The sequence below is a fragment of the Streptomyces sp. BB1-1-1 genome (genome assembly GCF_031597775.1).
Classification (GTDB): Bacteria; Actinomycetota; Actinomycetes; order Streptomycetales; family Streptomycetaceae; genus Streptomyces; species Streptomyces thinghirensis.
The window spans coordinates 57,672-114,146 of sequence record NZ_CP134203.1 but is presented as its reverse complement, the minus strand read 5'-3'; the positions used below and the strand labels follow the sequence as shown (position 1 = coordinate 114,146).

Below are 56,475 nucleotides of genomic sequence, written 5' to 3'. Positions count from 1 at the left end.
TCTACCGGCCGACCGCTGGGAGCGTTCTCGTGGACGGCGTCGATCTTCGGCGGATACCGCCCGAGAAGTGGCGGGCCCGGACCGCGGCCGCGTTCCAGGATTTCGTCCGGTACGAGTTCACGGTCCGGCAGGCCGTCGGCGTGGGCGATCTGCCCCGTGCCGGCTCGGAAGAGGCCGTGCGGACGGCTCTGACACGCGCGCGGGCGGCCGGTGTGCCCGACGCGCTGCCGGAGGGGCTGGCCACCCGTCTCGGCAGGAGCTACACCGACGGGGCGGAACTCTCCGGCGGCCAGTGGCAGAAACTGGCGCTCGGCCGCGCGTTCATGCGGGACGGGCCGCTTCTGATGGTTCTGGACGAACCGGCCTCCGCCCTCGACGCCGAGGCGGAGCACGCCCTTTTCCAGCGCTATGCGGCTCAGGCCGGAAGGTCGGCGGCCGACGGCGGGATCACGCTGCTGGTTTCCCACCGTTTCTCCACGGTGGGAATGGCCGACCTCATCGTCGTGGTCGAGGGCGGCCGGATAGCGGAATCCGGGGACCACGCCACACTGCTGCGGCGCGGCGGTCTCTACGCGGAGTTGTACACGCTTCAGGCCCGCGGCTACCGATGAACTGGCCGGAACGGTTCCCTGGTGTGTGCGGGGAAAATGTGGTGTGATTTCCGGGTGTCTGACGAAGAGATACTCATCAAGCGTCTCCATGAAGCGGGATACGCGGCCAAAGAGGTGGAGAAAGCCACCGGCGGAGTGGTCGCAATTGCCGGACTGGTGACCCTGGAGGACGATTCCCAGTTATTCGCGAAAACGCTTCTCGGGCCGGAACGGGACATTTTTCCCGTCGAAGCCGCCGGTCTGACGGAGCTTCGCGGAACCGGCGGGGCGATCACGCCGGAGGTGCTGTGCGCCTCTCCTCGGCTGCTCGTGCTGGAGAAGATGCTGCCGCGCCGCGACGACGAGCGTTTCTGGGAGCGGCTCGCCCGCACGGTCGCCGCCCTGCACACCTCCACGACCGCCGAGCGGTTCGGCTGGCACCGTCCGGGCTGGCTGGGCCGGCTGCGCCAGGACAACACCTGGGACAGCGACGGCCACGCGTTCCTCGCGGAGCGGCGCATCCTGCGCTGGCTGTCGGAACCCCTGGTCGAGGCGGCCTTCGACGCCGCGGAGCGGCAGGCTCTGGAACGGCTCTGCGCGGCCCTGCCCGAGCTCGTGCCGGACCGGCCCCCGTGCCTGACCCACGGCGATCTGTGGCAGGAGAACATCGTCGCCACCGCCGACGGCGCGCCCGTGCTCATCGACCCCGCGGTGTCCTACAACTGGCCGGAAATCGACCTCAGCATGCTGTGGTGCTCCCCGCGCCCGCCCGCCTCGGACCGCTTCTTCGCCGTGTACGAGGAGATCACCGGGATCGACGACGGCTGGCGGGACCGGATGGACCTCTTCCATCTCAGGGAACTCCTGAGCGTCATCGCCCATGACGACGACGACTGGGGAGCTGCGGAGGCCGTACGGAAGATCATCGCCCCGTTCCGGCGGGACGGCGGCCCGGCGACGGTGTGACCGGCGTGCCACCGCCGGACTCCCTTGCCCGGAGAACCCGGTGGTACCGGGCCGCCACCCTACTCCAGGGCCGCCTCGGCGGTGCGCCGTTTCTCCCGGCGGGCGGCGTCGTACGCCCGGAACCGGTGGCGAAGCGCGGGCCCCGTGTCCTCCCAGCCGGGGTAGTCCGTGTAGTCGAGGGAGCAGTGCGCGAAGCGGAACCCGGGGTCGTCCACGTCGATCCTGCCGCCGTTCTTCCCGAGATGATCGAGGAACCGCTGCGACTCCCCGACGATCGACCGGTGCAGCAGGCGCCACTCGCCCGACGAGTAGGCCGCCACCCGCCGGGTCAGGCGAGGTCGCGCGGAGGCGGTCCACTTGAAGTGGTGAACCTGGGCGTAGATCTCCTCGACGGGAACGCCCCTGCCCGTCCAGGCGTAGTGCTGGCCCAGATCGAGTTCGACCGTGCCCCGGACGAGAGTCACCTTGGTCGGCCGGCCGTCCAGCAGCCCGAGGGTGAGCTGGCCGGCCAGCGGATACTGGCGCCACAGCGGCTCCCCGCCGTGCGGCAGCGGGCCGGTGAGCCGGCCGTCGGCGCTGACCCGGTCGAGGAAGGCCCCTTCGACGAAGTCGAACCCGTGCTCTTCGCAGTAGGCGGCGACCTCGGCCGGTGATCTGTCGTAGACATGGAACTCGTCAAGGTCGGCGACGATCCACCAGTCGTCCGGCCAGACGCTCATCTGCTTCCGGATGAGCGCGGCGTTGAGATCCTCGTGCCACGGGGCCACGCAGACGTCGGCGAATTCGTGCCCGGCCTCCCGCATCATTTCCACGGAAGGACCCAGCGTCGGGTCTGCGCGGCTTTCAACGTGGCGTATCACATGAAAGCTTTCGACCCCCAGTTCCCGATAATGATCCAAGGAATAGGGCAGCAGGGAAAGGTCGCCGCCCACCACAGAAACGAAGCGTAAAGTCACGCCCATTACTTTCTGGGCGTCCCGGGTGTTCTGTCAAGGTGGTGCCGTACTCCGCGACGGCCCGTGCGGTGAGGAGGACGTGTGAGTCCGAATGTCCGAATGGGATGGTTTCTGGCGCATGAGGAATGGCAGCCCGAAGCGCTGATACAGCAGGGAGTGCTCGCCGAATCAGCCGGCTTCGACGCGCTCTTGGTGTCCGACCATCTCCAACCCTGGACGGACGTCGGCGGAGCGGCCGGATTCAGCTGGGCGACGCTGGGCGCGCTGGCCGCGTCCACGCGGACGGCGACGCTGATGACGGCGGCCGTGTGCCCGCTGTTCCGGATGCATCCGGTGCTCGTGGCGCAGGCGGCGGCGACAGTCGGGCGGATCTGCGGCGGCCGGTTCGAGTTGGGCGTCGGTATGGGGCAGGCGGTCAACGAGCAGCCCCTGGTGGGGTCCCTGCCGCCGTACCGCGAGCGGCTCGCGCGTACCGAGGAGGCCCTGCGGCTGATGGATTCGCTGCTGGCGGGCGCCGAGGTGGGCTCCGACGGGCCGTACTACCCCGTGTCGTCGATGAAGCTGCACAGTCCGCCCCCCGGGCCGGTCCCCGTTCTGCTGGCCGCGTCGGGGCCGAGGTCGGCCGAGGCCGCCGGGCGGCTGGCGGACGGCGTGATCACGTCGGTGAAGGACGTCGGCCACACCCGGCGGACCGTCGTCGACGTGGCCCGGAAGGCCGCGGCGGCGGCCGGCCGCCGGCCGCCGAGGGTCGTCCTCACCTGCTTCCTCGTCTTCGCCCGCAGTGACGCGGAGGCATGGGAGGCCCTGCGGCCCTGGCGCGGTATGCGCACCCCGCGCCGGCTCCAGGAGGGCAGCCCGCGCCGGCTGCGCGAGGACGCCGACGCGATGGGCCACGAGGGCGTCCTCCAGCGGTTCCCCCGCTACGACGACGTCTCCCGGGTGGTGGAGTTGTGCCGGGGGATCATCGACGGGATCGCCCCCGACATACTGGCCCTGCAGGTGGCGGCCGTCGACGGTGCCGAAGCGCTGAAGCGGCTGAGCGAGGTACCCACCCGGCTGCGGGGGTGACGCGGCTACCGGTCCAGGGCGGCGAGCAGGGCCTTCTCCGTCCGTTCGGCCATCCTCTGGAGCGTGAAGTGCGTCAGCACCTGCTCGCGAGCCAGCTCGCCCGTGCGGCGGCGCAGCGACTCGTCGGAGAGCAGCTCGAACAGGGCGTCGGCGAGGTGGGAGGGATCCGGGGACGGCACGAGGAAGGCCGATCGCCGGTCCCGCACCAGTTCGTCGATGCCCGGGAAGTTGCAGGTGAGCAGGGGCCGTCCGGAACTCATGGCCTCAAGCATGACCAGGCTCAGCCCTTCCCCGGTGCTGGGCTGGGCGACGACGTCGGCCAGGGCCAGCACGTCCGGCATCCGGTGGAACGTCACCTCGCTGTCGATGCGCACCGCCTCACCGATCCCGAGCCGGTCGATCTCCTCTCGCAGCTTCCCCGGATAGTCGCCCGAGGAGGAACTGACGGCGCCCGCGATCAGCAGCCGGGTGCGGGGCAGCCGGGTGTGCACCGGCGAGAACGCCCGGATGAGCTCCAGGATCCCCTTGCGCGGCTTGAGCTGCGCGGCGCAGACGACGACGAGGTCGTCCGGACCGTATCCGTAGCGCCGGCGGATCCGGTCCGTGTCCCGGTCCGGGCGGAATCTTTCCGTGTCCACCCCGTGCGGGATCAGCCGGGTGACTGCGGCCGATCCGTGCCGGCGGGCGCGGTCGGCGTAGTTCTCCGCGCAGGCCAGTACGAGCGAGGGGCGCAGGATCTCGTGGACGACCCGCAGCCGGGCACTGCCCAGGGGCTGCGCCTCCGGCTCGTGTTCATGGAAGGTCGCCACCCACGGTATGCCCCGGTCCACCGCGATCCACTTGCCGGCCAGGGCGGCGTCGAGGGTGTTGGTGAAGACCAGGTCCGGCCGGAACTTCTCGGAACAGGAGGCCAGTTCCGGTGCCAGCGAGAAGGCCATCTGCTCCCATAACACCTTGCTGGGGTCCGCGAGCAGTTCCCGGTACCCGGTGAGCCGGTGGACCGCCACCCCGCGTGGATCCCCCTCCACGGCCCGGCCGGCCGGGTCCTCCCGCGGCGCGTCGGTCACCAGCATGATGTCGTGACCCCGGCCGGCGAGCCCTTCCGCGATCACATGCGCGTACGTCTCCGCACCTCCGATGGTGGGGTGGAAGCTGGAGGCGATCATCAACACTCTCATGTCACTCCGTTACCGCCGGCATCATCCCGCACCGATCCATGCCCCCTTCCCCATGGCCTTACGCCGAGTCGCCGGGCCCTTCTCGATCAGCCGGTTCACATATTCGGATCACCATGTCCACACGCACGTGGTACTGATATACGGGCCGCCGAGCGGCCGTGTTCCGCCATGCCCTTCCCGTACGAAGGCGAGGTCACCACCGATGATCAGCGACGCGCATCCGGCCGGACCTCCGGTCGGCGCGACCCTCACCGAGTGCCAGGAACTGACCGGGGCGTTCCGCCGGCGCGTGAACATGCCGGTCACCGCGGACGTCGCCCTGCTCGACGCGTCCGCCGAGCTGGGGGAGCTGGCCGGCGCCTACCTGAAGAACTGCGGGTACGCGCCCTCGGCCACCAGCACCCCGCCCTCGGACCAGGTGCGGTCGGAGTTCGGCGACGTCCTGTTCGCGTTGTTCGGCTTCGCGGACGCGGCCGGGCTGGACGCGGGCGCCGAGTTCGCCGCGACGCTCGACCGGTACGAGGCGCGGTTCTCCGGCAGGACGGCCGAGCGGCATGGGTGACTATCACGTCCATCTCCATCCGCACACGCCCCGCCCGGACAGCCCGCCGCCGGGCGTGTATCCGAAGGGGCACGTCGACGCGTATGTGGAGCGGGCCCTGTCGCGCGGAGCGACCGAGGTTGGCTTCACCGAGCACATGCACCGTTTCGTGGACCTGGAACCCGTCGCCGCGGGGTTCTGGGACACCGGTGAGTCGGCCGATCTCTCCGAGCGGTCCCGCCGGTACTACTACGACGAGCTGAATCTCCGTCTGGACCGCTACACCGAGGCCGTCCTGGGCGCCCGGGACCGAGGGCTTCCGGTGCTGCTCGGGCTCGAGGTCGACTTCCTGCCCGGCCGGATGGAGAAGATCCTCGACATCCTCGCCTCGTACCCGTTCGACTATCTCATCGGGTCCGTGCACTGGATCGGCTCCTGGGCCGTGGACCACGACGGGATGACGGACGAGTTCGAGCGCCGCGGGGTGCGGCGTTCGTACGAGGACTACTTCCGGCTCGTCGCGGACCTCGCCGAATCCGGCATTGTCCAGGTGCTGGCCCACCCCGACGTGGTCAAGAAGTTCGGTCACCGCTGCGAAGAGGAGCCCGTCGACCTGTACCGCCGCGTGGTCGACGCCGCACGGCGTGGCGGCGTGGCGTTCGAGGTGTCCAGTGCGGGTCTTCGGTACGAGGCGGGGGAACCGTATCCGGCGCCGACCCTGTTGCGGATGTGCCACGAGGCGGGCGTGCCGATCACCCTGGCCAGCGACGCCCACTACCCGGACCAGGCGGCGGACCGGTTCCGCACGCTCGTCCGCTACGCACGCGCCGCCGGACACCGCAGCCGACTGAAATTCGGCACCGGGGGCGAGCCGGAACTCGTGCCCCTGCCCGACCCGGACGACGACGGCGCCTGGCCGCCACCGGACGGTTCGTGAGCCGTCAGACGGCCAGACCCACGCGGACGGCGTCGCGCACCACCGGCGTCAGGACCGCGGCGGCCTTGGCGAACAGCGGGCGCGGTACGCGGTTGCGCACCGCGCCCAGCGCCATGGTGCCCAGCGCGCGGCGCCCCACCCGGGTCTCCATGCCTTCCCCCGCCGGGGACGCCCCGGCAGCGGCGGCACAGACGCCGAGGCCGAACGCGGCGAGCCACAGCTCGGACAACAGGTGCTCACCGATCAGCCGCCGCGCGTGTCCCGTGTCGCGTTCCCGGCGCAGGGCGTCGCCGGCGAGCCGCAGGACGTGGTCCTCGCCGAAGCCGAGGTCCGCGAGCGCCGCCAGAGCCGGCACCTTGCGCCAGCCCCCGTCCGTCGTCGGGTCGCGGAAACGGAAGTAGGCGCCGGGCTCGCCCCACCAGGCCAGCACGGGAACCGCGTCGATGCCCGTGACCGACCGCCGTGGGTCGACCCCGGACAAGGAGGTGGCGCCCGCGGTCCAACAGGTGGCGCAGCGCATGCCGTGACGGCTGTTGCCGGTCAGGCTGGTGGCGTCCCGGTGCTCGACCGCGTTGGGCACGGCGACCTGCGGGGTCAGGCCGGCCGAACGGAGGTAGCGGCGCAGCGTGACGTCGTCGGGCTCGTCCCCGCCGAGCGCCTCCTCGAACCAGGCGCTGACGTCCTTCGCGAGGGCCACCGGCATCACGACGGCCTGTGTCGGCACGTAGTCGTCGACGACCTCGGCCCAGCCCGCCCCGCAGAGCGCCGCGACGCGCGCCACGGAGGCGGTCCAGGAGCCCCACTCGACGAAGAGGGAGGACACACCCTCGGGGTAGTGCTCGATTAACTCGCCCACGAGGTCGAGGAAGTTGCCGGTCAGCCGGACATCGTCCTGCAGCACCAGATGATGGGTCGCCCAGGGCGCCGCCGCGGCCCACGCCCTGCGGGCGGACCGCAGTGAGCCACGCTCGCCCAGCGGCCCGGTGTCGCAGACGACACGGATGTCGAGGTGCGGGTGGGCGTCCCGCAGTCGCTCGGCCATGCCCAGCCGCAGCTCGTGGGTCATGACCGCGATGGATAACCGCCAGTTCTGCTCGGGCAACTGTCCAGCCTTTCAGGAGTGAACGACACCGCACGACCTCCTGATTGTCGCGGCTCGGACCGTTCCGGTGAAGACATGGCAGTGCGGACCGAGCCGACATGCACAACGGCGTTCTCCCATACGGGACTTCCCGCTCGAAGCATGCGGTGGCCCCGTGCGTCCGGCAGACCGGATGTGCCGCCCCGCAGACAGTGCGTGGCCGGCGGCCTGCCGGGCGGGCGTGGCCGGGGGTGGGCGCGGCGGGGACCCCTTCAGGACTCGCCGAACAGCACCCAGAACGCCATCAGGCCAAGAATCCGGTCACCGCCAGTGCCGGGAGTCCGAGGATCGCGGCGGCCACCCCCACCAGGTACTCTCCGGGGTGCCTCCGCCGTCCCGGTGTTCGCCGTCGCCCGCCGTGTCTCCGTCATGAGCCCACCGCTCGAATCTCAACAGCCCTGCAGAGCAGCTTAGTTGACACTGAATCAAAGGTCCGGACCAGCTTGCGGATGGAGACCGACACGCTGCACACCAGGCACCGGCCCTGGGCCCACAGCCAGGTACCCCGGAGGAGATCCAGGCTCTCTTCTACGGCCCGCTGGTACCTCATTGTGCCGCTGAACGCGGCGCCAGGCTCGTCGACGACTGGGACAAGAGCCCGCTGGCTGCCTTCGATGAGGGAGATCTTGTGCCTGGCCGACGTCCTGGCCGCTCATCAGGACGTCACCGATGCCGCGTTTCTCGGTGCAGGGGCGATGTCGTCTTCACCACCGCCCACCGCGCGTGGGTCCCTCACCTTCCAGGAAGGCAATGGGCAGACAACTCTTCCGCCGCCCCCAGGAGTCGGCAAGCCCTGCGGCCTGCGGCCCGCTTCGGGCTGATGTGGTGCCCCGTGCCCCGGACGGGGAGGGGGAGTCGGCCGCCGGACGGACCGGCGGCAGGGAAGGGGGCGAGGATGCCGGACGGGTCACCAATCCGCCGGCTCGTTTGCCTCCGGCGCTGTTGAGTATCCGCCGAGCTGGTAAATCAGTGTCGCCTGTTCCGTGGCACAGATTCTGATGTTCTTGGCTAGCAAGTTCTCGTTGAAAAGGTCATCCTCGCCCAAAGACATCGTCCGGTCCGGCGGTCTACTCATGTTGCTGAAGCGGATACCCCGTACTAACTCCGTTTCGAGAAGCCACGCACTCTGGTCCACCGACCGGACTGATGTGGGCCCGTCGTGTGCGTCGACGCGATCCTTGAATACGTTAGAACCTGGCTCAACTACTCCGAGCTCTTTCATCCGCTGATACTCCCGGCGTCCATTCTCCTCACCGAACGCCCACGGGTCACGCTGCTCGAGATATGGCTCTCCGTCCGGGTGAATCACACGCGCCCACGAGTGCACCGCCGGACTGCCGGACTCGCGTGCCTTCATCAGGAGGCTGTGCAGATGTGTTTCGTCCCATTGGTTGTCGTCGTCGAGATAGGCAACCCAAGGTGTCTGCGCCAGCTCCGTCCCGACGTCCCGGACGGACGCGATGCGCCGTGGCCCGTTCCTGTCGTCCGGACCTCGTTGCGCCCAGCGCGGCCACACGGTCGCGGGTAGGTCCCGCCCAAGGGCCAGCCAGGTGTCGGAGCAGTCGTCCACCATGATGATGTGCGTTCGCACATGCTGGCAGCATTGCCGCTGGACGGACTCGATCGCCCGGCTCAGTAGGGCTGGCCGTCTCCTCGTCGGTGTGACAACAGTGACCAGGCCTTCCAGCTGGGATGCGCATCCCCCCACCGTCTCTCCTTCGCCTCGGCGACTCGCCAGCCCGAGTGTGCTGGCTTTCTCTGTCCGGTCGGCCAATTAGCCGACCGCTTTCCACACGGGCTGCCCGCTGTCGTCGGCTATCGCTCGCAGGACCTCAAGAAAGCTGGTGATACGGCCCTTTACCTGTGACTCGTCGTAGAAGGTGCGGTTGAAGTTCAGAGTCCCGCCCTGGCGGCGGCTGTCCACCAGCATCCAGGGCTGCGCCTGTCGCCACCAGACCGGCATCGCCTCGCTCGGAACGTCACCCAGCCGGGGGTATTCGTCCACACCCGGCAGCGGCGCCGGTATGACCTCGAGCTCATGGTCGACCCGCAGCGGACCGGGGAACGACTCACTCGACTCGGGTACGACGGACTGGAAGTAGGAGTCGAAGAGATGGAGGTCCGACCAGGGCCTGGGTCGATGGGCCTCACCGAGCAACTCCACCAGGTTTCGGTAGCCCGTCCGCGCCAGCCTGGCATCGGCCAGTGCTCGGTGCACCTGTTGCACGAAGGCTTCCAAAGACCCCTTCCAGTCGATGTTCACGGGGACGAACACGTCCTGGCCGAACTGTCCGACCAGCGCCCGCTCAGCCTTGCTGTGACGGCCCAGCGTCACCGTGCTCACTACCACCTTGGACGACCCCGAGACGCTGGCGACCACGAGGTAGTAGGCCGCCATCAGGACGACGTACTGCGTCGTGCGAAGCCTGGTCGCACAGTCGTCCAAGCGCGCCGACACCTCGGAGGACACACTGAAGTCGATGGCGGCCGGGTCAATCAGCAGGTCGGAAGCGGCTGTGTCCCGGGGGTCGATGGACAGGGGCCGGGGCAGCGGATGGAGCCGGCTCACCTGCTCCTGAATGCGCGGGCCACGGCCCCCGTACTGTCGCTCGTGCAGATTCAGCAGGTCTCGATAGCCGTAGGACACCGGCGTGGGCGGGCGAGACAGCCCGAGACGTGCGCTATAGCACGCCATCAGATCCTGCACCAGGATCCGGTCCGACCAGGCGTCGAACAGGAAGTCTGGAAAGCTGACGCACAGGATGCTGTAGTCCTCCGACAACCGGAGGAGACACGCGCGCCACACAGGGACCGCCACCAGGTCGAAGGCACGCACGCTCTCCAGGTAAAGGACATGCGCTACTAGTGCCTGCCGCTCGGATGGCGGATGATGCCGGAGATCCTCGACGTGTAACTCCGCCTCGACGTCCTCCACGATCTCCACCAGCGGATCGAGACCGGTGGTCTTGAACCGCATCCGCAGCATCTCATGCCGTCGCGTCACATCCGCGAGAGCCTTCTCCAACGCGTCCGCGTCGACCTGACCACCGAGGCCACGCGTCAGCAGAGCCGTGAATCGAGACCCACCCGGATCCCCCGGCGACATCTCGTGCATCCGCTCCCAGAGCAGTTCGTATCCCCGAGGCAGCGGCCCGACCACGCCTGTGAACGACATGCTGTAAGTCCCCAATCCCGTCAGCCGGCGCATTGCCCGATGTGGAGGTTGTTCAGCGCCCTACCGACCGCGGCAGTATGAGCTTGTCCGGTCCGACCGGGCCGGGATACGGGGTGTGTCGCCGGGCTCCGTCGGCCAACGGAAGCCGCCCGAACGTCCACCGCGTTTCGAACGGCAGGCGGCCGGCCCGCAGTGTCACCGCTCCAGCCCGGTAGGCGTACTTGACCAAGCGTTCAGCGATGCGCTCGGGCGGCTCCGAGTCCGGCTTGAGTCCGGCTGCCTCGACGGCATCCCGCAGGCTCCGCGCACCGTCGAAGCGACACAGCAGGCGGGCTTCCTCCTCCGTCACGCTCAGCGTCCGCTCACCGTTGGTTAGGACGGACCTGCCTTCGTTCTCCGCAACGGTCCAGCCCGGGGCGAGGTCGGGACGGATCCGCTCGTGCTCCGGGTACACCACGCGAATATTGTGGATGTACAGGGCGTCGAGATCAGAGGACAGGAGGCACTGGATTGCGTCCGCCGGTGTCTCCACAAGTGGCATGCCGCGAATGTTCAGCGATGTGTTGAGTACCAAGGGGACACCGGTCGTCTCGAAGAAGCTCGCGATAAGCCGGTGGTACTGCTCGTCGACGTCCGGGGCGACGATCTGGATGCGGGCGGTCCCATCGACGTGGCAGATCGCCGGCACCATCTGCTGCCACTCCTCGCGTACGGGGCAGCAGGACAGCATGAACCGTGTGTCAGCGGCCGTACTGGTGTCGAACACCTTGTTCACATGGCTTTCGAGCACGCTCGGCGCGAAGGGCCGGAACATCTCGCGCATTTTGACCTGCTGGTTGATTCGGTCACGCATGTCCTCGGGCCTCGGATCGGCGAGGATGCTCCGGTGGCCGAGAGCACGCGGCCCGTACTCGCTGCCCCCCTGGAACCAACCGATCACAGCTCCCTGCGCCAGTTCGGCGGCCGTCCGGTCCGTGAGGCCATCGGTATCGATCACTTCGTAGGACGCACCGACAGCGTCCAGATACTCGACAATGGCGGTGGTGTCGTAGCCCCGCCCCGTGTACGAGTGCGAGATTGGCTTGAGGTCGCGTGCCTTCCCTGCGTTCACGTAGCCGTAGTACGCGAGCCCGACTGCTTGGCCGTTGTCACCAGCGGCCGGTTGGACGAAGATCCGGTCGAAGATCCCGGAACGGGCGAGGACTCCGTTCGCCACCGCGTTCAGGCCCACTCCGCCGGCGATGCAAAGATTGCGTTGACCTGTCCGGCGCTGCACCTCCCCGCACAGGCCGAGCATTCCGCGCTCGAGCTCGCTCTGCACCTTCCATGCCAGATCCTTCGCGAAGGAGCTGATATTCGCCGAGTCCGGTACGAGACTGAAGCTCTGGTCGTTCAGAAATTCGGCGTAGCCCATGCCGACGATCCAGTCGAGGAACGGCCGGAAGTCGAAGCGGCCTTCGCCGAGGTGGAACCATTCGCCGGCCAGTTCTGGACGGGGGCCACCATAGGGCGCGAGGCCCATGGTCTTTCCCGCATCCGGCACGCCGGCCCTGGTGTTGTAGAAGCCGAGGAACGTGGTTATGTACTCGTACATCCAGCCGAGGCCCGGGTTGAACAGGTTTTCGGCTCCAAAGTCGGTCCTGACCGGTGCGTACCGATTCTTCAGAATGGTGGAGTGGCGTCCAGTTCGGGTGAACGTGTACGCCGTTTCGGCCTCGTAGCCTTCCTCCGTCCACGTGCCGTCGCCGTCGACGACCAAGACCGCTGCTTCCTCGAACCCGCTTGCCCAGAACGCGGACAGGGCGTGCACATAATGGTGCACGCTACCGCTCGGCTCACGCGCGACCACCAGGCGTTCTGGGTCGCGGACTGGAAGGTTGAGCCCGGCCATGGGCGCCAGGTAGTCGTCGGCGATCACGATCTGGTCGACATCGTCCAGGCCGATCGAACGCGCCTGGAGGCAGTAGCTGATTGAGGCCCACGGGTAGTACCCGAACCGTTCCCCGAACTCCTCCCACAGGCCGTGGTAGTTCCTGATGGCCCCGTATTTCACCCTGGTGAGCCGCTCTTCTTCTATGGCCGTGACCACGCTCCCGTCGGCGATGAGGCAAGCGCCTGGGTCGTGCGGGCCGGTGTACACCCCGAGACTGAGCATTGAGCACCCTTCGGCCGTGGGCAGCAGTCTGCCCGCAGGCGATATTCGTCGTATCGTCGGAAGGAACACAGACTGTTGCGGACTCAATCGGCTGGTGCGGTGGCTGGCTTGGGTGCCGGCAGAAACTGCACAGCCGCGTTCCGGTCGATCTTCCCGGTGGACGTTCTCGGGAGTGGTCGGTCGGCGAACACGATGCGAAACGGTACGGCTGCGGGCTCGATCCGGGAGGCGCAGAATCGTCGGACGTCGACGCTCGACACCGTGTGGTCCGTGTCCGTCCTGATCACCGCGGCGACGCTGGTGTCGCCGTTCCTATTCCACGGCAGCGCCACAGCCTCCACGATGGCCTCCATCCGCAGAAGCGCGTCCTCGACATCTTCAAGGTCAACGCTGACCCCTCGCACCTTCACCCGGCAGTCGCGCCGGCCGATGAAGCACAGTGTTCCGTCGTCTTGGCGCTCGACGAGATCTCTGGAACGAAAGTAGGTGCTGCCGGATGCACTGGGACTGATCTGTGCGCCCTCGACGAAGCTGCCTTCGTCTCTCCCCGCCGGGTCGATGTACCCGGCTGCCTGAAACGGCGTGGCGACGTACAGTTCGGCGACACCAGGTCCGACAAGTTCGCCACCGCCGTCGGCGACGAGCCGGATGTCGACACCCGGTAGCGGCTCGCCGAGGGGGATTTGGTCGGACACCATCTGCTCATCGTCCAGTATGGCTACGAGCGAGTCGTTCGTCTCGGTACTTCCGTACACGTTGTAATAGGTGGCCGAGGGGAACATGTCCCTGACGGCCCGGCGCGTCGGTTGCGGCGTGTTGTCGCCAGTCATGATGACGTGTCGAGTGGTCAGCTCATCGCCAGCTGCCAGTGAGAGCAACCCGCGGGCGAGCAGTTCGTACAGGACCGGAACGCCTTCGATCACGTCCGGCTGCCACCTCCTGACGAGCTGCGCCAGGTGCTTGGCGTCGCGCAGCGTCGGTCCCGTCGCCCCGATCACAGTGCCGCCGCGGGACAATGTCGTCCATACTTCGAGAAGTGACAGATCGAAGTTGAGAGGGGCGTAGCTGAGCACCTTGGTGCCATCACCGATACCGAACATGGTGGCCGCCCAGTCCGCGAATCGGCAGAGCGCGGGATCACCCAGGGGTACCAGCTTCGGATGCCCGGTCGAACCGGAGGTGCAGAACACGAGGGACGCCCGAGGCCAGAGCGTTTCTGCGGACGGTTCGAGCCGCTCGATGCGCATATCCTCCGGCCGGGCGCCGGGCCAGGCGATCTGAGAGCAGCCGGTGTCCCGTAGCGATGTCTCCCTAACCGAAGACGTCGCCCGACCGGGCAGCAGTACGACCGGACGACCGGTGCGTAGGGCCCCGAGTACCAAGGGGATCGCACCACCGTCGGTGTCACACACGACGGCGACTGGTCCCGCTGGGCCTCGCGCCGATATGAGCGCGTCGGCGTGCCGGTCGGTCAATTGGTGCAGTTGTGCGTAGCTCATGGTCATGTCGGATGTCGCCAGCGCCACACTTTCCGGCTGATCCTCGAAGGCCCGGCGGATCGAATCGACCAGTGTAATGACTCTCCTCCCTTCAACGGGTTTTCGGGGTGGCGTGCGGAGCGCCGTCCCGGTCGACGACCCCGAACGCCCGAACGGAGCACGTACCGAGTCCCACCACCGCAAGCGGCGGCGCGAAGAACCGGAACCCGGAGGTCGGCAACTTGTCCAGGTGATGGAGGTGCTCGACGATCGGGATTCCCTGCTCCAGCAGCAATGAGTGCGCCGGCCGCGACCTGTCGGTCATCGAGTCAATGTTGACGGAGTCGATCCCCACGACCGCGGGCTCCAGTTCCACGAGGAGCTCGGCCGCGGCGCGTCCCAGAAAAGGATGAGTATCCGAGAAGTACCGGCCTGTGCCCCAGTGTGCGTCCCAACCGGTATGGAAAAGGACGGCCTTGCCTGCTACAGCTGCCCTGTCGATGGCTTCCGGGCCGACCTCACCCGTCTCCTTGGTACGTACGACGACACCTTCGACATCGACGACTCGGTCGAGGGCGACCCCGGATGTGTCTGCACCGTCGCTGTACCTGTGGAATGGCGCGTCCAGGTAAGTTCCCGTGTTGGCCACCATGCTGATGCGGCCTATGTGGAACTCCACGCCGTCGGCGTACCGCGTTCGCGACTCCTCGCGGGACATCTGGGTCGTGACCTCCGGACCGGGCAGCCCAGGGTAGGTCACCATGCCGTGGCGGACTGGGTGACTCAGGTCCACGATGTCAGCGGCCGTCATACTTCGGTTTCCTCTCGCTGGGGTGTACGTCCTCGGCCGTGCGGCCGTGATCCGGTCCGTCGTCGGTGTCGTCGCGTCGCAGTTCCTCGATGTGCGCCAGCGTCGCAATCAGCGACCCGTGCGCGCCGGTGTGGTCGCTGGGCCACCCGGGGCCGGTGAGCCGGTGGCGATAGAGGCCGTGCGGCGACTCCAGCCGCTCGACGCCAACACTTCCCGCGAAGATGCGCAGGCGCACCACTCCGGTGACGATGCGGTCCAGTTGTTCCAGCGCGTCCCGCACGCACTGGGTCGTGTGGTTGTACCAGCCGCCCTCCACGACGGAGTGCGTCCAAGCCGTCGCGAGAAAGTTCCGGACGGCGTACTCCTTTCCCTCGAAGACCGCGTTGGCCAAAGCGCGATGCGCGGTGGTGATGACGGATGCCGCCGGTGCTTCCCTGACCTCGTGGTTCTTGCCCCTCATGAAGGTGTCTTCGAGTCCGGAAAACCGGCCGACCCCGCGGGCGCCCGCCATTTCGTTCAGCTGTGGGACCAACGACGCCAGGGGCATGCCCTTGCCGTTGAGCGAGACTGGCAGGCCGCGATCGAATGCCAGCTCGATCACCTCTGGTCCGGCCTTAAAGGCGGTATCCGGCGTGGCCGACCACTGGAAGACATCGGAGTCCAGCTCGTTCTCGGGGCTGTCGAGGCTGCCGCACTCGATGACTCGGGCCCACGGGTTGGTGTCGATGCTGTGTACGCCGTGGGGGAACTCGATCCCGATAGAAGTGAGTTCGGAGACCATGCGCTCCCGGGACACCGCCGACTGCAGAAAGGGAGCTGCGAGTGGCAGCTCAGGGCTGAAGTGGGCGATTGCGGCCGACAGCCGTACGCCGCTGTTCTGCATGGCTGTCGCGCTGTGGCAGATAGTGTCACAGTCGCGCTGCCGGGCGACTTGCGCCGCGAGCCGTCCCATCAGGGGCCGGGAGATGCTCGAGCCGATCGGGTAGAGCCCTTCGTAATAAGCGTCGGCGTGAATCGCGGCTGGCAGGAATTCCCGGAAGAACTCCTCTGTGGCATCGACTCGCTCTACCTCCACACCGAGGGCGTCGGCCCGTGCTGTCGCGGCCGGGTCGGCATTGGTTCCCAGGTCGATCACCAGGGCCAGAGGGTTGGCGGAACGGTCCACCAGCCACTTGAGGAGATACGTTCCGTCAACGCCACCCGAGTAGAGGACGAGAGGGCGATCAGGCACCTTCTCCGAGAGGTCCTCCAGACTCGTCGTGAGCAGCATCGCGGCTCCCTTCCCTCGTATGGGTGTCGGCACCGGACAAGCGGGAAACGTGCGGGGGAACGCTGCGACGGATCACCCGGGAGTAGGGCGGTCGCCCGGCTTCGGATCGACGAAGATCGTTGATCGCGAAAGCACGGCGCAACCAGCGGTCACAGCCGTCGAAGCGAGGCACGAATGCCGTCCGGCCGTGGACCGCCGTGCGGTTGTCGACCACCAGTAAATCGCCAGGACGCAGCCGCACACCCACCACGGACTGCCGCAGAGCATCAAATAGCTCGGTCAGCGCCGTCTGGGCGCTGACCGTCGTGGCCTCCATACCGTGCAGATCAACGACCATGCTCTCGGCTCCGCCCGAGTCGCTTAGAACGGGGATCGGATCGCAGTAAACACGCTTGCCAGGGCCGACGAAAGACGAACTGTAGGCGACCCGGAAGTACGGCTGCCGGAGGATCTCGATGGCGTCACGCGATACCAGAGGGAGAGCGTGGCGCATGCCGGCGACCACCGTCTGGGCGCGATCGTCGCGGTCAGGTCGGAGACACAGCAGTGTGATGAAGTCAGGTCTGGTGGGATGGAATCCGTTCTCTGTGTGCAGTTCCAGGAGTGAGCTGCCGACGTTTTCCTGCCGAGCTTCCATTCCCGGCTTCGGGACGACGTCCTGAACCAGCGCTCCAGCCTTTTCTTCAGCGTACGAGATGAGATCACCCAGTACGCTGAGGATAAGCAACTGTACCGTCGTGCATATCGGTATGTCGGCAGGCTGTCTCGACGGCAACTTATCTTCGTCAGTCGGTGTGTCCGGCAGTACCGGATCCAGCGGCAAGCCGCTTATCACCAGGGCTCCGTGATCATTGCTCGTCCAGCGGAAATGGGTGAGTTCTTCCACCAGTCGGGCGGGCAGATGGCGGGCGCCGGACACCATGGACGAGAGCGCGGCGTTGCTGTCCAGATCTGTGAACGGAGTACCTTCGGCAATTTTTCTGCAGTCCGCCGTCAGCGCCGATCGCTCCTGCCCGTCCAACGTGAACGGCGGGAGGAGCTCAGGAAAGAGGTTACCTGACTGATCCACTGAGATGCGATTCGTCATTGTACGGACTTTCCGAGGATGTGGCATCTACGCATTTCTGGCCCGGTCGTAGATCTCCGCTATCATCTGTATGTCGTGAATTGCGTCCTCCGCGCTGCACCGGCTCACCCTCTTCGCCGCCAGAACGTCGGCAAAGTGCTCAAGCTCGCGTTTGAACGGATCCTCGTACGATCCTTCGTACACCTGCGAACGTAGCGGTCCGTGCGACCCTTCCGAGAACGAGTGGTGCACGGTCGCCGGCGTGTTCTTGAGATACACCGAGGGGTACGTGAGCGTGGTCTGTGACATAGGGGTGGAAACGTGAAACTCCTCGCGGTAACCGCCCGACAACCCGGTCATCACGGCCAACGTCATCGAGGCAGTGTCGCCGTCTTCGGATTCCCACAGCGCGTGAACTCCGCGGCGTCCGAGGAGAGGAGTGGCACTCTTCAGGTGGAATCCGGACCGGAAAACATGCCGCAGGCAGTACAGCTCATGTGTGGCGAGGTTGTGGAGCACTTCCTCGAACAAGTACGGCCAGGTCGGTTCGGCCGCCGCAGTGTTGTCTGCGGCGGGTGATGTGCAGTGCGTGACGCTGTGATGTGCCCGGTAGAAGTAGTCGTCCGGCAGCACGGCGGTACTCGTGATGAGCCGTCCCGGCGGTTGTTCATTCGCCAGCCGGTGGAACTCGTCGAAGGCCGTGTCGAAGATTCTGCTGTACCCCACCATGACGGTCAGCCCCGCCGCCCGGGCATGCTCGGCGATCCGGCGGGCGTCGGCGACCGAGTAGCAAAGCGGCTTCTCGACGAAGACGTGCTTCCCTGCGTCCAATGCCTGTTCCACGAGGCCGGCGTGATCACCGGAGGTAGCGATCACCACAGCCTCGACGGCTCTGTCCTCGAGGACATACCGCGCGTCGGTGTGAGCGTTCTCCACACCAAACCGGTGGGCGACCGACTTCAGGACTTCAGGGTCGTTGTCGCATACGGAGAGCAGTTGGAACCGGTCATCCAGCTCGCGCAGATTCGGTAGGTGCATGATCTGCGCTATTTCGCCGCAGCCCACGACCCCGACCGCTGTCGGCTTGTCCGGCAGTGTCATGCAACCTCACATTCCTCTGCACGCCTCATGGCACCATCAGCGCTTCGGAACGGAGCGCGTCGACGTTCGTCATGACCTTGTCGATGGCCTGGGCGATGTCGTCCATGTCTGCCGCGGTGCCCAGAAGGGCCCGGTGCGGGATGGTGAGGAACAGCGAGCGGGCCTCGTGTGCGTTCGGCAGTTCGAACCGGGTGGGGTCCAGTAGCGGTAGCAGGGCGGGGTCGTACTTGTGCGGAGACCGTCGCGGGTCGTAGAGGCGGCAGGCGTTGAGTGGCTCGTGCAGCGGTTCGCAGTGCAGACGCAGCTCCCTGCTCAGGGTGCTCAGCGCCCGATCGACGGAAACGCCCTCGATGACTCCCGGGTCGAGCCGGATGCAGTACCGGTAGTAGGCCCTCTTGGTGACCCCTGGCCTGGCCTGGACCGAGTGTGCGTAGCCCGTCTTCTCGATGAGCGAAGACAGATGTGCCGCGTTCGCCGACCGCCGTTCGTTCTCCGCGTCGAGGCGCCGCAGACCACCGAGCAACAGCGCGGACCCGATCTCCGTCAGACAGAGATTACGGCCCTGCACCGTGCCGACATCTCGGAGATTGGGCTCCCGCACGCCGGGATCGTCGGCGTATCGCCGGCCATCGGCGCGGTACTCCACGAGACGCTCGTAGAGATTCGCGTCCCGGGTCAGGCACGCACCGCCTTCCCCCGAGGTCAGCAGCTTCGACTCCTGCATGCTGTAGGCGGACACGACTCCGTAGGTGCCTACGCGCGCGTCTCGATACATGGCGCCATGGGCCTGGGCACAGTCCTCGATGAGTGCCAGACCGCGCCGCTCGCAAAGCGACATGAACGCGTCAATGTCGGCGATGCTGCTGCCGTAGTGGACGAGGAGCACGGCCTCGGTCCTGTTCGTGATAGCCGCCTCGGCCGCCTTCGGGTCCATGCAGAGTGTTTCCGGGTCAACGTCGACCAGGACCGGCACGAGCCCCAGGTTCGCCGCCGCCGACGCGCACGCCACCCAGGTGAGGCCCGGCACGAGTACTTCGGCGCCGTGCGAGAGGCCGAGCGCTTCGAACGCGATGGTCAATGACGCAGTGCCACTGCTCGTGGGGACGCAGTGGGGTACGCCGTGATACTGCGCGAAGGCGTCGGCGAACTGCCGCTCATACAACTGCTGGCCGTTGTGGTCCTCGCTGATCGCCCACCGCCCCGACTCCAGGACGTCTGCAAGGATCGCTTTCGTATCGGGATCGAGTCTGGGCCATAACGGCCATTCTGAGGTCCTTACGGGGTTCCCGCCAAAATCTGCGAGCAGAGTACGGTCAGGCAACGTTTCTCCTGCTGGTCTGATGAGAACGGCTCAGTTCGATCGGCGGTTCCTACCGTTGCGGCAAGCCGTCAGTGATCCGGAGAAGGTCCTGGACAGTAATACTGGTAGCGCCAGCCATCAGGTCGGAAATGTCCACTTCGGTGGAATATCGCGACTCCAATCTGGCGAGTAGGTCCACGATCATCAGCGAGTCCAGGCCGACCCCGTCATGACCAAGCGGCAAAGACGGTTCCAGGCTGATATCCGTGAGGTCGCAAGCGAACTCCTCCTCGAGTATCACGCGAATCTCGGCCAGACGTGAGGATGTAGTACCCACAAGCGCGCTGCTTTCTGATGCCCGGAAAGGAGACATGCACTCACCGTGTTAACCGGCGGCGCCCTAAACGGGGTGCCCGGCGCCGTACGCAAGGCACACGCCGTTGGCACTCTTCCGGTTGAGGGCGATGGGACGGAAGGCCTGCTCCGAGGTCATTTACTCGTCATTGTCAGACTTCGCAACGGTCAGCTCGACACCGATCGGATCTTGGGGCCCAACAGTACCTACCCGTCACAGGGGGAGGAAGTCGAGTTCTGGCCAAGGATATTGGCCTCCATGCGACTCCGCTCCGGTTCTGACCAGCCTGAACGCTTTATCCGGCCAGATCGCCCGTGGCGCAAGTCGGGGCATGGCGGACTTCCGGAGCGCTTCTTGACGGGACGCACAGTCCGTTCGTAGCGTATCGCTCAACGATCTCGGATTTTTCACGGTACTGCGCCTCACGCAACGCCGGCGAAACGGCGTGAAGGGCTATTTCAGCATGTCGGAATTAGGCCGAGACAATAATCCCCCGGTGCGCCGTTCAGGCAGCCCTGTGGAGCTGGAGGAGACAACATCCGCGCGCGCAAAGCGACGCGCGCGCTTGGCCGTCGGCCTGCTCTACATCATCATGAGCATGCCCATCGGAGGGTGGGCGGCTCGTGTGCCGGAGGTACGCCGACAGGTAGGCGCGGACGACGCACTGTGGGGGCTGGCCAACACTGTCCCGAGCATCGGGAATATCGTCGGCCTCTGCACCATCGTGTTGCTCGTCGGCCGGGTGAGAAACGTGGTGCTCGCATTGGCTGGCGCCTGTCTCGTCCTGCTCACCGTGCCGCTCATGGCAGCATCGCCCAGCTTCGGTGCGGTGGTTCTGGGGCTGACAACGTGGGCGTTGGTAGCTCACATCATGGACATCCCCATGGGCGCCATGGCATTGGAAGTCCAGAGCCGTTACGGACGGCCGCTCATGGGCAGCTTCGATGCCTGCTTCGGGTTGGGAACGCTGGCCGGCGGAGCGACCGGTACCGCGGCGGCGGCGTTCGGCGTTCCGCCCTGGGTGCAGTTCACTGTCTCCAGCGGGCTGCTCGGAGCGTGCCTGGCTGCGGTGGCTCGGTGGCTTCCGGAGGAGGCCACCAACTCGGCGAAGACCGCTCGGATCCCCCTGCGCAGACGGTTCAACCGAAGGATGCTGCCCATCGCCATGATGGCCTTTCTGACGGGATACGTGACCGAGTCGTCGATCCTGTGGAGCGCAATCTACGTAACGGACACCATGCGAGGAGGGCCGGTTCTCGGCGGAGCTACCTACACGGCCGCCGCCACGGCGGGGACACTTGCCATGCTCTTCGTCGACCGCGCCACGGCCCGCCTCGGCGCGGTACGCATCGTCCGCCTCTCCACATTGTTCGCCGCCGCCGGGTTCGGACTCTGCCTCATCATCGCGAACCCAGTGGCGGCGATCATCGGGTTCATCGTCCTCAGTGTGGGGATGGCTTGCGTCAACCCGAACGTCTACACCTTCGCAGGGAACCAGGAGGACCTCACCGCGAGCGAAGGAGTCTCGGTCGTGGAGATAGGGCAGATGCCCGGAGCGACGGTGGCCGCGCCGGCGTTGATCGGTGTGCTGAGCGGTGCAGTCGGTCTGCGCGCCGCGCTGGGCTCGATCGTAATAGCGAGCATCCTGCTTGCTGCCCTGGTCGGGCGGATTCGGTACGTCGACCGCTCCCCAGAGCAGCCTCCCGGTGAAGTCGTGGGGTCACCGCAGTAGCGGGCGGTGCGGTCAGGGCCCAACCGATCACCCGGAGGGCCGCTCAGCGGGCCGGGAGTCCTTGGAGGACCAGGTGGTGATGATACGAGAAGCGAGAGCGACGAAGAGCATGAGCAGGACCAGCAGACCCAAGGCCGTCGGCAGCCCCAGCAGATGGGCCAGCAGCCCGATCAGCGGCGGGCCGCTGAGTAGACCGGCGTAACCCAGCGTCGCAACGGCGGCGACCGCCCGGCCCGTCTCGTGCGGGAAGAGGTTCCCTGCCACCTTGAACATCTGCGGCATCACACACGCGAGGCCCGCGCCGAAGACCCCGAACCCGATGACCGCCGCCGTGCCCTGGTTGCTGAGCAGGCCGGTACACAACCCCCCGCTCGCGAGCAGCGCGGAGCAGGTGACCAGGCGCTTGGCACCGATCGACGCCGCCAGCCGGTCCGCGACGAGCCGGCCGCTCGCCATGGCTACGGAGAAAAACATGTAGCCCGTCGGGGCGAGCGCCGCGGACAGCGCGACATCCTCCCTGAGATAGACCCCACTCCAGTCAGCGATCGCTCCCTCGGCGAGCAGGCACGCGAAACAGCAGGCGCCGAGCAGCATGAGACGGCCGTCTAGCCGTCGCACTCGCTGCCGCGCGCCACCCGGCGCCGGGGGCTGCCCAAAGGCGGCGGTCCGCACCTGGCCGCGCCCGCATGCCAGCGCACCTGCCATTAGGGCTCCGGCCAGAACGGGGAAGGACACGGCCGGTGCGACATCGAGGCGCACGGCAAGGCTTCCCAGGGCGGATCCAAGCAGACCACCGACGCTGTAGGCGGCGTGAAATGAGGTGATGATCTGTCGACCATAGGCCCGGTCCACCGCGACGGCCTGAGCGTTCATCGACACGTTGTACGCACCGCCCGCGAGGCCGAAGAACATCAGCGAGGCCATCAGCACTGTCAGGTTCGGTGCCAGGCCGGGCCCGACGAGACCGATTGACACGGCGGCCGAGGCCCACCTGCTGACGGAGTCCGCGCTCAGCTGGTCGACATAGCGCCCGACGCTGGCGAGCCCCAGCACGGTGCCCACCGCGGCAACCAGCAGGGCGGCGCCCAGGAGCCCGTCGCTGAGCCCGAGACGCTCCTTGATGTCGGGGATGCGGGCCACCCAGGAGGAGAAAGCGACACCGTTGATGAAGAAGTAGCCCGAGACCGAACGGCGCGCACGGCTGAGCTGCCCGGCGGGGGAAGATGACTGCAGTGCCATGATGAGATCGACGGCTACCGGACGCCGACCTGGCCGACCGCACCGAGGATCTCCCTGGCCACATTGTGCTGGCCTTCCCGTTCCATCGTGAGCGCGAGGCGCCGCAGGAAGGCGTTCTTGAGACCGCGCACCTCGTGGAGCTGGATGGTCTGCCGTTGCAGGGATATGGAGATTGCTTCGAAGAACCCGTCGGTGTCGACCTCGGCCTTGCGCTGGTAGTAGTCCGCGCCGATGCGGTTACGGTCGGACGACCCCGCTATTTCCTGCGGCACCCGGTACAGGCAGCCTATGGACGGCAGGTAAGCGACCGAGGTCCCTCCCGCGGCCATCCTGAACCAGGCGTGTGCGTCCTCGGAGGCCCGTACATGAGGGAAGGGGTGGTTGACAGCCAGTTCGGTGCGCACGGCGACTGTCGAAGTGAGCGTGGTGTAACCGGTGTCGACGCCCATGCGAATCCATGCACGGGGGCCTTCGACCGGATCCACCCGGTGTGACTCGATGATCTCCAGCAGCGACGGTGTGAGACGCGTCGTCGGAACGCCACTGCCGTGCTCGTCGATGACGGAGAACGTCGAGTACACGAAGTCCACGTCGGGCCGCTGCTTGAAGGCGCGGCGGGTCACCTCCAGACGCCTGGGGTGGGCGATGTCGTCTGCATCCTGGAATAACACGAAGCGCGATCCGCGCTCCTTGGCCCATTGAACGCCGACATTTCTGCAGAATCCCTGGCCGCGATTCACCGTCTGCTGAATGACGAATATACGATCCGGGTGTAGGTCCTGGAGTATCTTGATCCGTTTTCGGTCCCGCGCCCCCGGTGAGGCGTCGTCAACGATGACGAGCTGCCAATCAGGGTCCGTCTGCTGGTGCAGACTCTTCAGAGTCTGCACCAGATAATCTTCCGCCCTGGCGGCGTCTGCATAGTGCGGCATGACGAAGGTCGCAGTTGCCGGAGAAATCATCTTCTTACTGCCTCCATTCACGGAGAGTCGTCAGTGCAAAGCCCACGGCATCGGCCGTGGTTCATCGAATTTGGAAGTGATCACTGTTTTGGCGCCGCCCGTCGATTGGGCGATGGCCAGGGTGATCTCCAGGACATGCAGAGCGTGCCGGGCCCCCAGTACCGGAGCCCCGTCTCCGACCACCGCCGCGCCCATGTCCGCGACCCCGCGTGCGAAATCCATGTCATGGGTGTCCTGGTACCGGAAGCGGCGGCCGGCGGGCCGGGCGAGGGGAACCACCTGGTGCTCTGTCAGGTAATGGTGCGCAGAGTCGGTCCCGCGCACCCGCTTGCGCAGGGTCACCTCGGCTTCGTAGTCCCAGCATTCCGAGGTGGCCAGCACCCCTTCGTCCCCGACGATCTGCAGGGTGTGGTTCTCGGGGGCCACGGTGCTGCACGTCAGCCGGGCCACGACCCCGGAATGGAAGGTGATGCACGCCGACGTGAAGTCGGCGGCGAAGAAGCCTGGCCGCGAACCGTCCAGCTTCTCCGGTTGCACGAGAGCCGCGAACGCCACGACTTCCGCAGCTGGCCCAAAGAACGCGGTGAGCCAGGTCAGGTAGTACCCCGCGTGCTCCAGCGTGGGGCCGACGCGGAATTCGTCGGCGTAGGGCCAGGGGGCACCCGACGGGCTGATCCAGTCTCGGTAGGGCATCTGGTGGATGGCTCCGTCGTCAAGCTCCGCGTAAACCAGACGCGGTCGGCCAATGGTGTCCTGCCGCAATGCCCGCCACAGGGTCTGGGCGGTCTCCCCGAGCAGGGAGCAGGGCGCGGACGAGAGGATGAGGCTCCGCTGCTCGGCAAGCGCCACCAGCTCCTTGGCCTGCTCCCACTCCTGTGCGAAAGGCTTCTCCGAGTAGACGTGTTTACCCGCCTCAAGAGCACGGCGAGACACGTCGTAGTGGCTGTGCGGATTAGTGAGGTTGACAACTATTTCTACAGAGGTGTCGTGGAGTATTTCCTCCAGCGAAACGTACAACGGCACACCGTAATGGGCCGAGAACTTTCCCGCACGCTCTGCACTGGCATCGTAAACACCGATGAGCCGAAGGTGCGCATAATTGGGAAGGGTGGCCATATAGAAGTCGGCCACATAGCCACACCCCACTAACGCAATACCGATGGAACGAGTCAAGATTCTCCCCCATGATGCCCCGGTCGGGAGGACTCGTCCAGGCCGGGCAGAACTGAGCACAGTTGACTTTGTGGGTGTGAATCATCCAACCTCGGACGCCACCTTCAGGTCAATGCTGTTATTCGGTGATCGCATCACTTGTCGGCCTGGAACAGCCGCCCGAAATGGTGACCTTGTGTGGGTTCTGTCCGGAGGGGAAAGGGCAGGGGCCCGTCGCGGGGATCGCATTCGACAGGGCGCCGCCGACCGGCATACCAGTGGGCATTGGCCAACCGTCACGGCTCGCGGAACGCCGGTCCTGGCTGGACAGGACTCCCGCCGAGAGTTGACTCGATTCCGCCGTCTGCTGTCCGCCTGTTGGCGCCACGGGTGGGCCTCACTCGGTCGGTTGGCTCGCTTCCGGTTGCCCGGTGTGGCGCATAGCCAGTTCGTCGAGGATGGCGGCAGTGGCCGTGGCTCCGAAGCGGCTGGCACCCGCTTCGAACATGTCCAGCAGGGCGTCGAGACTACGCACTCCACCGGCCGCTTTCACACCCATGTGGGGAGGGGCCTGCGAGCGCATCAGCCGTACGTCGCTCAGGGTGGCTCCCGTGGGGGCGAAGCCCGTAGAGGTCTTCACGAAGTGCGCACCGGCGGACTCTGCTACGACGCAGCCCCGGATCTTCTCCCGGTCCGTCAGGTAGGCGTTTTCCAGAATGACCTTTACCAGTCCGCCCTGAGCGGCCTCGACGACGGCCGCTATGTCGGCACTTACAGCGGCTTCGTCCCCTGCTCGGAGCCGGGCGATGTTGATGACCATGTCGAACTCCACAGCACCGTCCGCCAGCGCTGCGTGCACCTCAGCGGTCTTGACCGATGTCACGGACGCACCGTGCGGGAAGCCGATCACCGTCCCCACCGCAGTGCCTGTCCCGGCCATTTCCCTGGCTGCTGGCCCAACGTCGGTGGGTTTGACGCAGACGGAAGCCACCGCGTACCGGGCAGCCAGTGCACATCCTGTGCGCACCTCGGGCCAGGTGAGTTCGGGCCGCAGCAAGGAGTGGTCGATCATTTTGGCCACCTCGGCCACTCCGAGTCCGCTGGTACGCGTGAGGGCGGCGAGGGTGAGGTCGTCGGTCATCGTGGCTGTCTCCGGAGGTCTGGATATACATGGTCGGTACGGGGAATTCGCCTGGCTGGCCCTACGGTGCCTGTTCGGTGAAGGCCTTGAGCAGCGTCAGATAATCGGTGAGGAACGCGTCTGCCCAGCGCGGCCCGAACCGGGATTCGTCCGTGCGCAGTTCCACGAGGACATGCTCCTTCCCGTCCCGCACGAGCAACCGCACCCCTCCTCGGGGCACCTCGTTGCGCGGAATCCGGATCATCGTCACGCGCAAGGACTCGTCAGTGAACGACCAGCCGGTCCCGGCCTGTGAAACGTCGAAGTTGACGTACGCGGGCACTGCGCCGGGGTCGCCCCGATGGCGCACGCCGTAGCGCTGTGGATCAAGTTCCCGGGTCATCAAGGCGTGCGGCAACTCCTGGTGCCGCAGGACGCCGAGGAGCGTTCCGGTCTCACGCCGAACGAGTTCGGTGAAGGGGGGCGCGTCGCTCAGGTCGGTACGCAGGACGCACGGCGTGGCGAAGTACCCGACTGAGTGCAGCACATCGTCGCGATGGCGATTGCTGATCGAACCCATGACTGCCACGTCACCGGCCTGGTCCGGGTTCATGCCGAGAGTCAGTCGGCGTCGGCGCATGACGTCCTTCAGGGCGGCGGCGAACACCGCCGTCAGGGTCACGCGTTGTCGCCGCACGGCCTGTCGCAGCCGACCGCACGACGACGGTTCGATCGTGGCCCGGCGCACCAAGAGTTGATGGCTCGGTGCCGGCTGGAGTGCGTCGCTTGCATGGGGATCGTGTAAGTGGGAGGGCGGAATGGCCCCGACACCGTCGAGTTTGCGGCGCCAGTACGACAGGAGTCTGTCGAGGGTCGGTCCCCGCAGGTGGAGGCGCTCAGAGTGGGCGAAGTCGAGGAACTGCGTGCTGATGGCGGCCAGCGCCTCGGTGTCCGCCGCGTAGATTCTGAACAGGTCCTCGGCCATGATCCGGCAGGACTCACCGTCGACAATGATGTGGTCGATCACGAACCCCACGACGTGCAGAGCCGGAGAGATCCGCACACACAGCAACCTGACGAGCGGGCCCTTCGCCAGGTCGAACGGCACCGCAGCGGCCTCGGCGATCACGGACCGGGCACGATGGAGGCTGGTGGAGTCGTCGGCCCCGACATCGACGACTTGGAAGCCAGCGTCCTGGGGTGCGCGCAACTCCGCGGCCTCATCGCCCCCGGGGCGGCCTGGGAAGACGAGGCGCAAGCTCTCGTGACGCTGCTGGAGTGCCAGATACGCTTGCCGGAGCCGTCCTGTGTCCAGCGGGCCTTCGACGACGCAACCGAACGTCAGTACGTTGTTCTGGAGGTGCACATCCCGCCCGGCGGCCAGCCGTTCCTCCTGCGTGAAGGACGCCTGCAATGCCGCTCTGCGATCTGCGTGCACCAGTTTCATCGCATACATGAGGATCCCTTCCTGGCGCATAGCGCCTCCACCATGTCGAGTGGGCGCGCCGGTCCCGTGCCTGCGGTGAGCAGAGCCTCGTGAAGGGGCCGCAAGTATTCGGCGACGAAGCCGGCGTCCTGCCACTGCTCGAACCTGATGCCGAAGCCCAGGTCGCACCAGAGGCGGGCGTTGTGCTCCTCGTGCTGTCCCGAGGGTTCGAGCAGGACGAGGGGCGTGGCGGACCACAGGGAGTCCAAGAGAGTACCGCCGCCAGGTTTGCTGACCATGGCTATGGCCTCGCGGGCCAGGTCGAAGGAGGAGTGGTGAGCGGTGCCGCGCCGGAATTTCACCGTGCGAGGGTCCTGTCCGGGAGCGAGGTGGCCGAGCGGCGGATATCCGTCGTCGTGCCACGGATGCCAGGACGGGTCCATCAGGTACGCGCGGGTTCCCGCGGGCGCGGACGCGGCCTCATCCAGCTCGTGGACGACGAGGTCGAGAGCGTGCCCCGCGGCGGAGAGATCTGCCGCGCGCTGCCGATAGGTGCCCATACCCCAGCCGCCGCCGTGCACAAGGAGCCGTCCGCCGCGTTCTGGCCACCGCACCGGCGGCCGGCGGGTGACCGGGATCGTGCAGGGCAGGTCGCTGCTGGCCGACGAGGCGAGCCGGAAGACCTGCGTGCCGACCGGGGAGGGCGCGGCGCGCTGGAACGACGGGGACTCCACGGAGTCGACTTGGCAGATGGTCACCTCCGGCACCCGTAGCCCCAGGGCGGACAGGCGACCCAGCGCCCCAAGCCAGAATCCGGAGAACACCACCACACGCTGCACGCCGAGCTGCCTCCAGCGCCGGTGCAGCGCTACGAGCGCCGCGTCGTCGATGGCCTGGGCGGGGTCGGCGGCAAGACGCTGCCCTGCCCGGGCGACGCGAAAGTCCCGGTGAAACAGGCTGCGGGAAGCCTCGACCATGCGGAGCCGGTCATCGGGAAGCAGCCGCTCGATCACCTCCACGACGACCTTCGCTCCACGTTCGCCGAGGCGGGAGGCGAGCAGCAGCCCCGGTACGTGAACGCCGAGGGCGACACCCGAGGTCAGTATCGCGATCACGAGCGGCCGACCAGGGCGGAAGCCACCGCGTCGAGACTCACTACCAAGTGGCGTCCTGCGTGCTGCTGGGTCCAAGCCCGCTGTTCGGCGGAGTAGCGCCGGGGCACCACCTCCACGAGCATGATCAGGTACAGGTAGCAGCGATAGAGGTGAAGACGCAGGCGTACGGAGTCGGTGAACGTCACGTTTCCCCCCGCTGCCGCATACCCGGCCAGGAAGTCTTCGTCCTGTTCGATGTCACCGAACAGCGAGAGGGAGACGAACTCGGCGACCGGGTCGCCCCAGAACATCCGCTCCGCGTCAATCACTCCGCTGAGGTTCCGGGCTCCCGGCGCGCCGTCGAGCAGCAGGTTTCCCTGCCACAGGTCGAAGTGGACCAGGACTGGACGGGGCACGTCGGCCAGCACGGGTTCGGCCGCGGCGAACACCTCGCGCACCCGTTTCACGGGATGGGGCAGCTGGACGTCGTAGCGCACCGCATCGTCCAGGACGGCGGCTGTCATGGCCGCGAATGTGTGCCTCCAGTTGGCGGCCGGCGGGCCGAAGGGCCGGGCGGGGTAGCCGTACTCAGGGCCGGTTGCGGTGTGCAGCCGGGCGACGACTTTGCCTAGTTCCGCCCGCAGTCGCGTCCGTTCACCTGGGCTGAGGGATGCGTCGGTCTCGTGCCATGGGACACCGGAGCATTCGGTCATGACGAGGCCCGCCACGACGGGCGGCTCACCGACGGACTCCACATGGATCAACCTGGGCACCGGTACGTCCGGAATGTTCAGCGCCGCTGCGTAGTACTCGGTCTCACCGCGCAGCAAATTGTGCTCGTAGGCCAGCGTCGCCCCGCTGCCCGGGGACGGCGGTCGTTTCACGACCCATCGGCGGCCGTCTCGGAGCACCACGCGGAGAAGAGAGTTGTAGGTCCCTCCGGCCAGCGGCGCGCACTGCGCCACGTCCGCCGGTGTGACCGAGACCGATGCGAGCAGGGCGGCGGCCCCTGGGGCGAGGTCCTCAGGTCTCATGTCTGCTCCCAGTCAAAGATGACGGTGTGATTTCACGTCGCGCAGTCCGGTGGAGGCGCTCCATCGTGACGATTCTGGGCCGGGCCGCCGCCAACTGAGCGCCCCAGTGCCCCCCTCGGCCGCTCATCAGGTCGGCGACACGGTCGAGTTGCTGTACGTAGTACGACACCGGCTCCGTGCGTGTGATCTCCGTACGGCCCGTTGTGGTGCGCACGGCGACGTTCAGCGGCACCGCACCCGCTGTGGGCAGGAGGACACCGCGGACGCGGACGCGCGCCTCGTCGAACTCGAAGACGTGCTCAGCGGTGTGACGTGCAGCGAAGGAACACGACAAGGTGGCCTTTGCCGCGCCCGGCAAGGACAGCTCCGCTTCGAACGCGTGGTCGACGCCATGGGGCTCTACGCTTCGCGCCGTGCCAGTGCCAGCGCCGCTGGCCGGGGGCAGTCCGACGGTGTCCTGGAGCGCCTGGAGCCAGTAGCTCGCCGAATCGAGGAAGATGCCGCCGCCGAGCTCGGGTCGTAGGCGGAATCCGCCGGAAGCGGGTGGCTGGAAGCCGAAACGGCTGTGCAGGCCGTGGAGCCGGCCGAACCGCCCCGCTTCCAGCATGTGCCGTACGACGTCGCTCCAGGGGTGGCGGAGGGTAGGGAGCGCCTCCAGGACCTTCCCGCCGCCGAAGTGTTCGGCGTCCCGTAGCGTGTCGCACTCCGTGAGGCCCAGGCACAGGGGTTTTTCAACCAGCACCGTCTTTCCTTCAGCGATGGCCATCCGGGCCCAGTGGGCGTGGGCAGAGTTGTGCAGCGAGACGTAGACGATGTCGACATCCGGTGCCGTCACCACGTCCTCGTAGCTCGAGAGCACCCTGACCCGGTGCCGTTGTCCGAACGCCGAAGCACGGTCCCTGTCGGACGCCGCCACAGCACGCACGGTGATGTCGCGTCGTTCCCGGCTCGGGGTGATCACCGCACGTACGGCGATGCCGGTGGCGCCGATCAGGCCGATGCCCCAGGTCATGCTGCCCCCGCGAGGACGACCCCGGCCGACGAGGCAGCGGCCCGGGTGCGTATCCGCAGGCGGGCGAACGACTCCGGCGGGCAGAAGACAGCGCAGACCAGGCGCCCCCGGGAGGCGGCGAGCGAGCCGCCCACCAGGGGAAGGACGCCGGGTGCGCTCCCGCCCGCGTAAAGCAGTTTCTCCGCGCGCAATGCCCGAAGGAAGTGGTCCATGGCAAAGCCGTCCGGGACGGCCACGTTCTCCTGCCATAGGTGGCTGCGCAGACCGTACTCTCGCACACGCTCATCGAGCCGAAGGTTCAGACCGCCCATGGACATTCGGGCATTTATCTCCAGAACAGGGACCCAAGTTCCGCTCCGGAGCACCATGGAGTCCACGCACACGGGGCCGAAGTACCCTGCCGCCGCCAGTTCGCGTGCGACGGTCTCCAACACGTCCGGGTGGGGAGGGTGCCGCAGTGCGCTCGTGAGGGCGCGGGGTGCCGGCCCGGACATTTCATGGCGGTAGCCAGAGTTGACCAGGCTCTGCACACCGAGTAGCCGCCAGGAGCCGTCACGGTCGAGATGGAAATGGGTGGAGAAGTCCGCGACGCGGTCGTAGCGCGGCTGCACCACGAGCTCGACGCGCAGCCCTCGCTCCTCCTGGCCGCGCAAGTGCTTGCTCAGCCGGGCCAGCCGCCGGTCGGAGGTCACCTCGAAGGTGCCCCGGCCAGCTACCCCGTAAGTATCCTTGACGAGAATGACCGGGTGGCCCTGGTCAGCGGCGGATTGCACTGCCGTGTGCAGCTCTGCTGTCGAGCTGACAACATGACCGGCACCCACCAGTCCATGCCGGACGGACAGGCGGCTGGACCACGCCTTGCTGTTGACCTGGACCACGTCATCCTCGCACGGTACGGCGTTCGCGTGCCCGGTCAGTCGGGCGAGTTCGGCGGTCGCGGGAAGGATCGCGTAAGGGCTCAGGCGGCGGTATTCGCTGATGGCGCGCAGGAGTCCGGGGTTCTCGAGCAGTTGGTGCTCAACGTCGGCGGCACCGTCCACGTCACCCACGTAGCGATGCACGCATCCGAATCCCGCCGCTTCCAAGGCCCGAAGATGAGCCTTGTCTATCGCCCTTCGGGTGATCAGCAGATCACCCGGCGTGGCTGCAGCGAATAGTGCCTCGTCCATGCAGGCCACGAGACGGTCGGCCATCGGGTCGGTTAGCATGGGCAGGGACGCGAGGCCGCCCGGGCGCCAGCGCCGTTCAGCGTCGAAGGAACCGAAGTGCACGGCCTCTCCGCTGGACGGGCACCCATGGCTCACTGCTCGCGTACCAGCGGCATAAGGACCTCCACAGTGAAGAACCTCACCGACCTCAGGTGGTCCAGCCGCAGGTTCTCGTAGTCCAGCTCTACGTCGAACTCGTCCTCGACGCGCAGCAGGAACTGGATGGCCTGCAGGGAATCCAGGCCGAGTTCCTGGACCATGTCCGCGTCCATCGTGACCTGCTCCGGCAGGATCTTGCCCGCCAGTACCTCCGTCAGCACGTTCCGCACTCGGGACTCCAGCTCGGTGATCTGGGCCGCTCTGTTCATGGGCGTCACACTCCGTTCAGATAGAGAAGGATGCACTTGGAGCAGACCGGCATCATGCCGGTCTCGGCGAGGACGGAGCGAACACGGCGGAACCGTTCGCTCTGCCACAGGTCCGCCGTCGAGTGCTGGTAGAGATTGCCCACCACGAACTCCGGAAAGAACTTGCACGAACTGACGTTTCCGTCGGCGTGTACCTCCATCCGGTTGGTCACGGCGAGGCATCGAGTGCGTCGCTGTGCCGGCCGGGAGGTGCCAAGGATGAACGATTCGACCTCGTCAGGCTCCAGCTGCGGCTGGTAGCGCACCCGGGGACGCCAGACCCGGCCGGCCAGCCGTGCCATGGAGTCACGCAGTGCCGGCAGCAGTTCGGGAGGCAGTTGGTACGTATACGAGTGCCAGGTGGGGCGTGCGGTACCGGTGTCGGGTGACAGCCACGCGAAATGCTCGCTGTAGACGGAGTCCATCGACTGCGCGACATCGGGGCTGATGTACCAGGGGAACTGGAAGTAGACGGTGTTGACGTCGAGTTCCTCTGCCCATTCCATGAACTCATACATACGGTGCACCGTCACGTGCGAGACCATGCAGGAAAGAGACAGTTCGCCATGGAAGTCCCCCCTGTGTTTGAGGTCGAGCATCGTTTCGATGTTGCGCGTGGTGCGCTCGAACGTGCCCCTGCCGCGCAGTTCCTCGTGATCCGCACCAAGACCGTCCAGGCTGACCAGCAGGTTGAGGTCTTGCCCGATCCGTAGCAGATCGTCCATCCGGCGCTGGAACAGCAACCCGTTAGTGCACATGTTCACCGTGCGCGGGAAGCGCTCGATCAGTCGCGACACATCAGTGAACCGGCTGTGCATCAGCGGCTCGCCGCCCCATAGGAAGAGCTTGCCGTGTACCGGTGCGGTGGCTGCCAGCACGTCCTCGACGATGGACAGGTCGAGTTCGGTGCGCTGCTTGTCGATCCCCCAGTCGCGGAAGAAGCCCTGCTCGTTCCACTGGTAGCAGTGCGTGCAGCGGAGGTTGCACTTGTAGGTGAGTTGTAGACTGACCTCGCGGGGGACGTCCGAGGCGTAGCCTGCGTCCCGGCGCAGTCGCGCCCGCGACTGCGACCGGATCGACACCGTGTGCTTGATGTCGGAGAACTCCTTGGTGGTGAGCGTGCGACTCGTTCGCGGGTGCATGCTGCTCCTAGGTGTCGCGGGCTTTTTGAGTGTCAGCGGTCGGTCCGGCCGGATCGCTCCGTTCCCTGGGCGGCTGCACGGCGGGCAGGGTGCGTACGGAGGGAACCAGTAGCAGCGCCGTACAGCCCAAGAGCAGGGCCGCGGAGGAGATGAGCAGGACGGTCGTCGCGCCTGTCAAGGCCGTGGCCGCACCGGTGAGCGCTCGACCCGCGGGCATGAGCCCGATGGAGCCGATCACGTCGTAGGCATGAATACGGCTCAGAGCATGTGGCGGCGCGTGCGACTGCACCGAGGTCGCCCACACAACTGCCCAGTAGGCATTGGCGGCGCCGCCCGCTACCATCGCCGCTGCCACTAGGGCCGCCGACAGGTCGAAACCAATCACGATCGGGAGCGGCGTGAATGCGAGCAGCGCCAGCAGTCCCGTCCGTAAAGGGCGGACGGGAGCGGTCCACAGAGCGAGCAGCCCACCGATTACAGCGCCCAGACTGAAAGCTGATATTAGCCAGGCGTAGGCCGACGGGCCGAACCGGTCGATGAGCACGATGGCTTTCAGCACATCGAACGGGCCGAAAACCACCAGGCCGAACAGCGAGAACACCGACACTACGGACCACAACCAAGGCCGGGCGGTGAACTCGTCCCAGCCCTCACGCAGTTCCTTCCAGACTTTTGGCGGGGCCTCGACAGGATCGGAGCTCTTCAGCCGGATGCGTGCGATCAGCCAGGCACTCGCGGCGAACGTGCAGGCGTCCAGGACAATGACGATCGCGGCGTCCGTGACTGCAATGACCACACCGGCCAAGGCGGGCGCGGCGAGTGACACGACGGACTCCACGGTGCGGACCGTGGCATTCGACTGCCGCAGCCGGTCCGGCGCCAACTGCCGCAGCATGCTGGCGACGCCCGGCTGGAAGAACGCCTGCGCCGCCCCAGAGCCGAGCGACAGCACCAGGATCTGCCACAAGGACGGGCGTCCGGTCAGGAGCAGCAGCGCCAGAAACCCCTGGAACACGGCGCGGACAACGTCCGCGACGACCATGGGGGTCCGGGCACTGAAGTGATCCAGAATCACTCCTCCGAATGGCATCAGCAGTACCACGGGCGCCAGGGAGGCACCCATGACCACACCGACGTCGGAGGCGCCGAAATCCTGCTGGATCATGGCGGCGGCGAGCCCGATGGGGAAGACCGCGTCGCCGGCCCGGGAGAGCGCTCGGGCTACGACGAACCTGCGCAGTCCGAAGTCACGCCCGAGAACTCTCCTCATGGTGGAGCGTTCGCCTTTCGTCGCGGGGGCCGTGGGGCCGGGCGGGGCGTAGTCTCAGTAGACCTGCACACTCTGTGGCTGGAAGGGCAGCGAGGGCGTTGCATCGGTGACGCCCACCGCTCTGCCGGTGCAGTCAGGATTGGGGAAGAGCGCGGCGGTTCGCGCCGCCGTGTTCACGGCCGATCGGGCTCTGTTGCCCCACCCATGCTCCACAAGGTCGACGCAGACGCTCGCGGAGGGGTCGAGGGACTGCACCGTGAAGCGCTCGCCTGAGTAGTCAGCGCCTTCGAACAGGCACAGTGTGCGATTGAAGGGACACGCCGTCCCGGGATCCTCCTCGGCGCTGGCATGCGCCAGTCCGGGCGCGGCCCAGAGGAGGCCGGCCAAAGTGGTGGAGCCGACCAGGGTACGAGCTAACCGTGCCCCGTTACCCGTGCTGCTTGAGAACATGCTGATGATTCCCCCTCGCCCGTTGGCTTCGAGTGAGGTGGCACGAAAGCGCGACGCGCCGTTTCGTAATGGAGCGGCGTGCTCGATGACGGCCGGATAATTCGAGCCGGCGAATCCGGGATTGAGACCGGCCGTGAGCCCGTGGCCCGTCAGCAGAAGGGGCGGGCGCCCTCCTTGCCACCTCACGGAAGTGAAGCGCGCCGATTTCCTCATGTCAACAGTGCCCCCTGAACGGAATGAAGCAGATCTCGAGACCCGCAGACCAATACGACGTCAGTACGTCCGAGGTGCTTGCAGGTGTTCGCAAGTGTTCAAAAACTGTGACCGAGGAGCGATCCCGCAGCACTCCTCGGTCATCTTTACCGGCGCTGTCGCTTGCACGCCGATGGGGCTGCGCATGCTGGCGTCACAGCGCTGAGCTGCAACGTTTTACGCAACTTCCTTGATGATCTCCGACCGAGTGCCCACAGGGCGCCTGACGAGAAACCGTCAAACCGCACCATAGAGTCCTGAATCGGGCACGGCGAAGGTGGCGTGAAAGTTGTTGTGAATTTTTGTTGCGACATCTACGTTCTTAGGCATGGCGAATCATCAAGAGAAGAGACTTTCTCGATCTCACCACGTGTGATGTGGCCCTCCAAGGGAAACTGCTGTACGAACTCTTCGGCGATGAAGAGCTTGACCGTGTCCATGTGCAGAGCGTGCCTACTCCTTTGTTGCACCTGCGATATTTTCTGAGGGCTGTTCTGTTGCGTGGCGGGACCCTGTAGCGGGGCTTCCGCATTCCCTGAAAGGGAGTATCCGTAGCGACTCACTAGTGTCCCGCGGCGGTCACCCGACGGACGGATGCAGGAAGGTCATGAAAGTTTTCACCGAGCTGCGTGACACCTTCGACCCTATTGACGACTCCGGCCATTCCGGTTCCCTAGCCCTCGACCGGCGGCTCCTCGAGGGAGCGGCGGGGCTGCCTGGCGAAGCCGTCCCGCGGATCGAGGAGCTGTTGCCGAAGCCGATGCCATGAAGGGAATAGTCCTGGCCGGCGGAAGTGGTACCCGGCTGTACCCACTCACGCACGCCATCTCCAAGCAGCTCCTGCCGGTCTACAACAAGCCGATGGTCTACTACCCACTGTCGGTGCTGATGCTGGGCGGCATCCGCGACATCCTGGTAATTTCCTCGCCGGAGCAACTGCCCATGTTCCATGAGCTGTTGGGCGACGGTCGCAGACTCGGTCTGTCCCTCTCCTATGCAGAACAACCCCAGCCTGACGGCATCGCGCAAGCCCTGGTGATTGGCGCTGATCACATCGGCACTGACCCCGTAACGCTGGTTCTTGGCGACAATGTCTTCCATGGCCCCGGCTTCTCCCGACTGCTCCGGAGCCGGCTGCCGCACGTCGATGGAGCCCTTCTCTTCGGATGCTCCGTCAGCGACCCCCAGCGGTACGGAGTGGGGGAGGTCGCAGCGGACGGGCGCCTGCTCTCCATCGAAGAGAAACCCGCCCAGCCACGGTCCAACCTTGCACTCACGGGGCTGTACGCATATACCAATGACGTCATCGACATTGCCAAGAACTTGCGTCCCTCGGCACGCGGCGAGCTGGAGATCAGCGACGTCAACCGCGCCTACCTCGACCAGGGCAGAGCGCAACTGGTCAATTTGGGGCGCGGGTTCGCCTGGCTGGACACTGGCACACACGACTCTCTGCTCCAGGCCGCGCACTACGTACAAGTAGAGGAGCAGCGGCAGGGTGTGCGGATTGCCTGCCTCGAAGAGATTGCCTACCGGATGGGCTTCATCACCGCGGAGCAGTGCCAGGAGTTGGCCTCCCGCTTGAGACATACCAGTTACGGCCGCTACCTCCACGACATCATGAATGAAGAGCGAACATCTAGCGATTGATAATCGGATGAGAAGGGCGATTCGTGCACATCGTCGTCACCGGAGGAGCCGGCTTCATCGGCTCGCACTTCGTCAAGCACGTGCTCGGCGGCGCGTACCCTGCTTTCCGCGCCGCTCGTGTCACCGTGCTCGACAAGTTCACCTATGCGGGCAGCGGCACCAACCTCAGTGACGTGACCGATCATCCGCTGCTGACCATTGAGAAGGGCGACATCTGTGACGGCCCTCTGGTAGATCGCCTGCTGGCCGACAGTGACCTCGTGGTTCACTTCGCAGCTGAGTCGCACGTCGATCGGTCGATCGCCGCAGCGGACGTGTTCGTGCGCACCAATGTCATCGGTACCCACCGCCTACTCGAAGCGGCACTGAAAGCGCAGTTGACCCGTTTCGTGTGCATATCCACCGATGAGGTCTACGGATCGATCGGGGGGACCGGCCGCTGGGACGAGCGCGCTCCGCTGGCCCCCAACTCCCCTTATTCCGCCTCCAAAGCCTCCTCCGACCTTCTCGCTCTCGCCTATTACCGGACCCACGGCCTGCCTGTCTGCGTCACCCGCTGCTCCAACACCTACGGCTCCTACCAGCACCCGGAGAAGGTCATCCCCCGCTTCGTGACACAACTGCTCCAGGGGCATCGGGTCCCGCTGTACGGAGACGGCTCGCACGTCCGGGATTGGCTGCACGTCAACGACCACTGTCAGGGTGTGGCCCTCGTGGCGGCGGATGGTCGGCCGGGGCAGGTGTACAACATCGGGGGCGGGACTGAGCTGACCAACCGGGACCTCACCCAGCATATCCTTGCGCTGTTCGGCGCGGACTGGTCCCGGGTTGACAACGTACCCGACAGAAAGGGCCACGACCTGCGCTATGCCCTGACGACCGACAGAATCTCTGGGGAGCTGGGGTATCGACCTGCCGTGCCTTTCGAGGACGGCCTGGCACGAACCGTCGCCTGGTACACGCGTCATCCGGAGTGGTGGAAACCGCTACGCGCTGTGGACACCTACCAAGGAGTCGCCCGGCTTCGAGAGGCTCAAGAGCCCCTGCCCCCTCCGTGAACGTGCGCCCAGCAGCGGTGTCGGTGACCTCCTCGATTGTCAACATAATTCCGGCTTGAGAGACCGGCCATCTCCACGATGGCTTCACACGGCTTTCGCCGCCAGTGCGCCCCCCGTTGCCAGCTTTCGAAAGCGTCCGAAAGCCGCAGCGTCGTCCTAACGAGCTCGTGCACCGTAAGCGGTGAGACGTCGAGCTCCTGATGGTCGATCATGGTCATGTGGTGGGGAATGCGTCTCGTGCAGCGATCATCAGCAACCGGAGGATCACGGGCCTCTCGGCTGCTGTGATTGCTGAACTCGTTGCTGAGGTAGGTCCGTTGTGGCACGAGCGGCACCAGGCCAAGCTCGCGTCCCGGCCACGGAAGCGGGCAGTGGGCGCCGGCGCGAAGCACCAGCTGGTGTTCGTCGACCGTCTCCTGGCCACGCTCGTGCATCTCCGTCACGCCGCCACGCATGACGTGCTGGCCAGCTGGTTCGGCGTCGACCGCTCCACCATCACCCGGGCTATCGGCGAGGTGCGACCCCTGCTCGCCGAGCGAGGCTGCACCATCAGCACCGGAGTGCGGCTGCGGACCCTCGCCGAGGTCATCGACCATATCGGCGCCAGCGGGAAGACCGGCATCATCGACGGCACCGAGATCCGGGTCAGGCGCCCGGCTGCCGGACGCAAAGACCGGGACAAGTTCATCTCCGGCAAGAGCAAGCAGAACGCGGTCAAGACCATGGTCGTCACGATGGCGACGGCCGGATGCTCTTCTGCAGCCCGACTCAGTACGGCAGCTGCGCGGACATCACCCATGCCCGCCAGTTAGGGCTGGTCAGGCTCCTGGAGGGCGGCCCGGCAGCCGAGATCCTCGCGGATGCCGGCTACCAGGGCCTGGGAGCCCAGACCGGTGGGCGCGTAGTGACACCGCCGCACCGCAAGTTCAAGAAGAAGGCTCCGGACTGGTACGAGGAGATGCACGAGCGCCAGCGCAAAGCGCACTCCTCGCGGCGCATCCGCGTGGAGCACGGCATTGCGCACCTGAAGAACTGGCGGGCGCTGGCCCGCCACCTCGGCCGCCGCGAGCACATCAGCGACACCGTGAAAAGCCGTCGCAGGTCTGTTGTCCCATCAGCAGACCGCGGACCTGATCCCGGCACGGCAGGTGTGATCACCAAGTACCGCTGAGGTCCTCGACGTCTCACCGCTTACGGTGCACGAGCTCGTTAGGTAACTTGTCCGGCCCGACTTGTCCTGGTCGGGCATGACCGAGGTGATGAACCGGCCGTTCGTGTCGTGTAACGATTCGGCCGTGGGTCGTGGACGACGGCTTGTGGGCGCAGATCGAACCGTTGCTCCCGCCCTGGCCGGAACGGTCGCCTGCGCCGAATCCGGTGGATGACCGACTGTGTTTGCAGGGCATCCTGTATGTCTTGCACCAGGACATTGTCTGGCAATTCCTTTGCCTATGGAGCTGGTATTCGGCTCCGGACGGACGTGCTGGCGGCGCCTGGACCGCTGGCAGAGAGTCGGCGTCTTCGAGCAACTGCACCGCGTGCTGCTCGCCGAGTTGAACGCGGCTGGCGAGCTCGACTGGTCCCGCGCGTGCGTGGACGGCTCCCACGTCCGCGCGCAAATGGGGGTGCTGCGACCGGTCCGTCGCCGGTCGACCGGCGGAAGTCGGGCAGCAGGAACGATCTGATCTGTGACGGCAAGGGCACCCCGCTGCGCGTCATCACGACCGCTGCCGTCGAGGTATCCCGCCCGTTGCCGGGCGGCCCGGCCGACCGCGCCGGCGTCCCGGCTCCGTCTTGGGCGACAAGGGGGCCGTCCAGCGCGAACTGCGCAAACGCCGGATCATGCCGGTGATCTCCCGCAGGGGGCTCCGGACATCAAGGGCCTGGGCAAATGCCGCTACGTCGTCGAGCAAAGCTTGGCCTTGCTCCACCAGTTCAAACGCCTCGCCGTCCGATGGGAGCGCCGCCTTGAACTCCACGACGCCTTTCTCTCCTTGGCCTGCAGTCTGATTTGCTGGAGGCGACTCAAGAAGGCCGGACCCCGAGACCGTGTTACGCGCCTATGACGTCGCCGTGCCCCCTGACGAAGGGGCCGCCGTGCGACACCGTCGGATGAGCTCGGTCGTGGAGACGCCGGCTGTGTACCGCACAAGGCGTAGCTTCCCTGCATCGGCCACTGGGCCGAAGACTTCTTTGAGCGCCTCCGCCGTGAGGTCGTCCTCGTGTACGACCACGTCGATGCCGTGCAGGTCCAGGAACCCGTTCGTGACACGGTAGGGCGCGTTCGCGAGTACCACGTCGACGTACCGGCATGCCTCAATCACCGCGACCCGCTCCGCGAGCGTCATGATGGCTTGCGATTGTACCTGGCCACGACCTTGTCAGAGAGCACCCCGGCGATCAGCCGCTCCCCGGAAGCTCGCGCAGCCCTGAGCAGCGCGACGTGTCCCGGGTGGAACAGGTCCCCGACCATGCCGACGTATACGTTCCCGTGCTCAGCCATGCCTGTTGCCGTCTCGCTGGTGCCGAGTCGACCAGGACTGGGCTAATCGCCCGGCTCCGTCAACCGTTCGCGGTCGACGCCCAAGCGGCTAGGGAAGGCTCACTAGAGATCCTGTTACGAGCTTTTAAGGTATGCCTCTGCGCACCGGCTTGCCGGTCCGGCCGGGCGCCGAAGAACCCACCGGATAACCTGAACCACGGCCTCTTGCGGCGATCAGTCGGCGCGGACGGCGCCATAGCGGTCCGTGCCGTTCGAGATGACGAGGGAGTGGGGCAGTGGAGGGACGACGGGCGACGCTCGAGGCGGTCGCGGCGCGCGCCAGGGTGGGCCGGAGCACGGTCTCGCGCGTCATCAACGGTTCCGAGCGGGTCAGTACCGCCTCGCGTGAGGCCGTACTCCGGGCTGTCCGCGAACTGGGCTATGTTCCGAATTCGGCGGCCCGCGCCCTGGTGCGCCGGCGCACTGACACCGTCGCCTTCGTCGTCGCCGTCGAGCAGGAGCGGGTCTTCTGGGAAGAGCCCTACTTCTCAGCCATCGTGCGGGGTGCAACTGCGGGTCTCGCGGACGAGGGGATCCAGTTACTGCTGGCCATCGCCGAGTCCCAGCAGGACCGAGACCGGCTGGCCACCTTCCTCAAGGCCCGACACGTCGACGGGGCCCTGCTCAGTTCATTCCGCGGCGACGACCCGTTGCCAGCTGACGTCGAGCAGTCCGGGACGCCCACTGTGCTGGTGGGCCGGCCTACCGGCTACATCCCGGACTGGTCCGTCGACGTAGACAACATTGCAGGCGCCCGGTTGGCTACCCAACATCTCGTCGAGCGGGGCCGGCGCCGGATCACGACCATCACTGGACCCCAGGACATCCAGGCCGGCATGGACCGCTGTGCTGGTTTCCACGACGTGCTTTTGGAAAGCGGCTTGTGCCCTCTGGCACAGGCGCACGGCAGTTTCACGCATGCTTCGGGTGTCGCAGCGATGCGACAACTATTGGATCAATCACCAGAATTGGACGCTGTGTTCGCCGCATCCGACAGCATGGCCACCGGAGCACTGCACGTCCTGCGGCAAGCGGGGCGCCGGGTACCCGAGGACGTGGCCGTGGTCGGGTTCGATGACTCGCCCGTCGCCGCCGATACCGACCCGCCACTGACATCCGTTCGTCAGCCCCTGGAAGAGATGGGTCGGGAGATGGCCCGCCTGATGATCGCCCGGCTCAACAACGAGCCCGTGGCGGAAACCAAGCTGGTTCTGAATCCCGCACTGGTCATCCGACAGTCCTCCTAACGAGTTGGTGCGTGATAGTGGGTGAGGCGTGTTCAGCCTGGTCGTGGCCTGTTCTTCCAGCGCGAGAGTGTGCGGTTCGGTTCAATGGCCGTGCATCTGTCAGGCGCTGGGCCCTGTCGGTAGGTTGTCGTCAGTTGGCCTCGCCCTGTGTTCGGCGGGAGTGCGCGTCTAGATAGGACTGTCCGGTCTGGGTGATGCGGTACTGCCAGGCGCTGGCGTCCTAGATGTACTGCCCAGCCAGGTTGGTCGAGTTTGTGCGACGACACGGTCTGAATCTGTAGGACGACGAAGGCCTCCGGTTGTGGAGTGGAGCTGTCGAGGAACCGCTCCGCCAACCAGGAGGCCTTCGTGTCTCACGCTAACGCCGCTCTGACGCCCCGTGCCCGACTTCGCCTGGCGCGTCTGATCGTGGATGAGGGATGGCCGGTCGCCCGTGCGGCCGAGCGCTACACCGTGTCCTGGCCCACCGCCAGGCGATGGGCCGACCGGTACGCCCAATCCGGGCCGGCCGCGATGGCCGACCGGTCCTCACGGCCTCACCGAAGCCCGGCCCGGACCACTCAGCCACAAATCCGCAAGATCGTGCACCTGCGCTGGAAGCAGCGACTGGGACCGGTCCAGATCGCCGGACGGCTGGGCATGCCCGCCTCGACCGTCCACGCCGTCCTGACCCGCTGCCGGATCAACCGCCTCTCCCACATCGACCGCGCCACCGGGGAGCCGGTCCGCCGCTACGAACACCCCCCACCCCGGCGCCATGCTCCACACCGACGTCAAGAAACTCGGCAACGTCCCTGACGGCGGCGGATGGCGCTACGTCGGACGCGTCCAGGGCCGCAGAAACCGTGCCGCAACACCCGACAGGCCCCGCAACAAGTACCGCGGACCGCTGCTGGGAACCGCCTTCGTCCACACCGTCGTCGACGACCACTCCCGCGTCGCCTACGCCGAGCAGGTCACCGACTGACCTGCAGGTGTGCTCCCGCTGGCTCTTCGCGCTCTCCGCTTCCGTGGCGTCCTCGCCGTTGTCCGGAGAAAACAGCGAACGCCGGTGACGGCACGGGCGCCCTTCGCGCATCCTGACCGTGCCCGGGTCGCGTACGAACTTGAGGCCACTCGTATCGCTGCCCTGCGCCGTGTGCGCCGGGAACAGGCCGGACGGACTACAGCCGAGCTGGGGCAGCCGACTTGAGCGCTGGAATGTCACCGCAGCGATATTCAGACTGAGGTTCGAATGTGGAAGTGTGGGGTCGGATGCGGTCGGATACCGGCGTAAGTGTCCCGCGACTCCGGCCGGGGAGGCATCGTTAGGCAGCGCACGGTGGCCGTCGGCCAGTGCAGTGATGTCGGAGACATGAGGGTGGGAGGGGACCGGTGAGCGACCGCAGCTCCATCGAGTGGACCGAGGCGACGTGGAACCCGACGACCGGTTGCGACCGGGTGTCTTCTGGCTGCGATCACTGCTATGCACTCACGCTGGCGAAGAGGCTCAAGGCGATGGGGTCGGCGAAGTACCAGAACGACGGCGACCCGCGTACCTCTGGCCCCGGCTTCGGGCTGACGCTGCACCCGGATGCGCTTGCCGTGCCGTACGGGTGGAAGAGTCCGCGGACCGTGTTCGTGAACTCCATGAGCGACCTGTTCCACGCGCGAGTCCCGCTGGACTACGTGCGGCGGGTCTTCGAGGTGATCGCGGACACTCCGCAGCACACGTATCAGGTGCTGACCAAGCGGGCGCGGCGGCTGCGGTTGGTCGCCGACCGTCTTGAGTGGCCGGCCAACCTGTGGATGGGTGTGTCGGTGGAGACTGCCAGAGAGCTGCCGCGCGTGGACGACCTGAGGCTCGTTCCTGCAGTTGTGCGGTTCCTGTCGTGCGAGCCGCTGCTCGGGCCGCTCGCGAGCCTGGATCTGACTGGCATTGACTGGGCGATTGTCGGCGGGGAGTCCGGGCCGGGCGCCCGGCCGATGCGTGAGGAGTGGGCCGCTGGCATTGTCGACAGGTGCCGGCGCTTCGGTACGGCGCCGTTCGTCAAACAACTCGGATCCTGCTGGGACAAGACGCACCACAAGGACATCGCTCGATTTCCCGCTGCCCTGCAGGTCCGGGAGTACCCGCAGCTCAGGGACAGCACCCCGGTCTGACCGGGGCCGTGTCAAGCCGCGTCGGGCAGGTCGATCCAGCTCTTGCTGGTCAGCTTGCCCGACGACTGGACCACGATGGAGCCGTCCTGCCGCATCTGCCGCACCGCCTTCAGTGCGTGCGTGGGCATCCAGCGGGCGGTCTCGGTCAGCAGCCACTGGCCGACAGTCTCCACCGTGGCCATGCCGGCCCCGAGGCGCTGGGAGACCAGTTCGATCAGTTCCGGGTCACAGGCGTCGAAGGCCTGGAAGAGATCGAGCTGCCCGGCTGGCGTGGCGCCGCGGGTGCGGGGGTCCTGGAAACTCTCGCCGTCACGGTCGTCGACCTTCCACATCGCCTCTTTCATTGCCTTCAGTCCCGTGTCGCTGCCGGTGCCGAAGACCAGGTACAGGGGCTGACCGGTACGGGGCACGAGCCTGAACTGCAGCTGATAGCCGAACCCGGCCCGGCGCAGCGCACTGCGGTAGGTGCCCAGCCACGCACGCCACCGCTCATCGGGCCGTGCCTCGTCCGCGGCCGGCGTCCAGTGACCGCGGCCTCCGAAGACCTCGTCAAGGATGTCGGCGTTCAACTCTTCGCGGCGGCTGAACCAGTTGGGCCCGAACGTGGTGATGACCTCGCTGGAGCGGTTGTGGGCGATCCGGCGGGTCACCTCCAGCGGCACGTTCACGCTGCCCCAGCTGTCGAAGATGCCGAGGATCGGATTGCCCCAGGCACCCAGTTCGGTCAGCACCGGCAGGCTGTCCCGGCCCGCCTCGCCGCGCCGGACCTCCACTCGCACCGGCAGGTCGGCAAGCTTTCCAAAGCGGTCCGTCAGCTCGGCCAGGAGATGTTCGTGGCGGGCCCGGTCCTTCTCGATGAAGACCAGGTGCACCCGTCGCGGGCTGAGGTTCATCCGGTCGACGGCGGTGTGGTGCAGAAGCCGGTCCAGGATGAACACCGGTGACCCCGGTTCGCCGCCCTCGTAGCGGCCCGGGCCAGCGAACGCGTCCAGCAGTGTCACCCGCGGCCTGCTGTAGCCGGTGCGCTGGGAGGTCTGCAGCAGGATCGGCCACCAAGCATCCAGGTACCGCTGGTATAGGCGGTGCTTGGCTGCCGTAGCAGGCTCCAACGGCCACAGAACACCCATGCCGGCCCCCTCGGACAACAGAATGTGGCACTGATTGTCCGCTGAGTGCCCGTCAGGCACCAGAGGGCGTTCGGGCCCGTCTGGTGAAACCTGGCCACGCGGGAAGCACCGTTCGGCATCTCCGTTCACCGCACTCATGCGGGAGGCGCCGGACTAGTGCCGCATCAGGCAACGTTCGCCCTGTCGACCACGGCCCGTAGCCGTTGGTCGTCGGCATGACGGTTTCGCCAGATGATGTAGCGGCGGATCATGCTGCCCTGCTCCTTGTGGCTGGCGTGGTCGGTGCCGTCGAGAGTGAAGTAGCGCAGGGCGGTGAATTGGGCCTCGATGCGGTTCAGCCACGAGCTGTTCGTGGGCGTGTAGGCGAACTCGACGTTGTTGGCCGCGGCCCAGTCGCCGACCCGGCTGTCCTTCTTCGTGGTCAGGTGCGGGGAGAAGTTGTCGAGCACGATCGCGACGCGGATCTCCGGCGAGTAGAGGCTGCGCAGGTAGCGGCAGAACTCCAGGAACCTCGTCCGGTTCTTCGTCGGCTTGATGTGGCCGTAGAGCTTGTCCTTGCCGAGGTCGTAGGCGGCGAACAGGTGCCTGACCCCGTGCGGACGGGTGTAGGTCGCCCGCCTGCGGGGCCTCGGCTCCCGGCCGGGGTCCTTGTGCCGTCCTCCGCGCTCGGCCCACTGCCGGCCGGGGTGGGGCTGAAGGTTGAGCGGGCCGAACTCGTCCAGGCATAAGACGACTTCGGGTTCGCCGTCCTCGGGTATGACCTCACCGTCGGCGATCGAGTAGAGGTGCTCGACGCGGGCCTTCTTGGCGGCGTAATCGGGATCGCGGGAGGTCTTCCAGGTCTTTATGCGTTGAAACGACACGCCCTCCTCGCGGAGCAGGACCCGAAGGCCCTCGTGGCTGATGTCGTCGACCACCCCCTCGGCGACCAGGAAGTCGGCCAGCTTGGCCAGGCTCCAGGTCGAGAACGGCAGACCGTGCTCGGCCGGCCTGGACTTGGCGATCTTCTTGATCTCACGCCGCTCGGGCAGGGTGAATGTCCGGGGCCGACCGCCTTTGTACTTCGGGTAAAGGGAGTCGAAGCCGTCGGCGTTGAAGTTGTGGATCACATCCCGGACCCGGTCCGCGCTGGTGAACGTCACCTCGGCAATCTTCGCCACGAGCATGCCCTGCGCGGACAGCAGAACCATCTGCGCCCGCCGCCACGTCACCACCGACCCGCTGCCCCGACGGATGATCCGCAGCAGGCGCTGCCCCTCGTCGTCATCGATCTCGCGGACCCGTACTCGCTCAGCCACCAGCACAGCTTCCCTGCCGCGCGCTGCCGGCGAGTGTCATTCCGTCGGCGTGCCGATCCGAAGCCGGTTGCCGTCAGGGTCGCGCAGCTCAATCTCACGCGCCCACGGAGCGTCCGTCGCCTGCACACCGAACTCGGAGGCGATGGCCTCGACATCATGAACGCGGAGGTAGACCAACGTGTCGGGACGGGCATCTCCCTTGTGCTCAGACAAGAACAACCGCACCCCGCCCCGGGCGACCTCGACGAACGCGGGAAGTCCCGGTTCGAAACGGTGTTCCCACTGCTTGGCGAAGCCCAGCCGCTCGTACCAAGCGACCGCCGCCGCAGCGTCCTCGACGCGAAGAATGGGAATGACTTCCTCGTCCATAGAGCCATCGTCGCAGACCGCCCAGGGCGAACGTTGCCTGATGCGGCACTAGGCACTGTTTCTCGGATCATGTGCGGAGCCAGACCATGAGGGCTGCGAGGGCGACGGTGCCGAGGTAGATGTAGGCGCGTTTCTCGTAGCGTGTGGCGACGGCGCGGAAGCCCTTGAGTCGGTTGATGGCACGTTCGACGGTGTTGCGCTTCTTGTAGTGTTCGCGGTCGAATCCGATGGGCCGACCGCCTTGAGATCCTCGGTTGTGCCGGTGCCTTTGCTGGTCGAGACGTTCGGGGATGGTGTGCCGGATTCCGCGTCGTCGCAGGTAGCGCCGGTTGCTTCGGGACGTGTAGGCCTTGTCGGCCAGCACGTGGTCGGGCCGGCTGCGGGGCCGTCCCACTCCGGATCGGGGTACGGAAATCCGCTCCAGCACCTGCTCGAGCTGAGGGCCGTCACCGTAGTGTCCCGGCGTCAGAACGAAGGCGAGGGGCCGGCATCGTCCGTCGGCGGCGAGATGGATCTTGGTTGTGAATCCGCCGCGGGAGCGGCCCAGGCATTCGCCGATCTGACCACCTCCTCCAGGCGGAAGGCCAGTTTCCGCAGCACCGGATCGGCCTGGTTCGTCCCCCGGCCGTTCCCCTTTTGAGCATCCAGGGCCGACGGCTTCTTCCTCGCACCGGCGGCGTGCTGATGGGCCCGCACTGCGGTCGAGTCCACCGACACGTCCCAGTCGATCCCACCCGCGGCATCTTCGGCGGCCTGGATACGGGACAGCAGCATCTTCCACGTTCCATCCGCTGACCAGCGGCGATGCCGCTTATAGACCGTCTCCCAGGGCCCGAACCGTTCCGGCAGATCCCGCCACTGCACCCCCGTCCGCACCCGGTAGAGCACTCCGTTGATCACCCGACGGTGATCGCTCCACCGACCTCCCCGCGCACCGCCAGGAGGTAAGAACGACTCCAGCCGAGCCCATTCCGCGTTCGTCAGATCCCCACGACCCATGAAGCCAGCCTGACCCCAACACCCCGCCCAAGTCAGGAGATCCGAGAAACAGCGCCTAGGCCGTGTCTCTTCGATCAGTTGAATTGTTGTTGTGGTCATGCTCAGCAGGGGGGATCTCGCAGACGGCGAGTGGGTGGTGCTGGAGCCGCTGCTGCAGAGGAGCAATAACCGCTGTGGGCGGTGGCGGGACCACCGGCAGGTGATCAACGGGATCATTCACCGGCTCGCCACCGGCTGTCAGTGGCGCAGCCTGCCTGAACGCTTCGGCCCATGGCAGACCGTCCACAAGCGGCATCTGATGTGGTCGGCCGACGGTACCTGGGAGAAGCTGCTCCAGCATGTTCAGGCCGTCGCCGATGCCGAGGGTGACGTCGATTGGGACATCAACGTCGACTCCACCTCGGTGCGGGCCCATCAGCACGCCGCCGGGGCGCCGAAGGCCCCGCCATCCACCGTCCCAAAGGGGGCCGCACAAAGATCAGTTCACGTGCGCGCGCACATGCGCCTACGCCTGTTCTGGGAGGAGGCGGTGCGGCAGACGAGGCTCTCGGCCGGTCTCGTGGCGGGCTGACCACCAAGGTCCATTTGGCGGCCGACGACAAGTGCCGTCCGTTGTCACTGGTCATCACGCCGGGGCAGCGGGCGGACTGCACGCAGTTCGAGCCGGTCATGGACAAGATCCGGGTCCCGCGGCTGGGGGCTGGGCGTCCACGGCGGCTGCCGGACAGTGTGGCGGCGGACAAGGCGTACAGCAACGGCGTGATTCGCAGATCTGCGGCGTCGCGGGATCCGACACGTGATCCCAGAGAAGATCGATCACAAGGCCGCCCGCCGCAAGCGTGGTTCACGCGGCGGGCGCCCCGCGGGCTTCGACAAGGCCCGGTACCGAGCGCGCAACTCGGTGGGGCGGGCGATCAACAAGTTGAAGCAGCTCAGGGCCGTGGCAACCCGGTACGACAAGCGCGGTTACGTCTATCTCTGCACCGTCACCGCCGCCGCGCTGCTCGTCTGGCTCAGGTCATGACGCCAGGAACGGCATGACGGTGGCCGCCAGGCGGGGGTGGGCCAGGATGTCGTAGTGGCTGGCGCCGGGCAGGACGGCCAGCTGGGCGGCGGAGCGGCCCGAGCCGTCGAAGCCGGCGTCCCTCAGCCCGCCGCCGAGCAGGGCGAAGAACTCCACCATGTGCGCGGGGCGGATGGCGTCGGCGTCACCGAAGACCAGCAGGGTCGGCGCGGTGATGGCGGGGATCTCGGTGCTCCAGTCGTAGTCCTGGTGCTTGAGTTCGGCCATCTTGCCGACCAGCACAGGCCAGTCCTGGGGCCGGGGCGCGAGCCGGGAGTAGAGCTCGTAGATCGGGGACTGCTTCATCGTGTCGGCGGCCTGGGAACTCATCTGGTCCATCGCCGCGACGACTTCCGGGTGCCAGCCGTCCCGCCGGCAGGGCGTGGAGACAACCACGAGCCGGCGCACCGCATGCGGGTGCTGGATCGCGACCCGCAGTGCGACATCCGCACCTGTGGAATAGCCCAGCAGGTCGGCTTGCTCGACGCCGAGGTGCTTGATCAGAGCGACGATGTCGTCCGCCATCAGCTCAGGGCGCAGCGAGCGGTCGATGTCCGCCGTGCGCCCGTGACCCTGCAGATCAACCAGGATCACCCTGCGGCTCTCCGACAATGCCGGCACCAGCGGCGCGAACATCTCTCCCGCTCCCAGCCCGCCGTGCAGCAGGATCAGGGGCTGACCGGAGCCGTGCTCCTCGAAGTGCAGGGACAGGCCGTTGACCTCTGCGTAGCTCATCGCATCACCTTTCGTCATGATCACTGCGCGATAGACCGTAGCGGCCCGTGAAACTCATCGGTCACCCCACAGACGACAGCCATAGATCGAAGAGACACGGCCTAGAGAAGCTAGGACTGGCCAGTGGCCATGCTGCTGCGAGCGCCGCCCCGCATGCGGTGAAGGCGGGAGAGCCGGGCAAACCGAAGTCACAGCTGGGTCGTATGGCGTGCGTTCGGACCGAGAGGCGCTCTGGATGGCGAACTCCGCTGGTGACAGCATGTTGCCAGGTGAGATAGGGGAGTTCGTACGAGCGGAGTGAGGATGCGTTCGCGGACCTCGATGTTCTGACGGGGCGGAGGTACTGGATGACGGTGAGGAGGTCCTCGGTGTCCAGGTGGCGGTCGGCCGGGCTCTCGTCGGCCTCCTGGCTGGTGCCGGGCGAGGACGTGCAGAGGGGGACGAGGCTGCGGCTGGGCGTGTTCCCCGAGGACCGGCAGGCGGCGCATCCGGGGCGAGCTGGACGCGGCGGCACGATCGGGGAAGGCCGCCGAAGCGCCGGCGACCGCTGACGAGGGCAGCGGCCGCCGGGCTTTTCCTGCAACGAACGCTCCGACCAGTAGGACAATCAGGCGGAGGGCCGCCCCAGAGCGCGGAAGGCCCACCCGGCCGCCCGCCAGGTGTCGGCGTTGAGGGTGCCGCGGCCGTCGACGACCCTGGGGGCGTTGGCGCGGGCGGCCAGGCGGTGCGGGTCGATGTGGGAGTACTGCGGCCACTCGGTCAGGTGCAGCAGTAGATCAGCGTCCTGGACGGCGGCGATCGGGTCGTCGACGTAGTCGAGCTCGGGGTGGGTCTTGCGGGCGTTGTCGAGGGCCCGGGGGTCGGTGACGGTGACGGTGGCGCCGAGCTCGTGGAGCTTCTGGGCGACCGCGAGGGCGGGTGAGTCACGGATGTCGTCGGTGTTCGGCTTGAAGGCGGCGCCCCAGACGGTGATCCGCTTGCCCATGAGGGTGCCGTCGAGCTGCTGGCGGGCGAGGTTGACCATGCGCTCGCGGCGCCGGTTGTTGATCGCGTCGACCTCGCGCAGGATCGTCAGAGCCTGGTCGACGCCGAGTTCGCCGGCGCGGGCCATGAAGCCGCGGATGTCCTTGGGGAGGCAGCCGCCGCCGAACCCGAGTCCGGGCCGCATGCCGCGGCGTCCGATCCGGGCGTCGTGACCGAGGATGTCAGCGAGCTGTCCGACGTCGGCGCCGGAGGCTTCGCAGATCTCGGCGATCGCGTTGATGAAAGAGATCTTCGTGGCGAGGAAAGCGTTCGCGGACGCCTTGGCCAGCTCGGCCGTCGCCCAGTCGGTGACGATCGTCGGTGTTCCCGCTTCGATGGTCTTCTCGAAGCACTGCCGCAGCACGGCTTCGGCCCAGGATTGCTCGGACTCGAAGCCGAGGACGAGCCGGTCGGGGTGGAGCGTGTCTTCGATGGCGAACGACTCACGCAGGAACTCCGGGTTCCAGGCGACCTCGACCCGGTCGCCGGCGGGTGCGAACTCATGGAGGAGATCGCGGACGCGGGGGGCGGTGCCGACCGGGACGGTCGACTTCACCGCGACGACGGCCGGCTTCGTCAGGCGGGGTGCGAGCTGGCGGACGGCGGAGAAGAGGTGGTCGAGGTCGTAAGCGTGCTCGCCGGGCTTCTGGGGGGTGCCGACGCCGATGAAGTGCAGGTCGCCGAAGGCGGCGGCCTCTGCGTAGGAGGCGGTGAACTTCAGACGCCCGCTGGCGGTGTGGCGGGCCAGCATCTCGTCGAGATCGCGCTCGTGGAACGGCGCCTTGCCGGAGCCCAGTATCGCGACTTTGTCCATGTCGCAGTCCATGCCGAGGACCTCATGGCCGAGCTCGGCCATGCAGGCCGCGTGGGTGGCGCCAAGGTAGCCGCAGCCGATCACCGTGAGCTTCATGAACGGGAGTTCCTTCCGAGGTGGGCCGCCCTGACGGCCCACCTCATACCCCGTCCGTGAAGGCGGGGTGATCAGGTCGGCCGGGTGGCCAGATAGCGGTCGATCCCGTCCCGGACGAACGGCGGGATCGTGAGGATGCCGAGATGTTCAGGGGCGAAGAACTGGAGCTTGACGCCCTCTGCGAGGGGAAGCGTGGTCTCGTCGCCGTCCCAGGAAGCGGCGAAGAACGTGATCACCTGGCCGGATCCGTGCTCGTCGCGGATCTCGAACAACTCGGTGAGGTCGTCGACGGCCAGGCCGGCTTCCTCGTCGAGTTCGCGGACGATCGCGGCGGCCGGGTCCTCGTCGGGATCGCAGCCGCCGCCCAGGACGCTCCAGTGATCCGGCCAGGCGATCACGCCGGGCAGGTCGTCACGCAGGTGGAGAAGGAGCTCGCCGCGGCGGTTGGCGATGATCGCGACCGCTCCGCGGGCGGGGGCCGGGCTGTCGGCAGTGGTGTCCTGGTGCATTCGGACACCGTAGTGAGGTGGGGGATCGTCATGCGGCAGCCCTTACTGCCTGGCCGCAAAACCAGACGGCTGCCATGAGGGCCTGCATCTGGGTGCGGTCGAACCGCCCGCCCGGCTTCAGGCCGCCCTCCAGCAGCGGCCGAATCGCGGCCGGGGCCTCCGTCAGGGCGGTGTGGATCTGGGCGTCGGCCCAGGCAGCCAGCGGCCCGTTCAGCCAGGCGGGGGCCGGGGAAGCAAAGCCGAGCTTGTCCCGGCTGCCCCAGACCTCCCGCGGCAGACCCAGGGCCTTCGCGGCGTCCCGCAAAATGCGCTTGCCCTCGGCCGGGTGGGCGATCTTGTGCTCGGCTGACAGCCGCCAGGACAGCTCGACCAGGTCGCGGGCGAGGTAGGGGGAGCGGCGCTCTAATGCGTAGGCGGAGGCGAGCTTGTCGCTGGTCATCACCAGCGGCCGCCAGGCCGTCGCCAGGTCGGCGAGGGTGAGGCAACGGGCCAGATCCCCGCCGGACCTGTCCATCGCGGTGGCGATGAGGTCGCGGATCCGCCCCTCGGGGTCGGGGCCGCGCAGGACGAGCCGGGTCACCGCCTCCGCCGGATCCAGCTTGTCTCCGGCGGTGCGCATAAGTTTCGCGGCCAACGGCCGGTAGGCGTCCATCCCGGCGGCCAGGACGGCGTCCGGGTCGAAGAGGACCAGGGCGTGGCGGATGTAGCCCATCAAGAACTCGTCCGGGCCGAGCCCGCCGGCCGCGACCTTCAGCCCGAGGCCGGCGATCTTCCGGTAGGCCATGTACTCGGAGAACGTGGACGCGTTGCCCATCGGGTAGTCGAGCGCGGACATCATGTGCGGCAAGGCCCTGGTGAAGTCGATCGGGCCCGGCTCGACCACCACGAGTTCGGCCCCGATGTCGGCCGCGACCCTCGCCGCGATCACGGATTCATCCAGCCGGTCCTGGCCGGGGTAGCGGACGGTGACGCAGACCGGCGGTCGCAGCAGGTAGGCCAGCACGGACGAGTCCAGCCCGCCGGAGAGTAGGAGCGCGAAGTCGCAGGCCGGGGCCCGCAGGGGAACCTGCTCGGCCAGGACAACGGAGAACTTCGCCAGGGCCTCGGCGTAGGTCCCGGTGAACGGCTGCCGGTCCTCAAGGCGCCAGTAGACGTGCTGGTCCAGCGAGCCGGTGGCGACATCGAAGGACAGCAGGGTGGCCGGGGCCAGCAGCTGGATCCCCTGGTAGGGGGTGTCGACGCCGACCGGCGTCTCGATCGCCAGCACCTCGGGCCGCAGGACCAGCGGCGCGGAGCCGTAGCCGGTCAGTGTGGTGACCTCGGAGGCGAACGCGAGCCGACTGCCGTCCAGCCGCCAGTAGAGTGGCTTCTCGCCGAGCCGGTCGCGGGCCAGGAACAGTTTCCCGACGCGCGGGTCATAGACGGCCAGGGCGAACATGCCGTCCAGCCCGTCCAGGCAGGACGGGCCGATCCTGGTCCAGGCCCGCAGCACGAAGTGCGCGTCTGTGTCCCGAGGGCCCAGATGGATGCCCCAGGCCTTCGCCTGCTGGCGGTAGTTGTAGATCTCGCCGTTGAAGGCCAGCAGTACCCCGCTCTTACGGTCGAGGTAGGGCTCCGGCGTCGCCTGCGGGTCGACGATCAGCAGCGTGTTCATGGCCAGCACCGCCCGGCCATCGGCCGCAGCGGCGTGCATGGTGCCGTCCGGGCCCCGGTGGGCCTGCGAGGCGCCCATCGCGCCGACCGTGTGCTCGTGCCGGACGGCGTCGGCTCCGGCCAGTCCTGCGATTCCGCACATATCTGGTTCACCCCCGAGTGTGGTGGTGCCTTGGCGGCGGCCGCCGCCGGAAGGAGATCCGTTCCGGTCCCGGCGGCGGCCTGGGCTCTCATCACAGCCGCCCGACAAGATCGCCGGGAGGGCTCGCAGGGGGGCTCACAACTCGCAAAGGCGGTTCGCGGCTGGGCCAGGAGGCATATCGTCAGTAGCCCAACACGCGGAACATGTACGGCTCTTCATCCCCGGTCGAGTACGGGCCCCGTGCTCCATCAAGTACAGACATACGTGCTCAACTGCTTGTTCGAGTCGTGCGTGGTCCGGCCTGTCACCGGCAAGGGAGAAGGTCGTGGCATCGACTACCCGCCGGACCCGTCCGCCCAACGCGGACCTGGCCCGGCTCATCGAAGCCAGCGGCGCGAGCCACAAGTCTCTGGCTCTGCGCGTCAACCAGCTCGCCCATGCCGCCGGGATAGAGACCGACTATTCGCATACTTCCGTGGCGAACTGGTGCAGGCGGGGGATGACGCCGAAGTGGCCGGTCCCGAAGCTGTTGTCGCAGGCCATCGGCGAGAGGCTCGGCCGGCCGGTCACGTTGGGCGAGATCGGTATGGGCGAGGCGGAGACAATCGACGCGGATGTGGGGTTGGATTTCCCGCGAGACCCCGCCGACGCTGTCCGCGTCGCCACTTCGTTCTGGAGCTCCGTGAACCGCCGCGACTTCCTGGCCGGATCCGCCTTCACCACCCCCGTCACCAGGTGGCTCGTCACCCCCGCCGACGAGACCGCCGACCATCGCGGCGGAAAGCAGGTCGGCCGGGCCGACCTCGACGAACTGCGCGAGGCCGCCGACGATGCCCGCCGGTGGGACTCCAAATACGGCGGCGGGAACTGGAAGGCGAACTCCGTCACCGACTGCCTCGACCACCGGGCCGGCCCGCTGCTGCAGGGATCCTTCTCGGACGAGATCGGCCGTGAACTCTTCTCGGTGACCGCCGAGCTGTCCAGGCTCGCCGGGTGGACGGCATTCGACGTCGGTCAGCATGATGCCGCCCAGCGGTACTTCATCCAGGCCCTCCGCCTCGCCCGCGCAGGCGGTGACGTGCAGCTGGGCTGCTATGTCCTGACCACCATGGCCATGCAGACCCTGATGCGGGGCTTCGCGTCCGAGGCCGTGGACATGGCCCAGGGCGCCTTCGAGCGGGCCAAGGGGCAGGCTGTCCCGAGAGTGCTCGCGTTCACCAAACTGATCGAGGCCCGAGCCCATGCCCGGGACAACGATGCCCGAGCGGCCTCCCGGGCCCTGAAAGCCTCCGAGGACCTGCTGGGACAGGTCAAGGACGCCAGCGGAGACGAACCCGCGTGGATCGACTTCTATCACCATGCCCGCCTCTCGGCGGATGCCGCCGAGGTCTTCCGCGACCTGAGAAATCCCAAAGCGGCCCTCGACTGGAACAAGCAGGCTGCCGCGATGCCGACAGGCGTGTTCACCCGGTCCGTCGGCATGCGGCTCGCCATCGTCGGGACCGCCCACCTCCAGGCCCGCGACCTCGACCACGGCCTCGAACTCGGCAACCGCAGCGTCGACATCCTCGCCCGCGTCCAGTCGAGCCGGGCCAAGGACTACGTCCGCGAATTCAACTCCGCCCTCGTCCCGTGGCGCCGGGAACCGGCCGTCCGTGAGTTCATCCAACGAACCCGGAAAGAACTCGGCGTCGCCGCCTGAACCCGGAGATACCGGTATCGCAGAGCGGCGCGCACCACCGCGCGCGGTGCAGGAAGGACACTTAATGTTCCAGTATGCCCAGATACGGGCCAGCTCGTGCAGAGCAGGGCCCGTCAACGATCGGGTAGCGCGATGCCGTCACCGGGCGTCCGATGATGCCCATTCCGGAACCGAACAGCACTGCAGATGAAAGAAGCTGCGTTGACATGATCTCAGCGCTTTGCGTGCAGACCATAGGGCGATCGCACATAAGGGCCTCACTGGCAGCGAATCGGTCGTCCGCGTTAGCAGCGCTTGCCGGTCGGCTCTGAGTTGCTCCCAGGTCTCGGTCTGTGTCCTGCGCAGCGCGCCCGGGCCCCCTTGCAAGGATGGGGTCCGGGCGCTCGGCGTCGGCGGGTCATCCGATGGCGATGCGGTCCTTCCAGTAGGAGCGGGCTGTGATGATTTCTGCTCCTGCGCCGGGGAGTACGTCGGGTTTTCCGGCGTATATGCGGACCGAGCCGTCTGCGCGGACGGTCCAGACGTCGGGGACGGAGTCGCCGGTGACGTCGGGGGTGCCGAGAATGTGAGGGATGGAGGCGCGGGACCAGCCGCCTCCGGAGTACGCGATGTCCGTGCCGCCGGCGGAGTTGGCCCCGGAGGCCAGTGATTGTAGGTCGACGCCGTTGCCCGAGGCGTGGGCGATGCCCTTGCGGAGACGGAGGGAGGCGCCCGGGTC

General features: G+C 66.9%; 52 protein-coding genes and 3 pseudogenes (2 of these 55 running past the window's edge). 18 read left to right on the top strand and 37 right to left on the bottom strand.

Going from position 1 to position 56,475, the window contains the following annotated elements; genetic code table 11:
• A protein-coding gene (locus RI578_RS00450; protein WP_310869140.1) for an ABC transporter ATP-binding protein crosses the window boundary here: on the top strand, positions 1–611 show its end. Its footprint begins 1,183 nt before the window's first position; 611 of the gene's 1,794 nt are visible here — the last part of the coding sequence; the start codon falls outside the window, past its left edge; its stop codon occupies positions 609–611.
• A gap of 54 nt (positions 612–665) precedes the next feature.
• A complete protein-coding gene (locus RI578_RS00445) occupies positions 666–1,556 on the top strand; it encodes a fructosamine kinase family protein (RefSeq protein WP_310869139.1) in 891 nt (296 codons plus the stop codon).
• Positions 1,557–1,615: 59 nt separating this feature from the next.
• Here the strand turns inward: RI578_RS00445 and RI578_RS00440 are convergent, their stop codons facing one another.
• A complete protein-coding gene (locus RI578_RS00440; protein ID WP_310869138.1) occupies positions 1,616–2,518 on the bottom strand; it encodes a glycosyltransferase family 2 protein in 903 nt (300 codons plus the stop codon).
• Between the two features lie 93 nt (positions 2,519–2,611).
• Here RI578_RS00440 and RI578_RS00435 point away from each other — a divergent pair, with 93 nt between their 5' ends.
• On the top strand, positions 2,612–3,580 hold the full coding sequence (locus RI578_RS00435) for an LLM class flavin-dependent oxidoreductase (protein ID WP_310869137.1): 969 nt from the start codon (positions 2,612–2,614) through the stop codon (positions 3,578–3,580).
• A gap of 5 nt (positions 3,581–3,585) precedes the next feature.
• Here RI578_RS00435 and RI578_RS00430 read toward each other — a convergent pair whose 3' ends face one another.
• Entirely contained in the window at positions 3,586–4,758 is a 1,173-nt protein-coding gene (locus RI578_RS00430; RefSeq protein WP_310869136.1) for a glycosyltransferase family 4 protein, read from the bottom strand.
• 202 nt (positions 4,759–4,960) lie between these two features.
• On the opposite strand from RI578_RS00430, the gene RI578_RS00425 reads away from it, so the two are divergent.
• Together RI578_RS00425 and RI578_RS00420 are read left to right on the top strand one after the other, a co-directional pair.
• Entirely contained in the window at positions 4,961–5,320 is a 360-nt protein-coding gene (locus RI578_RS00425) for a hypothetical protein (RefSeq protein ID WP_310869135.1), read from the top strand.
• On the top strand, positions 5,313–6,236 hold the full coding sequence (locus RI578_RS00420) for a histidinol-phosphatase (RefSeq protein WP_310869134.1): 924 nt from the start codon (positions 5,313–5,315) through the stop codon (positions 6,234–6,236). Before RI578_RS00425 ends, RI578_RS00420 begins: the two co-directional genes overlap by 8 nt.
• Before the next feature lie 4 nt (positions 6,237–6,240).
• Here RI578_RS00420 and RI578_RS00415 read toward each other — a convergent pair whose 3' ends face one another.
• The 11 genes from RI578_RS00415 to RI578_RS00365 form a co-directional block, all read right to left on the bottom strand.
• Positions 6,241–7,302 carry a hypothetical protein gene (locus RI578_RS00415; protein WP_310869133.1) on the bottom strand — a complete coding sequence of 354 codons (1,062 nt, stop codon included), beginning with the start codon at positions 7,300–7,302 and terminating at the stop codon, positions 6,241–6,243.
• Between the two features lie 982 nt (positions 7,303–8,284).
• Positions 8,285–9,085, bottom strand: coding sequence for a glycosyltransferase (locus tag RI578_RS00410; RefSeq protein WP_310875625.1), 801 nt, complete (start codon positions 9,083–9,085; stop codon positions 8,285–8,287).
• A gap of 66 nt (positions 9,086–9,151) precedes the next feature.
• On the bottom strand, positions 9,152–10,585 hold the full coding sequence (locus tag RI578_RS00405; RefSeq protein WP_310869132.1) for a condensation domain-containing protein: 1,434 nt from the start codon (positions 10,583–10,585) through the stop codon (positions 9,152–9,154).
• Positions 10,586–10,604: 19 nt separating this feature from the next.
• Positions 10,605–12,707 carry a carbamoyltransferase C-terminal domain-containing protein gene (locus RI578_RS00400; RefSeq protein WP_310869131.1) on the bottom strand — a complete coding sequence of 701 codons (2,103 nt, stop codon included), beginning with the start codon at positions 12,705–12,707 and terminating at the stop codon, positions 10,605–10,607.
• An 83-nt stretch (positions 12,708–12,790) separates the two neighbouring features.
• Positions 12,791–13,954 (bottom strand): AMP-binding protein, encoded by a 1,164-nt coding sequence (locus RI578_RS00395; RefSeq protein WP_310869130.1) that lies wholly within the window; start codon positions 13,952–13,954, stop codon positions 12,791–12,793.
• 343 nt (positions 13,955–14,297) lie between these two features.
• On the bottom strand, positions 14,298–14,996 hold the full coding sequence (locus tag RI578_RS00390; RefSeq protein WP_310869129.1) for a cyclase family protein: 699 nt from the start codon (positions 14,994–14,996) through the stop codon (positions 14,298–14,300).
• Positions 14,983–16,266, bottom strand: coding sequence for an argininosuccinate synthase domain-containing protein (locus RI578_RS00385; RefSeq protein WP_310869128.1), 1,284 nt, complete (start codon positions 16,264–16,266; stop codon positions 14,983–14,985). Before RI578_RS00385 ends, RI578_RS00390 begins: the two co-directional genes overlap by 14 nt.
• Positions 16,220–17,353 (bottom strand): TauD/TfdA family dioxygenase, encoded by a 1,134-nt coding sequence (locus RI578_RS00380; RefSeq protein ID WP_310869127.1) that lies wholly within the window; start codon positions 17,351–17,353, stop codon positions 16,220–16,222. The genes RI578_RS00385 and RI578_RS00380 overlap by 47 nt, the downstream gene beginning before the upstream one ends.
• Positions 17,354–17,380: 27 nt before the next feature.
• On the bottom strand, positions 17,381–18,433 hold the full coding sequence (locus tag RI578_RS00375; protein WP_310869126.1) for a Gfo/Idh/MocA family oxidoreductase: 1,053 nt from the start codon (positions 18,431–18,433) through the stop codon (positions 17,381–17,383).
• 25 nt (positions 18,434–18,458) lie between these two features.
• Positions 18,459–19,754, bottom strand: coding sequence for an aminotransferase class I/II-fold pyridoxal phosphate-dependent enzyme (locus tag RI578_RS00370; RefSeq protein WP_310869125.1), 1,296 nt, complete (start codon positions 19,752–19,754; stop codon positions 18,459–18,461).
• A 49-nt stretch (positions 19,755–19,803) separates the two neighbouring features.
• Entirely contained in the window at positions 19,804–20,106 is a 303-nt protein-coding gene (locus tag RI578_RS00365) for an acyl carrier protein (protein ID WP_310869124.1), read from the bottom strand.
• A 499-nt stretch (positions 20,107–20,605) separates the two neighbouring features.
• On the opposite strand from RI578_RS00365, the gene RI578_RS00360 reads away from it, so the two are divergent.
• Positions 20,606–21,820: an MFS transporter gene (locus RI578_RS00360; RefSeq protein ID WP_310869123.1), complete on the top strand. Its 1,215-nt coding sequence runs from the start codon at positions 20,606–20,608 to the stop codon at positions 21,818–21,820.
• A 27-nt stretch (positions 21,821–21,847) separates the two neighbouring features.
• Here the strand turns inward: RI578_RS00360 and RI578_RS00355 are convergent, their stop codons facing one another.
• From RI578_RS00355 to RI578_RS00295, 13 genes are all read right to left on the bottom strand, one after another.
• Entirely contained in the window at positions 21,848–23,059 is a 1,212-nt protein-coding gene (locus tag RI578_RS00355; RefSeq protein ID WP_310869122.1) for an MFS transporter, read from the bottom strand.
• A 14-nt stretch (positions 23,060–23,073) separates the two neighbouring features.
• Positions 23,074–24,021 (bottom strand): glycosyltransferase family 2 protein, encoded by a 948-nt coding sequence (locus RI578_RS00350; RefSeq protein ID WP_310869121.1) that lies wholly within the window; start codon positions 24,019–24,021, stop codon positions 23,074–23,076.
• Positions 24,022–24,051: 30 nt separating this feature from the next.
• The gene (locus RI578_RS00345) at positions 24,052–25,167 is read right to left on the bottom strand and encodes a Gfo/Idh/MocA family oxidoreductase (RefSeq protein WP_310875624.1); all 1,116 of its coding nucleotides are present in this window, start codon (positions 25,165–25,167) and stop codon (positions 24,052–24,054) included.
• 403 nt (positions 25,168–25,570) lie between these two features.
• Positions 25,571–26,314, bottom strand: a complete 744-nt coding sequence (gene deoC / locus RI578_RS00340; RefSeq protein ID WP_310869120.1) for a deoxyribose-phosphate aldolase — start codon at positions 26,312–26,314, stop codon at positions 25,571–25,573.
• A 61-nt stretch (positions 26,315–26,375) separates the two neighbouring features.
• Positions 26,376–27,770, bottom strand: a complete 1,395-nt coding sequence (locus tag RI578_RS00335; protein WP_310869119.1) for a condensation domain-containing protein — start codon at positions 27,768–27,770, stop codon at positions 26,376–26,378.
• Positions 27,737–28,834 carry a hypothetical protein gene (locus RI578_RS00330; RefSeq protein WP_310869118.1) on the bottom strand — a complete coding sequence of 366 codons (1,098 nt, stop codon included), beginning with the start codon at positions 28,832–28,834 and terminating at the stop codon, positions 27,737–27,739. The genes RI578_RS00335 and RI578_RS00330 overlap by 34 nt, the downstream gene beginning before the upstream one ends.
• Entirely contained in the window at positions 28,831–29,847 is a 1,017-nt protein-coding gene (locus tag RI578_RS00325; RefSeq protein WP_310869117.1) for an aminoglycoside phosphotransferase family protein, read from the bottom strand. The genes RI578_RS00330 and RI578_RS00325 overlap by 4 nt, the downstream gene beginning before the upstream one ends.
• Positions 29,837–30,859 carry a Gfo/Idh/MocA family oxidoreductase gene (locus RI578_RS00320; RefSeq protein ID WP_310869116.1) on the bottom strand — a complete coding sequence of 341 codons (1,023 nt, stop codon included), beginning with the start codon at positions 30,857–30,859 and terminating at the stop codon, positions 29,837–29,839. Before RI578_RS00320 ends, RI578_RS00325 begins: the two co-directional genes overlap by 11 nt.
• Entirely contained in the window at positions 30,856–32,052 is a 1,197-nt protein-coding gene (locus tag RI578_RS00315; protein WP_310869115.1) for a hypothetical protein, read from the bottom strand. Before RI578_RS00315 ends, RI578_RS00320 begins: the two co-directional genes overlap by 4 nt.
• 107 nt (positions 32,053–32,159) lie before the next feature.
• Complete coding sequence (locus tag RI578_RS00310) at positions 32,160–32,435, bottom strand: acyl carrier protein (protein WP_310869114.1); 276 nt, start codon at positions 32,433–32,435, stop codon at positions 32,160–32,162.
• Between the two features lie 5 nt (positions 32,436–32,440).
• Complete coding sequence (locus RI578_RS00305; RefSeq protein ID WP_310869113.1) at positions 32,441–33,556, bottom strand: radical SAM protein; 1,116 nt, start codon at positions 33,554–33,556, stop codon at positions 32,441–32,443.
• Between the two features lie 67 nt (positions 33,557–33,623).
• Positions 33,624–34,886 carry an MFS transporter gene (locus RI578_RS00300; protein WP_310869112.1) on the bottom strand — a complete coding sequence of 421 codons (1,263 nt, stop codon included), beginning with the start codon at positions 34,884–34,886 and terminating at the stop codon, positions 33,624–33,626.
• A gap of 54 nt (positions 34,887–34,940) precedes the next feature.
• Positions 34,941–35,336: a peptidase inhibitor family I36 protein gene (locus RI578_RS00295; RefSeq protein ID WP_310869111.1), complete on the bottom strand. Its 396-nt coding sequence runs from the start codon at positions 35,334–35,336 to the stop codon at positions 34,941–34,943.
• Between the two features lie 859 nt (positions 35,337–36,195).
• On the opposite strand from RI578_RS00295, the gene RI578_RS00290 reads away from it, so the two are divergent.
• The 6 genes and pseudogenes from RI578_RS00290 to RI578_RS00265 all read left to right on the top strand — a co-directional run bounded on the left by RI578_RS00290 (position 36,196) and on the right by RI578_RS00265 (position 40,362).
• The gene (locus tag RI578_RS00290) at positions 36,196–36,357 is read left to right on the top strand and encodes a hypothetical protein (protein WP_310869110.1); all 162 of its coding nucleotides are present in this window, start codon (positions 36,196–36,198) and stop codon (positions 36,355–36,357) included.
• Positions 36,354–37,238: a glucose-1-phosphate thymidylyltransferase RfbA gene (gene rfbA, locus RI578_RS00285; RefSeq protein ID WP_310869109.1), complete on the top strand. Its 885-nt coding sequence runs from the start codon at positions 36,354–36,356 to the stop codon at positions 37,236–37,238. The genes RI578_RS00290 and rfbA overlap by 4 nt, the downstream gene beginning before the upstream one ends.
• Before the next feature lie 23 nt (positions 37,239–37,261).
• A complete protein-coding gene (gene rfbB, locus RI578_RS00280; protein WP_310869108.1) occupies positions 37,262–38,296 on the top strand; it encodes a dTDP-glucose 4,6-dehydratase in 1,035 nt (344 codons plus the stop codon).
• 398 nt (positions 38,297–38,694) lie between these two features.
• Positions 38,695–39,108 (top strand): transposase family protein, encoded by a 414-nt coding sequence (locus tag RI578_RS00275; protein WP_310869107.1) that lies wholly within the window; start codon positions 38,695–38,697, stop codon positions 39,106–39,108.
• On the top strand, positions 39,045–39,467 hold the full coding sequence (locus RI578_RS00270; protein WP_310869106.1) for a transposase family protein: 423 nt from the start codon (positions 39,045–39,047) through the stop codon (positions 39,465–39,467). The genes RI578_RS00275 and RI578_RS00270 overlap by 64 nt, the downstream gene beginning before the upstream one ends.
• Before the next feature lie 116 nt (positions 39,468–39,583).
• Positions 39,584–40,362: pseudogene (locus RI578_RS00265) on the top strand (IS5 family transposase).
• Here RI578_RS00265 and RI578_RS00260 read toward each other — a convergent pair.
• The gene (locus tag RI578_RS00260; protein ID WP_310869105.1) at positions 40,357–40,644 is read right to left on the bottom strand and encodes a hypothetical protein; all 288 of its coding nucleotides are present in this window, start codon (positions 40,642–40,644) and stop codon (positions 40,357–40,359) included. The pseudogene RI578_RS00265 and the gene RI578_RS00260 overlap by 6 nt on opposite strands.
• Positions 40,641–40,769, bottom strand: a complete 129-nt coding sequence (locus RI578_RS42630) for an adenylyltransferase/cytidyltransferase family protein (protein WP_399062985.1) — start codon at positions 40,767–40,769, stop codon at positions 40,641–40,643. The genes RI578_RS00260 and RI578_RS42630 overlap by 4 nt, the downstream gene beginning before the upstream one ends.
• Positions 40,770–41,074: 305 nt before the next feature.
• On the opposite strand from RI578_RS42630, the gene RI578_RS00255 reads away from it, so the two are divergent.
• The 3 genes and pseudogenes from RI578_RS00255 to RI578_RS00245 all read left to right on the top strand — a co-directional run bounded on the left by RI578_RS00255 (position 41,075) and on the right by RI578_RS00245 (position 44,227).
• On the top strand, positions 41,075–42,085 hold the full coding sequence (locus RI578_RS00255; protein ID WP_310869104.1) for a LacI family DNA-binding transcriptional regulator: 1,011 nt from the start codon (positions 41,075–41,077) through the stop codon (positions 42,083–42,085).
• A gap of 348 nt (positions 42,086–42,433) precedes the next feature.
• Positions 42,434–43,037, top strand: a pseudogene (locus RI578_RS00250) (helix-turn-helix domain-containing protein); the annotation flags it as partial.
• A 422-nt stretch (positions 43,038–43,459) separates the two neighbouring features.
• A complete protein-coding gene (locus RI578_RS00245) occupies positions 43,460–44,227 on the top strand; it encodes a phage Gp37/Gp68 family protein (RefSeq protein WP_310869103.1) in 768 nt (255 codons plus the stop codon).
• 11 nt (positions 44,228–44,238) lie between these two features.
• Here the strand turns inward: RI578_RS00245 and RI578_RS00240 are convergent, their stop codons facing one another.
• The 4 genes from RI578_RS00240 to RI578_RS00225 form a co-directional block, all read right to left on the bottom strand.
• Positions 44,239–45,354, bottom strand: a complete 1,116-nt coding sequence (locus tag RI578_RS00240; RefSeq protein ID WP_310869102.1) for a three-Cys-motif partner protein TcmP — start codon at positions 45,352–45,354, stop codon at positions 44,239–44,241.
• Between the two features lie 164 nt (positions 45,355–45,518).
• Positions 45,519–46,652, bottom strand: a complete 1,134-nt coding sequence (locus RI578_RS00235) for an IS630 family transposase (RefSeq protein ID WP_310869101.1) — start codon at positions 46,650–46,652, stop codon at positions 45,519–45,521.
• Positions 46,653–46,688: 36 nt separating this feature from the next.
• Complete coding sequence (locus tag RI578_RS00230; RefSeq protein WP_310869100.1) at positions 46,689–47,021, bottom strand: glyoxalase superfamily protein; 333 nt, start codon at positions 47,019–47,021, stop codon at positions 46,689–46,691.
• 67 nt (positions 47,022–47,088) lie between these two features.
• A protein-coding gene (locus RI578_RS00225) for an IS5 family transposase (RefSeq protein ID WP_399062982.1) occupies positions 47,089–48,020 on the bottom strand; the annotation gives its coding sequence in 2 pieces (ribosomal slippage) (positions 47,089–47,642 and positions 47,642–48,020; 933 coding nt in all).
• 97 nt (positions 48,021–48,117) lie between these two features.
• On the opposite strand from RI578_RS00225, the pseudogene RI578_RS00220 reads away from it, so the two are divergent.
• A pseudogene (locus tag RI578_RS00220) lies at positions 48,118–49,044 on the top strand (IS5 family transposase).
• On the opposite strand, the gene RI578_RS00215 reads toward RI578_RS00220, so the two are convergent.
• Positions 49,039–49,818 carry an alpha/beta hydrolase gene (locus tag RI578_RS00215; RefSeq protein ID WP_310869099.1) on the bottom strand — a complete coding sequence of 260 codons (780 nt, stop codon included), beginning with the start codon at positions 49,816–49,818 and terminating at the stop codon, positions 49,039–49,041. The pseudogene RI578_RS00220 and the gene RI578_RS00215 overlap by 6 nt on opposite strands.
• 368 nt (positions 49,819–50,186) lie before the next feature.
• Between RI578_RS00215 and RI578_RS00210 the strand changes: the two genes are divergently transcribed.
• A complete protein-coding gene (locus tag RI578_RS00210; protein WP_310869098.1) occupies positions 50,187–50,369 on the top strand; it encodes a hypothetical protein in 183 nt (60 codons plus the stop codon).
• Between the two features lie 56 nt (positions 50,370–50,425).
• On the opposite strand, the gene RI578_RS00205 is transcribed toward RI578_RS00210, so the two are convergent.
• From RI578_RS00205 to RI578_RS00195, 3 genes are all read right to left on the bottom strand, one after another.
• Positions 50,426–51,751, bottom strand: coding sequence for a UDP-glucose/GDP-mannose dehydrogenase family protein (locus RI578_RS00205; protein ID WP_310869097.1), 1,326 nt, complete (start codon positions 51,749–51,751; stop codon positions 50,426–50,428).
• 71 nt (positions 51,752–51,822) lie between these two features.
• On the bottom strand, positions 51,823–52,260 hold the full coding sequence (locus RI578_RS00200) for an NUDIX domain-containing protein (RefSeq protein WP_310869096.1): 438 nt from the start codon (positions 52,258–52,260) through the stop codon (positions 51,823–51,825).
• Between the two features lie 28 nt (positions 52,261–52,288).
• Entirely contained in the window at positions 52,289–54,055 is a 1,767-nt protein-coding gene (locus RI578_RS00195) for an asparagine synthetase B (RefSeq protein WP_310869095.1), read from the bottom strand.
• A gap of 325 nt (positions 54,056–54,380) precedes the next feature.
• On the opposite strand from RI578_RS00195, the gene RI578_RS00190 reads away from it, so the two are divergent.
• A complete protein-coding gene (locus RI578_RS00190; protein WP_310869094.1) occupies positions 54,381–55,757 on the top strand; it encodes a sporulation protein in 1,377 nt (458 codons plus the stop codon).
• Positions 55,758–56,154: 397 nt separating this feature from the next.
• Here RI578_RS00190 and RI578_RS00185 read toward each other — a convergent pair whose 3' ends face one another.
• Positions 56,155–56,475, bottom strand: the final stretch of a protein-coding gene (locus RI578_RS00185; protein WP_310869093.1) for a DNRLRE domain-containing protein. It continues 3,147 nt past the right edge of the window; 321 of the gene's 3,468 nt are visible here — the last part of the coding sequence; its start codon lies beyond the right edge, outside the window; it ends in the stop codon at positions 56,155–56,157.

Excerpts from the sequence above, each read along its gene's own strand:
- RI578_RS00355 (WP_310869122.1), bottom strand. The coding sequence starts at position 23,059 with ATGGCACTGCAGTCATCTTCCCCCGCCGGGCAGCTCAGCCGTGCGCGC.
- RI578_RS00310 (WP_310869114.1), bottom strand. The coding sequence starts at position 32,435 with ATGAACAGAGCGGCCCAGATCACCGAGCTGGAGTCCCGAGTGCGGAAC.
- RI578_RS00205 (WP_310869097.1), bottom strand. The coding sequence starts at position 51,751 with ATGAAGCTCACGGTGATCGGCTGCGGCTACCTTGGCGCCACCCACGCG.
- RI578_RS00395 (WP_310869130.1), bottom strand. The coding sequence starts at position 13,954 with ATGCGCATCGAGCGGCTCGAACCGTCCGCAGAAACGCTCTGGCCTCGG.
- RI578_RS00350 (WP_310869121.1), bottom strand. The coding sequence starts at position 24,021 with ATGATTTCTCCGGCAACTGCGACCTTCGTCATGCCGCACTATGCAGAC.
- RI578_RS00290 (WP_310869110.1), top strand. The coding sequence starts at position 36,196 with ATGAAAGTTTTCACCGAGCTGCGTGACACCTTCGACCCTATTGACGAC.
- RI578_RS00320 (WP_310869116.1), bottom strand. The coding sequence starts at position 30,859 with ATGACCTGGGGCATCGGCCTGATCGGCGCCACCGGCATCGCCGTACGT.
- RI578_RS00200 (WP_310869096.1), bottom strand. The coding sequence starts at position 52,260 with ATGCACCAGGACACCACTGCCGACAGCCCGGCCCCCGCCCGCGGAGCG.
- RI578_RS00390 (WP_310869129.1), bottom strand. The coding sequence starts at position 14,996 with ATGACGGCCGCTGACATCGTGGACCTGAGTCACCCAGTCCGCCACGGC.
- RI578_RS00300 (WP_310869112.1), bottom strand. The coding sequence starts at position 34,886 with ATGAGGAGAGTTCTCGGGCGTGACTTCGGACTGCGCAGGTTCGTCGTA.
- RI578_RS00365 (WP_310869124.1), bottom strand. The coding sequence starts at position 20,106 with ATGTCTCCTTTCCGGGCATCAGAAAGCAGCGCGCTTGTGGGTACTACA.
- RI578_RS00405 (WP_310869132.1), bottom strand. The coding sequence starts at position 10,585 with ATGCGCCGGCTGACGGGATTGGGGACTTACAGCATGTCGTTCACAGGC.
- RI578_RS00415 (WP_310869133.1), bottom strand. The coding sequence starts at position 7,302 with ATGACCCACGAGCTGCGGCTGGGCATGGCCGAGCGACTGCGGGACGCC.
- RI578_RS00270 (WP_310869106.1), top strand. The coding sequence starts at position 39,045 with ATGCTCTTCTGCAGCCCGACTCAGTACGGCAGCTGCGCGGACATCACC.
- RI578_RS00215 (WP_310869099.1), bottom strand. The coding sequence starts at position 49,818 with ATGAGCTACGCAGAGGTCAACGGCCTGTCCCTGCACTTCGAGGAGCAC.
- RI578_RS00230 (WP_310869100.1), bottom strand. The coding sequence starts at position 47,021 with ATGGACGAGGAAGTCATTCCCATTCTTCGCGTCGAGGACGCTGCGGCG.
- RI578_RS00335 (WP_310869119.1), bottom strand. The coding sequence starts at position 27,770 with ATGCGCCAGGAAGGGATCCTCATGTATGCGATGAAACTGGTGCACGCA.
- deoC (WP_310869120.1), bottom strand. The coding sequence starts at position 26,314 with ATGACCGACGACCTCACCCTCGCCGCCCTCACGCGTACCAGCGGACTC.
- RI578_RS00440 (WP_310869138.1), bottom strand. The coding sequence starts at position 2,518 with ATGGGCGTGACTTTACGCTTCGTTTCTGTGGTGGGCGGCGACCTTTCC.
- RI578_RS00295 (WP_310869111.1), bottom strand. The coding sequence starts at position 35,336 with ATGTTCTCAAGCAGCACGGGTAACGGGGCACGGTTAGCTCGTACCCTG.
- RI578_RS00375 (WP_310869126.1), bottom strand. The coding sequence starts at position 18,433 with ATGACACTGCCGGACAAGCCGACAGCGGTCGGGGTCGTGGGCTGCGGC.
- RI578_RS00430 (WP_310869136.1), bottom strand. The coding sequence starts at position 4,758 with ATGAGAGTGTTGATGATCGCCTCCAGCTTCCACCCCACCATCGGAGGT.
- RI578_RS42630 (WP_399062985.1), bottom strand. The coding sequence starts at position 40,769 with ATGGTCGGGGACCTGTTCCACCCGGGACACGTCGCGCTGCTCAGGGCT.
- RI578_RS00400 (WP_310869131.1), bottom strand. The coding sequence starts at position 12,707 with ATGCTCAGTCTCGGGGTGTACACCGGCCCGCACGACCCAGGCGCTTGC.
- rfbA (WP_310869109.1), top strand. The coding sequence starts at position 36,354 with ATGAAGGGAATAGTCCTGGCCGGCGGAAGTGGTACCCGGCTGTACCCA.
- RI578_RS00315 (WP_310869115.1), bottom strand. The coding sequence starts at position 32,052 with ATGGCCGACCGTCTCGTGGCCTGCATGGACGAGGCACTATTCGCTGCA.
- RI578_RS00240 (WP_310869102.1), bottom strand. The coding sequence starts at position 45,354 with ATGGGTGTTCTGTGGCCGTTGGAGCCTGCTACGGCAGCCAAGCACCGC.
- RI578_RS00260 (WP_310869105.1), bottom strand. The coding sequence starts at position 40,644 with ATGACGCTCGCGGAGCGGGTCGCGGTGATTGAGGCATGCCGGTACGTC.
- RI578_RS00380 (WP_310869127.1), bottom strand. The coding sequence starts at position 17,353 with ATGACGAATCGCATCTCAGTGGATCAGTCAGGTAACCTCTTTCCTGAG.
- RI578_RS00385 (WP_310869128.1), bottom strand. The coding sequence starts at position 16,266 with ATGCTGCTCACGACGAGTCTGGAGGACCTCTCGGAGAAGGTGCCTGAT.
- RI578_RS00420 (WP_310869134.1), top strand. The coding sequence starts at position 5,313 with ATGGGTGACTATCACGTCCATCTCCATCCGCACACGCCCCGCCCGGAC.
- RI578_RS00435 (WP_310869137.1), top strand. The coding sequence starts at position 2,612 with ATGGGATGGTTTCTGGCGCATGAGGAATGGCAGCCCGAAGCGCTGATA.
- RI578_RS00425 (WP_310869135.1), top strand. The coding sequence starts at position 4,961 with ATGATCAGCGACGCGCATCCGGCCGGACCTCCGGTCGGCGCGACCCTC.
- RI578_RS00195 (WP_310869095.1), bottom strand. The coding sequence starts at position 54,055 with ATGTGCGGAATCGCAGGACTGGCCGGAGCCGACGCCGTCCGGCACGAG.
- RI578_RS00325 (WP_310869117.1), bottom strand. The coding sequence starts at position 29,847 with ATGAGACCTGAGGACCTCGCCCCAGGGGCCGCCGCCCTGCTCGCATCG.